Genomic DNA, 45,534 nt, shown 5'->3' on the forward strand with positions numbered 1-45,534 from the left:
TAGGCCGCTCAGCCCCACACCCCAACCCCCGAAGCAGGACCCCCTGCCCCCGGCCCCCCCCTCCTCGGTTTCCCCGTAGAAGCAAAAAAAGATCCCGCCGGATCGGATTCGATCCGGCGGGATCTGCTGTGGAGCTAAGGAGAATTGAACTCCTGACCTCCTGCATGCCATGCAGGCGCTCTACCAACTGAGCTATAGCCCCGTGTCTTGGTCCGCCCGGTTTCCCCGGCGGCGACGCCAACATTACCGGCCGATCGGTGGCATCACCAAATCGATTTCATTCTGTCCGGATTGTCCGCGAATGTCGCGGCTAGGCCGTGACGAACGAGTAGAACCGCTTGAGCGTGCAGTGCTCTTCGAGGAGACGGCCGTAGATCGGCTCGCCCTCCAGCTCGCGGTACGTCTCGATCGGGTCGCCCTTTATGATCAGCGCCCGCGCGCATTCCTCGCACCAGTACTGGTAGTCGGGGTTGACCGGCTCCATGTCACGGACGATCGGCGTACCGCTGCCGCACCAATCGCACTTCCGCCTGTGTGCACCCATCGCTCAGCTCCAGCTGTGGCCGCAGGCCGTGCACACGTAGGAGATTCCGCCGTTGTCCCCGAGGACCTGGGCCACATGCGCGGAACCACAGGAAGGGCAGCCGAGGCGGGTCGTCCTGCTCCGTGTCATCGCCGCGTCGAAGAGGTGGTCGACCTCTCCGAGGATGCTCGCAGGCATCGCTACTCCCTCCCGTCGGGCCGCGCCCCCTTCCGGCCGTTTGATTCTGCCACGGCCGGACCAATACGGTCAGCGACGCCTCAGTACCAGTCCGGACACGGCCGCCGAGGTGACCGTGGCATACCCGCACGCCAAGAGCGCTTGCGCAGAGGTATACGCCTCCGGGCCCCCGCCGACTCAAGTCCCCGGTGACGTTCTTCAGAGCTTCTCCACTCCAGCGCTATTCGGCACCGTGACTCTCCTTCCCACTACGGGCCGCATCTCACCCGCGGCCGCGAACCGACGTGGGAGGAACCCGTGACCGCCGTAGCGACCGCATCCGGTGTCACCACGCACCCGCCCGTCGTGGTGCTGCTGCCGGGGCAGGGCTCCCAGTACCCGGGCATGCTGCGCGGGTTGTACGGGCACGAGCCGGTGTTCACGCGGGTGCTGGACGAGGTGTTCGACGGGCTCGGCGCGGAGGGGGCGCGGGTCAGGGACGACTGGCTGTCCGACGCGCCCGTGGTGCCCCTGGACGACGTGCGCCGGGCGCAGCCGCTGGTCTTCGGGCTCGATGTGGCGCTCGGCACGCTGCTCACCTCGTGGGGCGTGCGGCCCGTCGCGTACCTCGGGCACAGCGCCGGGGAGTACGCGGCCGCCGTGCTCGCCGGGATCATGAGCCTGGGCGACGCGGTGGACGTCCTGGGCGAGCGGGTGCGTTCCCTGGCCACGGCCCCGCGCGGAGGCATGGTCGCGGTGGCCGCGAGCGCGGCACAGCTGGCCCGCTGGCTCACCCCGCAGGTCGTCGTGGGCGCCGTCAACGCGCCCGACCAGATCATGCTGGCGGGGCCCGAGCCCGAGCTCGGCGAGGTCACCGGCCGGCTCACCGGGGCAGGGATCACCTGGATGCCCGCCCGGGCGACCGCCGGCTTCCACAGCCCGTCCGTGGCGGCCGCGTGCGCGGCGACCGTGCCCGCGTACCAGCGGATCTCCTACCGCGCGCCGGAGGTCCCGGTGGTGTCCGGGTACACCGGACGGGCGCTGCGCGAGCCGCTGCTGAGCGATCCCCGGTTCTGGGCGATGCAGCCGTCCCGGCCCGTCCACTTCGGCGCCGCCCTGAGTCATCTCCTCGGCCCCCAGGGCCCGTCGGGCCAGGGCCCCTTCCTGCTGGTGGAGGCCGGGCCGGGGCAGGGGCTGTCCGCCGTCGCCCGCCGGCACCCGGCCGTCACCCGGGGCGGCAGCACGGTCGTACCGCTCTCCTCGGTACGGGCGGGCGCCGAGCACGACCGCGCGCAACTGGCCGAGGCGGCACGGCACCTCCGTCGCACCGCCGACACCCTCGCCGACACAGACACACCCACCACCTCCCCTGGAGAGGAACCGTCATGGACACCAGCCGGCGCCGCGCGGCCCTGATCACCGGAAGCACCAGCGGAATCGGTCTGGCCTGCGCCGAACTGCTGGCCGAGCAGGGGCACGCGGTCTTCCTGTGCGCCCGCACCTGGGACGACGTGGACACGGTGGTGGAGAAGCTGCGCGCCGCCGGTCACGAGGCGGCCGGGGTGCGGGCCGACGTGACGTCCAAGCAGGACGTGAAGGACCTGGTGCGGGCCGCCGTCGACGCGTTCGGGCCGCTGCACGTACTGGTGAACAACGCGGGCCGCGTCGGGGGCGGGGTCACCGCCGAACTGCCCGACGTGATCTGGGAGGACGTCGTCGAGACCAACCTCAACGCCGTCTTCCGCGTCACCCGTGAGGTGCTGACCACCGGGGGCATGCTGGAGCGCGGCGCCGGGCGCGTCATCAGCATCGCGTCGACCGGCGGGCGGCAGGGCGTGGCCCTGGCCGCGCCGTACGCGGCGTCGAAGCACGGTGTCGTCGGCTTCACCCGCGCCCTCGGCCTCGAACTGGCCCAGGCCCGCTCCGGGGTCACCGTGAACGCGGTCTGCCCGGGGTACGTCGAGACTCCCATGGCGGGCCGGGTGCGGCGCAGTCACGCCGAGCACTGGGGCATCACCGAGGAGGAGGTGCTCCAGCGGTTCGAGGCGCGGATCCCGCTCGGCCGCTACGCCACGGCGGAGGAGGTCGCGGGCATGGTCGGGTACCTGGCTTCCGACACCGCCGCGTCCGTCACGGCACAGGCGATCAACGTCTGCGGTGGGCTGAGCACGACCTGACATCCGTACCCCCTGCCGTCCCTCTCCCGGAAGGAGCCACCGCGTGCCAACGGTCCGTCACACGCGTCACGAAGTCCTCACCAGCGCCCCGCCGGAGCGCGTCTTCTCCCTCGTGGCCGATGTCACCGGCTGGCCGCAGGTGTTCGGCTCGATCGTGCACGCCGAGGTCACCGAGGAGGGGGACGGCGAGCAGCTGCTGCGGGTGTGGGCGTACGTCAACGGTGAGGCCCGCTCCTGGTCATCGCGGCGGGTCCTGGACCGGGCAGCCGGCGCGATCCGCTTCCGTCTGGCCGGCTCCTCGCCCCCGCTGGCGAGCCTGGGCGGCCAGTGGAGCGTGGAGCCCGACGACGGCGGGGCCCACGTGGTGCTGCTGCACCACTACAGCGTGACCGACGACGAACCGGGGACGGCCGAGCGGGCGGCCCGGGTCGTGGACCACGACAGCGAGGCCGAGCTGGCCGCGTTACGGGGCTCGGCCGAGATCGCCGAGCAGTGGCCGGGGCTGACGTTCTCCTTCGGCGACAGCGAGGAGATCAGCGGCTCCGCCGGGGACGTGTACGGGTTCCTCGACCGCGCCGACGCCTGGCCCGAGCGGCTGCCGCACGTCGTCGCGGCCCGCTGCACCGGGGAACGCGGCGGTGTCCAGGTGCTCGACCTGGACACCAGGAGCCCCGACGGCTCGGTGCAGCACAGCCGCTCGGCGCGGGTGAGCTTCCCCGACCGCGGTCTGCTGGTGTACAAGCGGCTCACGATGCCCCCGCTCATGGCGGGCCACACCGGCCGGTGGCGGGTGGAGCAGCGGGGCGACACGGTCACCGCGACCTCCTGGCACACCGTGACCCTGGACCCGGTCGGCGTACGGCAGGTGCTCGGCGAGGGGGCGAGCCCGGCCGAGGCGCGCACGCTGGTGCGGCACGCGCTCGGGACGAACAGCACGACGACCCTGCGGTACGCGAAGGAGTACGCCGAGGCCCGCCGCGCGTGACGACGGCGGGCCTCTCGGCCGTTGTCTCGATCGTTGCCTCGGCCGCTTTCTCGATCGTTGCCTCGGCCGCTCGCCTCAGCTCGCCCGCTGCCAGGACCCCGCGGGCGGGTCCACGGGTGTCCAGCGGGCCCTGCGGGCGCGCTGCCGCGCGAGCGTGGTCGGGGACGGGGGCGGCGGGGTGCGGCGGGGCAGCACCGCCAGGATGGCCGCGGTGACCGCAGCGATCTCGTCCGGGGTCGGGTCGCCGCTGAAGACCAGCAGCGGCTTCGGCGGCTGCTCTGCGGCGGAGGCGTCGGTGTCGGCGACGGCCGGGGGGACGGGGAAGGGAGAGACAGTGGGGGGAGAGACGGGGGCGGCGGTGGCCGGGGCCTTCTTCGGTGAGGTCATCGGTGCTCTCCTTCGTGGATACCCCGGCCTTCAGGCCGGGAGGAAACGAAGCTCCTGCGGAGCAGGGCAGGAAAAGCCGGTTCGCCGCCAGGGCGGACCTGCGGGTGCCGTCCACTGGCCGACCCCCGCCGCTCACACGGGAGCTGATAGATGAATGTCCGTGAATGGACGTGCGGCTGCGGCGCCGTGCATGACCGCGACGTGAACGCGGCACGCAACACCCTGGCCGCCGGGCTGGCGGCGTCTGCCTGTGGAGACGGTGTAAGACCTCAACGGGAGTCCTCCCGGACGGGGCGGTCGTCGGTGAAGCAGGAAACCCAGCGGGCGACCGCTGGAATCCCCCGCCTTCAGGCGGGGGAGGAAGTCAATGTGGCTGGTTCCCATGCTTTCGGGCCGGGCCCCCTCGGTGCTTGGCGCGCAGCATGGCCAGCGCGTCGATGAGCACCTTGCGGGTGTCGGCGGGGTCGATGACGTCGTCCACGAGGCCGCGTTCGGCGGCGTAGTAGGGGTGCATGAGTTCGGCGCGGTACTCCTCGATGAGCCGCGCCCGGGTCGCCTCGGGGTCGTCGGAGGCGGCGATCTGCTTGCGGAACACCACGTTGGCGGCGCCCTCGGCGCCCATGACGGCGATCTCGTTGCTCGGCCAGGCGAAGGACAGGTCGCAGCCGATGGAGCGGGAGTCCATCACGATGTACGCGCCGCCGTACGCCTTGCGCAGGATCACCTGGATCCGGGGCACGGTCGCGTCGCAGTACGCGTACAGCAGCTTGGCGCCGTGCCGGATGATGCCGCCGTGCTCCTGGTCGACGCCCGGCAGGAACCCGGGCACGTCGACGAGGGTGACCAGCGGGATGTTGAAGGCGTCGCAGAACTGTACGAACCGGGCCGCCTTCTGGGAGGCCTCGATGTCGAGGACCCCGGCGTACACGGACGGCTGGTTGGCGATGATGCCGACGCTGTGGCCGCCGAGGCGGGCCAGGGCGCACACCACGTTCGGCGCCCACAGCTCGTGCACCTCGGTGAAGTCGCCGTCGTCGACGATCTCGGCGACGACCGGCCGGACGTCGTAGCTGCGCCGGGCCTCGGCGGGCACCAGGTCGAGCAAGGCCTCGCAGCGCCGGTCGACGGGGTCCTCGGGCTCCAGCTCGGGCGCCATCTCGCGGTTGTTGGCGGGCAGCAGCGACAGCAGGTAGCGCACCTCGGCCAGGCAGGTCTCCTCGTCGTCGTGGACGAACGCGGCGACCCCGGTACGGGCCGCGTGCACCTCGGCGCCGCCCAGTTCCTCGTGGGTGACCTGCTCCCCGGTGACCGCGCGCACCACGTCCGGGCCGGTCACGAACATCTGGGAGGTGGAGCGCACCATGAACACGAAGTCGGTGAGCGAGGGCGAGTAGGCGGCGCCGCCGGCGCACGGGCCGAGCATGACGCTGATCTGCGGGATCACGCCGGAGGAGCGCACGTTGCGCTGGAAGATGCCGCCGTATCCGGCGAGCGCGGAGATGCCCTCCTGGATGCGGGCGCCGGCGCCGTCGTTGAGCGACACCAGGGGTGCGCCGGCCGCCTCCGCCAGATCCATCAGCTTGTGGATCTTCTGGGCGTGGGCCTCGCCGAGCGCGCCGCCGAAGATGCGGAAGTCATGGGCGTACGCGAAGACCCGCCGGCCGTCGACCAGGCCCCAGCCGGTCACCACGCCGTCGGTGTACGGGCGTCGGTCCTCGAGGCCGAAGCCGGTCGCCCGGTGTCTGCGCAGGGGCTCGATCTCGGTGAAGGTGCCCTCGTCGAAGAGGAGATGGAGGCGTTCGCGCACGGTGAGTTTGCCGCGCCGGTGCTGGGCGTCGGTGGCCGCGTCGCCGGGGCCGGCGGTGGCGAGATCCCGCCGGGCGGCGAGCTGCGTGGTCAACGCCCGTAGATGGGCCGCGGGTTCACCGGGTGGCGCCTCGGTCGTCGGTCTGTCCACCTCGTACACGCTCATACGCCCCGCTCGCTTTCCTGTTCCTGTGGGTGGTGTGCCGTGGCGAACTCCTCCAGTGCCTGGACGAGTTGGTGCGGTGGTGGCTGGGCGGCCAGGTGGGTCCGGAGTCGTTCGGCTGCGGCGAGGGCCCGGCCGCCGTAGAGCAGTTCGGCCAGGCGTCTGCGCAGCCGGAGGGTGTCGGCGAGGTCCCGGGCGTCGTGGGTGTCCGCCGCGACGAGGCGGCGGCCCGCGCCGATACGGCCCAGGCGGTCGCCGGCCGGGCGGGTGTCGGCGATCACCAGTTGCGGGACGCCGTGGGCGGCGGCCGTCAGGGTGACGTCCGGGCCGCCGTCGTGGACGACGCCCGCGCAGGTGGCGAGGACCGGTCCGAGCAGCTGCGGTCCCGCGAACCGTACGCTGCGGTCGAAGGCCTCCTGGTAGGCGTGGCGCATGGCCGGGGCGACCACGGCGACCAGCTCGGCGTCGAGGCCGAGCACCGCCCGGGCGACCCGGCGGATGCGGTCCACGGGCCAGGGGCCGGTGCCGCTCTCGGGGCCGGGCCGCAGGCAGACCCGCAGCCGGCCGGGCGGCCGCTCCAGCCAGCGGGGCATCCGGACGGCGGGTACGTCTTCGTGACGTACCGTCAGCGCGCCGGTCTCCGCGGCGGTGCGCAGATCAGGTGGGCAGGGGTCGACGCACACTGACCCGGAGTCGGGCGCCCGGTGCCCCAGGGGCGTCCAGCGCACGACCGGTCCGCCGGTCCAGGGGCCGGGCTCGTCACCGTGCTCGGCACGCACCACCAGGTGCGGGTGCCAGCCCGGTTCCGGCGGCAGGACGGGCAGTCCCCCGTACAGGGGTGGACCGCCCGCCCGCACCGGAGCCGCGATCCGCACCTCGTGACCGGCGGCCGCACACGCCAGAGCGGTCGGCACCATCGTGAACAGGTGCGGCAGGGAGCGCCGCGCGGCGAACAACACCCGCATCTTTCCCCCTCGCAGCCCGGGGCCGCGCACTCCCACCGCGCACGACCTCCGCACTCAGCAGACCGCCGCGTGGTGGAGGCGCATTAGGGGGACGCTGGAGAGGGCCGCGGGCCCCGGGTGCCGAGCCCGCGCCACCGCGCTGTTCGAGGGACCCAGGAGAGGAGCCACCACCCCGGAGGATCGGACGTGGCCCGTCACCGCCGCCCAAGGGCAGAGTGCCCCAGGCGGCCTGGGGAGCCGCCGGCCCGGGCAGGCCCGAGTCCTGCCGACCGGGGGCCTCGCGCTGGGCGGGCCACAGGTACCTCGACGCGGGACGCCGAATCCAGCCAGGCCGCACGGCCGCCCTGGCACGGTCCTCGCGCCCCGAGCGGGCTCGGAAAACCGCCGACCGGGGAGCAGGCGGAGCCCTTGCCCGTCACGGGGGGCGGGCCCGCCCCCGCAGGGGTCGCGGGCCGCCGGGTACGGACGCCTGGTCCAGGGGCAGGCGGGGGCCGTCGCCGCCGGCCGGGCACAGACCTCGTGCCACAGGCGAGCTGGGCCCCGCCTGGCACGGGGGCGGGCCACAGGCCGCTCGAACGCCCGCCACCGGCGCGCGGTCAGGCCGGGGCCGTTGTCGCCGTGCGGGCGCGGAGTTCGCGTTCCAGGCGGCGGAGGTCCGGGGAGGGGAGGAGGCCGAAGTGTTCGTCGAGGCGGGTGCGGACGGATTCGTAGACGGCGAGGGCGCCCTGGGGGTGGCCGGAGCGGTCCAGGGCTGTCATGAAGAGGGCGTGGAGGGCCTCGTCGTGGGGGTGGTGGGTGGTGAGGTCGGCGAGTTCGGGCAGCAGGCGCTCGTGGGCGCCCAGGCGCAGTTCCGTGGCCAGGCAGCGTTCCAGGATTCCCGCGCGGCTCTGCTCCAGGCGCATCGCCTCGAGGCCGAGTACGGCGCCTCGGCGCAGCCCGTCGAAGGCCGGGCCGTTCCACAGGGCGAGCGCGGTGCGGAAGAGGCGGGCCGCGCCGGGGTCGTCGCCCTGCTCCAGCGCGGTCTGCGCGTCGGCGCACAGGCGGTCGTAGACGTGGAGGTCGACGTCGTCGGGGCCGGTGAGGAGGGCGTAGCCGCCGGGGCGGGTGACAAGGACCTCGCGGGCCTTGGCGGGGTCGCCGAGCGCGCGGCCGAGGGCGGTGCGCAGTTGCAGGACGTACGTCTGCACCGTGATGTGCGCCTTCGGGGAGGCGGCGGCGCCCCAGACCTCCTCGATGACGGTGGCGACGGGGACGACCTGCCCGGTGTGGACGGCGAGCAGGGCGAGGATCTGGCGGGGCTTGGCGGCCGTCGGTGCGATCGGGGCACCGTCGGTCGTGGCGGAGAACGGTCCCAGCGCGGTGATCTTCATGGGTGTCCCTCCCTGGACGGTCGCTGCCGGCGGCTCCCGACGGACCGACCGTCGCACGCGCCGCGCCCCGGGCGACAGTGAGGGGGAAACGGATCGCGGATGAATCCGTCACGGGCGGACCGTGAGGGATTCACGTACCCGGTTCACGTGCGGGTTCCGTGCCCGCCGCGGTCACAACCAGCCGGACGAGCGGGCGATGCGGATCGCGTCGACCCGGTTGCGGGCGCCCAGTTTGTAGACGACGGTCGTGAGGTAGTTGCGCACGGTGCCCGTGGACAGGTGCAGGGTCCCGGCGATCTCGTCGACGTCGTCGCCGGACGCGGCCAGCCGCAGCACATCGGCCTCGCGGGGCGTCAGCGGGCACTCGACGTGGTCCAGGGCCGCGAGCGTGAGCTGCGGGTCGAAGACCCGCTCGCCCGCGGCGACCGCGCGGATGGCCTCGGCCAGCCGGTCGGGTCCGGCGTCCTTCAGCATGAATCCGCGCACGTTGGCGTTGAGCGCCCGGCGCAGATGGTTCGGCCGACCCAGGCTCGTGAGGATCAGCACACGCGTGTCGAGGCCCCGGGTGTGCATCTCCTGGGCCGCCGAGAGGCCGTCCAGGACGGGGAGCTCGATGTCCAGGACGGCCACGTCGGGCCGCACGCTCTCGGTGCGTTGCACGATGTCCCCGCCGGACTCGAGTTCGGCGACGACCTCGATGTCGGGCTGCATGGAGATCAGCTCGACGAGCGCACGTCTCAGCATGCGCATGTCCTCCGCAATCAGGATCCTGATCACGCCCCGTCCACCCCCTCCGGCCACCCGCGCCCCCGCACGGAGTTGGCCGGAATCCACACTACGTGCCGAATTTCGCCGCAGGAGGTGTTCGCGACAGGCCTGGCCCTGTGAATTTCCCGGGATTTGAACAACCCCCGTACGTCAGAGGAACATCGGCACCGGATTGAGGCTTTCGTACGGTGTCGGCGCGGGCGTCCGGCCGAGCGCCACCGGTACGTCGTAGAGGCGGCCGGGGGCGAAGCGGGCCCAGAAGTGGCGCATGCCCGGGACGATCGTCTTGACCACCGGCAGGCCGATGTCGGGCCGGGTCTGGTCGAGGACGAGGAGCTCCATGCCGCGTTCCTCGACGACCGTACGGACAGCGGTCACGTCGTCGAGGAGGTCGGCGCGGGGCGTGTAGGGGAAGTCGGCGCGGGTGCGCGGAGGTGTGGCCGGGTCCGGCAGCAGGTAGGGGTGGCCGGCCACGGTGGCGGTGCGCCACCAGTCGGTGAGCCGCTCGTCGGGGCAGCCGTAGCCGGTGCCGTCGGGGCCCGCCTCGACGACGGCCGGCATCATCTGGTTCATCTCGGCCAGCGCGCGGCACAGCGCCACGGACGGGTCGAAGTGGGCGCCGAAGCCGAACAGGACGTCCTCGGTGGGTCCCTGGGTGCGGCGGGTGAGCGCGGCGAAGGCGGGGATGCCGAAGTCGGAGGTGACGTCGAGCGCCCACACCTCGCGGCCCAGCCCCGCGTGCACGGCGCGGATCCGGCCGATCCACGGCTCGTCGAAGGAGTCGAGGTCGACGCCGGGCTGGCGGGTGCGGTTGTACCACCACAGGGCGACCGCGTCCCGTTCGACCAGCTCCAGGAAACCCTGCACGACGGCGTCCTCGACGCTGCTGCCGCCCGCGTTGCCGTTGGAGTCGGCCCGTACGCAGCCCAGGCCGGGGGTGCGCGGGGCGTCGTAGTAGAGCAGGGCGGTGGGCAGCAGCCGGTGTTCGCCCCGGGTGAGGGACCACACGGGCGTCCAGTCGACGGGGGCGGTCTCGTCGAAGGGCGTGACGTTCTGGCGCGGGTCGTAGAGCTGGCAGTCGGCCGGGTGCACGGCGACGTCGGCGACCTCGCGCCAACTCGCCCGTACGGTGGGCTCGTCGCCCTGGTAGGTGCCGGAGTGGCGTTCGAGGGACTCGCACAACGCGCTGACGCGGGCGTCGAGTTCGGTCATGCCCTTGCCGCCGCTCTCGCTGCGCAGCCGGGAGGCCGGTCCGGTCAGGCCGCGTGCGCCTCGGGCGTGGTTGTGGCCGGCGCGGAAGGAGTTGAACTCCGCGGGGCCGCGGGTGTCCCGTTCGACCGCCTTGACCACGCCGGTGATGGGGCTGATCAGGTGCTCGTAGGCACGCAGGGTCCGCTCGGCGGTGACGGCGCGGTGGCCGTTGCCGGTGCGTTCGGCCTTCAGCCGCGAGCGCAGCGGCAGCGGGCGGGTGACCTGGCGGGCGACCAGCATGGGGTCGCCGCACGCCGGGCACTGGGGGCGGGGCCGCAGTGCGTGCAGTCGGCTGGTGAAGCCGATGGTGTCGAAGGTCTGGACGCCGTCCTGGCCCGGGTAGCGGTGTCCGGCCAGCCACTTCATGCCCTCGGCGACGGCGAGTTGGTGGCCGAGCATCAGGCTGGCCGGGGTTTCGGCGGGCGGCAGCGGCACCGGGCGGCCGAGGCGGGCGCGCAGGTGGGCCTCGGTGGAGCGGTGGCCGGCCATCCGGTGGGCCAGGCACTCCCAGCACGCCGACTCGCCGGGCCGGAAGACGGGACCGACCCAGGGGGTGGTGCCGTGCGGCTTGGCCAGCAGCCAGGGGCGGCCGGTGGCACGACCGTGGTCGTCGAGTTCCCGCAGGGCGGGGTCGAGGTAGTCGTCGCACACGACCAGGGTCAGCGCGGCGGCGGTGTCGTCGTCGGTCACCGTCAGTCCCGAGGCCGCGCAGGCCTGGGCGGCGGCCCGCGCGTCGGCACCGCCGACGGCGCGCACCCGCACCACGAGCGAGGTCAGGGGGCCGGGGGCGCCCGCCAGTTCCCAGTAGGCGGCCGCCGCGCGGGCGACCGGGGCCGGAGCGCGGCCTCCTCGCGGCTGCTCTCCTGCGGTGTCCTGTGGTTCGGGGCGGCTGCTGAGCAGGTCCGCCTCGCTGAGCCGGCCGATCGCCAGTGCCACGTCCAGTGCGGAGCACCGGGGTGCCGCCTCGGCGACCAGGGTCCTGAAATCCCTGGTGCCGTCCAGCAGCGGCGCGATCACCGCGACCGGGTTGTCCTCGAAGGCCACGATGCCCCGCTCGGACACGACGTACGTGCCCTCTCCCGGGACGACCTCGGCGCGCACATGTCTTCTGAACCCCACTCGCATCGCTTCTCCCCCTGTCGTCGTGTGGTCGTGTGGTTCAGCACGATCAGCGGGCCGCGGCGACCAGTTCGACGGCCGGGCCGGCCTCGGCGTCGGCGATGCACAGCGTCAGCAGGCAGACGCCGGCGGCGCCGAGACCGGTGAAGTCCTCACGTACGACGCCGTGTTCGGCGAGCCGGGGCAGGGCCGGGGCGCGGTCGTCGCCGAGCGCGAGACCGAACTCGTCGAGGACGGCCGCGGGAGCGGTGGCGTAGCGCTCGGCGGTCGTCGGGTCGAGGAAGGCGTGGGCGATCAGCTCGGCGAACTTGAGCTCGTCCTCGGGGGTGTTGAGCACCGCGGCGGTCCGACGGCCGGTGAAAGCGGACTGGTTCATGGTCACTCCCTGGGTGTCGTCCGGCGCGGGGCGGGGCGCCGGATGTCGTCAGTGGTGCGAACAGAGTGGTGCGAACAGCGAGCAGGTGGTTCGGGAATGCGCGACGTCGGGCACTCCGTGAACCTGGCGAACCTGGTTGACCTGGTGAACTGCGCGAAACAGCGTGCTCGGCCGTGGGCCGTGGACCGTGCGGGATGCCGTTGACCGCGGGGCGGACTGTCCTTGCGATCGGTGGTGCCGTGGTGTGCCGCTGTGCTGTCGCAGAGTTAACGCAATCCGGCCAGATCCAGGCCAGTTATCGGTTCATGTCTGCCGATGTGAAATTTTCACTGCTCGGCATATACGCGATCCAACCGGACTCTTAACAAGGACCTTTGGCGTCAAAGCGGGCATGTGCCACGTGCATCGCCCATGCACCCTCCACAGGATGGTCACCTCCGTTATGATTCGGACGCCGGTTCGGGGGAATCCAGGAGACCTGGGGGTCTGGTGACGCGTAAGGCTGAAACCGAACGCAAATTTCCGCCCAAGCGAACAAATCCGGTCGAGTCCGATCTGGCCGCCGTCAGCTCCGCAGCCCCCAGTCCGAGGATCGCTTCCGTCCTGGTCGTCGTGGTCTTCTCCGGCTATCTGCTCATGCAGCTGGTGAACGTCCTCGACTCCGCCCCCGGGGGCGTCGAGTTGCTGACGTGCGCGGCTGTCCCTCCTGTCCTCGCGGCGCTCCAGTACGTCCACTCAGCACCCCACCGGGCCGTCCTGCGCAGCCGGGTGCTGCCGTGGAGCCTGGTGCTGCAGGCGGTGCTGACGTTCACTCCGCTCGTGGCCTTCGGGTGGCACTGGGGCGGTATGGCGGGGTTCCTCGCCGGGTCGTTGCTGCTGCTGTTGCCGTCGGTCGCGGGCTGGACGACGTTCGGTCTGACCGTGGCCGCGGTGGTGATGGTCTCGGCGATCCAGTCGCTGGGCTTCGTGAACATCGCCTACATGGGCGTCTCGACGGCGCTGACCGGGCTCATCATCTTCGCGGTGGTCCGCCTCGCGGGGCTGGCCACGGCGATCCACGAGTCCCGCGACGAGCTGGCGCGGATGGCGGTGGCCAGGGAGCGGCTGCGGTTCGCGCGCGATCTGCACGACCTGCTCGGATACAGCCTCTCCTCCATCACCCTCAAGAACGAGCTGATCTCGCGGCTGATCGACAACAATCCGCAGCGGGCGCGGGAGGAGGTCGCCGAGGTGCTGACCATCTCGCGGCAGGCTCTCGCCGACGTACGGGAAGTGGCGCGCGGCTACCGGGACATGTCGCTGCTGGTGGAGGCGGAGTCGGCGCGGTCCGTGCTCAAGGCGGCCGGCATCGACGCCCGTATCGATGTCTCCGTCACCGGGCTGTCGTCCACGGCCAACACGATCCTGGCGACGGTGCTTCGAGAGGGCGTGACCAACGTGCTGCGCCACAGTCAGCCCAGCAGCTGTTCCATCACCACCGCCCTCGACGTCGAGGAGTCCTGCGTCGAGCTGGAGATCGTCAACGACGGGGTGGGGGCGGGCAGCGCGGTCCCCACCAGCACGGTGTCCAGCGGCACGGGCCTCGGCAACCTCGCGGCCCGGGTGGCGACGGTGGGGGGCGGCCTGCGGGTCGGGGCCGAGGAGACCGACCCACCCGGCGTGTTCCGCCTGGTCGTCCGGGTGCCGGTGCACGCGACGCCGGGCGCGGAGGCGACGTCGGGTGTGCGGACGGTGTCGCGGTTGACGGTGTGAGGAGGCTTGCGCGTCAGCGCAGGTTCAGCTCCCGGCGCAGGCGTAGTTCCAGTGGCGTGAGGGGAATGTCGTCGCGCAGCCGCTCGGGGTGACCGGGCGGGGGCCCGGCCATCCGACACGGACGCCGGCCTCCGTCGCCCCGGTCCCCGAGGCCACCGTGCTCACTGCTGAGGATCAGCTTCATCTGATCGTCGGGCAACGCCACCCAGCACGCCCCGTAGGCGACCAACGCCCGGTACACCCCCAACACCCCACGCACCAACGGCCCCCGTCTCCGGCCCATCCCTCCACCCCTCCGTCCCTGTACGCGCGGCGGCACCGCCCGGCACGGCCCGTCCGCACAAGCTCCGCCGCCCCGCTCACGTACCGCTCGAACCGGACTCGACCGAGCCCCTGAGCGCGCCCGACGGCGATGGCTCGGCGCACGGGCCCGCAGTCCCCCCAGGGGCGCGGGGAACTGCGCGAACAACCACAGCGAGCCCGCAGCCGCCACGCCAGCCCCAACCCCAAGCCCGCACACGAGCACGCACCGCTCGAAAACTCCAGCACTCCTCAAGCCCCGCCGCGCAGACTCGTGCCGTTTCCCCCTGAGTCGGTGTGGGCCCTCGTGGCGTGGTGGGAGGAGTGAGGGATGACCAGCTCGGCTTCCGGCGTCGTGGCGTGGGCGCCATGACCAGGGGGGAGCCGGTGTGGTGGAGCGGGGGGCTGGACGGGCGGCGGCGGGTGCGGCCGTTGGTCGTGGTCGTCGCGGGGGCGCTCGGTGAGGCGCGGGAGCAGGTGCCGTTGTTGAGCCGACTCGTGCGGCGGGGGTACGCCGTCGTCGCCGTACGGGCGCCCGGGGAGCTGAACCGGGCCGAGCCTGACGACCTGTTCGTCTCCCGGATCGTCGATCGGTACGCGCACCGTGCCCTGACCGAGCGCACCTGCCTCATCGGCTTCGACTTCGGCGGGCGGCTCGCGCTCGGCGCCGCCCTGCGCGACGAGCGGATCAGCGTCGTGCAGCTCGTCGGCGCACCCGTGGCCCGTCTCTTCGACGAACCGGAGCTGCTGCTGTCGCTGCCCGGCGGCGACCTCGACGCGCTCGTAGAAATCACCGGAGCCGCCCACCGCGAACTGCTGCCCGAGGCGCTCAGCGGGCTGGCGCTGCGCCCGGAGGAGTTGTACGCGCTGAGCGGGCTGGTCCGCGTCGCCTACGCCGCCGACGACCCGCTCACCCCGCCGCAGGACCTGGCTCTGCTGAAACTCACGCTGGAGCGCAGCGAGTTCCGCGCCTTCGCGGGCGGAGCCGGGACCACCCCGTCGGGGCGGGCGCTGCGCCGCTGGCTGGCGGACGGGGTGGCGCAGCGGCCGCCCTCCCCGTTCCGCGCGTTCCTCACGACCCCGTGAATCTCTGAAGCCCCGCAAAAACCTGCCAAAAAAACGCTCCCTCGACTACCGGTCGAGGCCCTCTCCAGCCCGGAGGGGGACCGTGCCGGGGACTGTCCTTAGCGACCCCTCTTCACGCCCTGGGGTGACCATGTACGAACACGACGACATCATCGCCGCCGTCACCGGCCGCGACACACAATGGCAGCCCGACCGGCTGACCCGGGTGCGCTCACGGATCGCCGAGATCGAGGACGGCCTGGGCGACCCGTGGAACCCCGACAACCCGATGGGGTTCGACGCGGTCCTCGACTCGGACCGGACGGGACAGACCTCCGCGGTCGGCATCCGCCGCTTCCAGAGCCTCGGCATGCCCGCCGAACTGGTGCCCGAGTCGCTCGGCGGCCGTATGGCCGGCGCCGACCTGCTCGGCCTGGTGATGCGGCCCTTCTTCCGGCGCGACCCGGCGCTGGCCTTCAGCCACGGCTTCACCCCGTTCCTGGGGGCCCAGATGGTCTGGCTCAACGGCGACACCCGCCAGGCCGGCCGGATGGCCGGGGTGATCCTGCGCGGCGGCACGGTGGGGGTGGCCTGCCAACGCTTCGAGCACGAGAGCGAGTTCCACGCCCAGGAGTACACCGCCGCCTGGAGCGACGACGGCATGCTGCGGCTCAACGGCCGCAAGAACGCCATCAACAACGCGCACACCGCGGAACTCATCATCGGCTTCGTCAAGACCGGCGACGGCGAGACCGACTATTCGATCCTGATGTTCGACCCGGCGACGGTGCCGCCCGCGAGCGTGCGCGCGCTCGGCCGGCACCGTACGACCGGGGTGCGCGGGGTGCAGGCGGCGGGCCTGGAGTTCGTCAACTGCCCGCTGCCCGGCGAGTCCCTCGTCGGCACGTGGGGCGACGGTGTCGCGCTGAGCCTGCGCGCCTACCCCGCCGTACACGCCGTGTTCCCCTCGATGACGGTCGGCCTCGCCGACACCGCGCTGCGGGCCGCCGTACGGGCCGCGCAGGAGCGGGAGTTCGGAGGTCCCGCCGGGGACGCCTCCGCGCGTTCGGCGATCGCGGGCACCTTCGCCGACCTGCTGATCGCGGACTGCCTGTCGCTGACGGCGAGCCGGTCCGTGCACCTGCTGCCGGACCAGTGCGATGTGCTGACGGCCGTCACGAAGTACATCGTGCCGAAGATCGTCGGCGAGGCGCTGTACGACCTGTCGGCGGTGATGGGGGACGCGTTCCACGCGGAGAAGGGCCACAACGCCGTCTTCCGCAAGCACATGCGGGACCTGTCCACGATCACCTTCGGGCACGTCAGCAGCGCCATCTGCCAGTCGGTGATCGCCCCGTACCTCCCGGCGCTGGCACCCGGCATGCCCGCGGCGGCTCCGACGCCCGCCGACCTGTTCCGCCTGGAGGTGCCGCTGCCCGCGATGGACGGCGAGCGGCTCGCCCGGTTCGGCGGCGGCGACGGTCTGCTCGACTACCTCGACCAGGCCGCCGAGCGGCTGCCGGACGCGCTCACCGGGCAGGACCACGCCGGTCTCGTACGTGAGCTGGTCGCGGGGCTGTGCGCCGAGGCCGCCGAGATCCGCCGGGAGGCGGGGCGGCTCAGCGGCTCGGACAGCGGGTTCCTGCTGGACACGCACAGCTTCCCGCTGAGCGAGCGGTACGCGCTGGTGCTGGCCGCGTCGGCCTGCGTCGGTGTGTGGCTGAACGCGGGCGCGGGCCCCGACGCCTTCCTCACCGACCCGGCGTGGCTGGCGCTCGCCCTGCACCGGCTGCTGCGCCGGGTGGGCCGTTCCGTGCCGGCGCTGCCCCGTGCGGTGGAGGGGCAGCTGTGCGACGAGGTGCTGGAGCGGGTGCGGGAGCCGCGCAGCCTGGACCTGATGGGCACCGGGTGCGCGGGATGAGCACATCGACGCACGGCGGCCCCCGGCCGCCCCTGCCCCCGCCGAGCCGGGTCGACGGGCCCACCGGGCCGTGGGCCCGGCTCCTGCACGACCTGGACACCGTGGGCGTCGGCCTGGTGCACGCCTCGTTCGCCGCCTGGCGCCCACTCCTGCCACCGGAGGAGGAACGCCGCTTCCTCCTCGGCCGGGACTGGGCCCGCTACAGCAAGCTCACCGGCGAGCAGATGCGCGACCGGTTCCTGGCCACCCGGCTGCTGATCCGGCACACGGCGGCGGTGGCCCTCGGCACGGAACCGAACTCGCTGGAGCTGAGCTACGGCCTCAACGGCCGCGTGCACCTGCGCGGTTACGACCAGATCGACGTGAGCCTCAGCCACACCGGCGACCTGCTGCTGTGCGGGATCACCTCGCTCGGCGTCATCGGCGTCGACACCGAGCCGCTGACCCGGCGGCTGAGCGGGCGGGACGTGGAGACCCTGATGTGCACGGGCCCGGAGCGGCTGCGGCTCACGGCGACGCCGGACGAGGAGCGCAACGGGCAGCTGCTGACGCTGTGGACGCTGAAGGAGGCGTACAGCAAGGCGCTGGGGCAGGGGCTGCGGTTCCCGTTCACGGAGTTCGGGTTCCGCAGGGAGGCGGGGCCCGGGCCGGCGGGCGACGCCGAAACGATCCTCCTGGAGCGTTCCGACGGCACGCCCGTCGCCGACGACACCTGGCGCTTCGCCACGTTCCCGCTGCCCACGGGGCACCTCGTCGCGCTGGCGCTCCAGGACATCCGGCGCTCGGGACAGCCCGACACCCGGGCCGGGACGGCTCTGAACCGGCAGATCCTCGCCGCCATCGGCTCGCTGGGCAGCTGACCTCGGCCCCTTCCACCCCGGCTCGAGGTCATGTCGAGCCCGCCCCGCCACTCTGAAGGTGCCGGCGAGACCGCTTCGGGACCTGGGGCGGGGCTCGTCGGAGGCGCCCGGGCCGGGACAGAGGGCCACAAGCCGGCTGTCCCGGCCCCAAGGGGGCCTGTCTCCGCTTCTCTTCCGAACCGCCCAGGGCCGCAGGCCCTGTCGTCTCCATCCCGCCGTCCGCCGCGAGGGCGTCCCGGCACCGCGATCGAAGTCCCCCGGATCGCGTATCCCCGACACCCCGCCGGGCCCCGCCCCGAGGCGGACGGCGGGGCGGTGACGACACGACCTGACCGCGCCGATACGGACGCACCGCCGTTGGTGAAGGGGTAACTGACGATGGCACAACTCACCCTCCGGGATCTCGGCGAGATCATGCTCGAGTTCCACGACTCCGAGTACCCGAGCCTCCTCGACACGCGCAACCTCGACGTCGTCTTCGAGGACCTGGACTGCGACTCGCTGATGCTGCTCCAGACCACCGGCCGGATCCAGCGGGAGTACGGCGTGGAGCTGGACCGCGAGCGCATCGCCGCCGCGGACACCCCGCGCGCCCTGCTCGACCTGGTCAACAGCGCCCTCGCGGAGGTGGCAGCATGAGGCTCAGCGGATTCAGCGAGGTGCTCCCGGGCGAGCCGGTCACCAACCGCGACATGGCCGAGCGCTTCGGACTGCACGAGAAGTGGCTCGACATGATGACGGGGAACCGCACCCGGTACTTCTGCCGGACGGACTCCCCGCCCTCGGTGCCGAAGAGCACCTCCGACCTCGCCGTCGCCGCGGCCACCGCCGCGCTCGCGGACGCCGGGGCCGACGTGGCCTCCCTGGACTTCCTGGTCCTGACCACCGCCTCCCCCGACCACCTGATGCCGGCCACGGTCAACTTGGTCGCCGACCGCATCGGCCTCAACGACGTGCCCACCTTCCAGCTGATGTCGGGCTGCGCGGGCGCGCTGACCGGCCTGTACACGGCCCGCGCGCTGCTGGCGTCCGGGCTGCGCCGGGGTCTGGTCATCGGGGCCGACACCTGCCTGAAGCTGTTCCCGTCCAGCGGCGAGATCGCGAACATGTCGCCGGCCGAGCTGATCAACTTCGCCCTGTTCGGGGACGGCGCCGGCGCCACCGTCGTGGAGGCCGACCCGGACGGCCCCGGGCTGCTGGTCGAGCACCTCTTCCTGCGCACCACGGGCATGGGCCGCAAGCCCGCGCAGATCGCCCGCTGGTTCGGCACGGAGGGCTCCACGGTGACCGAGGGTCCCGACGGGCCGGTACGCGAGCCGTGGGGCGAGGAGGACTACAAGGCCATCGAGCACCATGTGCCCGAGCACGCCGAGACCATCTTCAAGGAGCTGTCGGCTGAGACCGGCTGGCGTCTGGACGAGGTCGAGCACGTGCTGCTGCCGCAGCTCAACGGCGTGATGACCGACGGCATCCGCAAGCGTCTCGGGGTGCGCCCCGAGCAGGCCGTCAACTGTGTCGCGGACACCGGCAACAACGGCAACGCGGTGCCCTTCGTCCAGCTCAACCGGGCCATGAAGCGCATCCGTTCGGGCCTGGGCGTCGGCGGCCGGATGCTGGTGGCCAACGTCGAGTCGTCCAAGTGGATCCTGTCCGGCCTGGCGCTGCGCCACCAGGGCGGAGCGAGTCGATGACCACCGCGCCTCCCCGCCCCACCGCCGGGGACCTGGCGGAGCTGCGGGCCCTGAAGCGCTCCGGGGAGCTCGGCGAGTCAGCCGACCGGGTGCGTACGGTGCTCGGCGCGCTCGGCGATCCCGTCGACCGCGAGGCGGCCGGCGCGCTGCTCGGCGCCCGTGCCGCCCGGGCCGCGCTCGCCGCGTCCGGCGCCTTCACCCCCGTACCCCTGGCGCTGCTCGCGTCCGCGACCGCCGATCCCGTACCGCCCCTGCTGACCACGGCGCTGCTGGCCGAGGGCGTGCAGCCCGACACGGCGACCGCCGGGTTCAACCAGTGGCGGTTCGAGATCCTCACCGGTGCGCCCACGCTGCGGGAGCACGGGCCGGCCGTCACGGCCTGTCTGCTCGACGACAGCGCGGTCTTCGAGAAGGTCACCGACCCGCTGGACGCCGACGAGGTCGTGGCGCGCTGCGCCGCGTTCCCGGCCGAACTCGCCGCCTGGCTCGACGCGTACGACCGCCATGTGGGCACCCTCGCGGTCCTCAACACGGTGCCGTTGGGCGCCGCACGGCGCGACCGGTGGGTCGACTACGCCACGAGGGCGCGGGTGGAGGCGGCCTGGCAGCGGATGAACGCGGCCGTGCTGGACCTCGCCGGGCGGCCGAACACCGTGGTGCTGTCGGCGGACGCCGTGGCCGAGCGGGTCGGCGCGCGGTGGGCGGCCACCGACCGGATGCGGCACATCGCCGCGCACGCGTACGGCCAGGAGTTCCTGGACGCCTACGCCCGCGAGGTCGCCCGGGTGGTCGTCGCCCGGCTGGGGCGCGCGAAGAAATGCCTGGTCCTGGACCTGGACCACACCCTGTGGGGCGGGGTCGTCGGCGACGACGGCGTGGGCGCCCTGAAGATCGGCGGCGCGTACCCCGGCTCGGCCCACCGCGAGCTGCAGAGCCTGGCCAAGGACCTGTCCCGGCAGGGCGTGCTGCTCACCGTCTGCTCCAAGAACGACGACGCGGTGGCCCGCGAGGCGGTCGACACGCACCCCGAGATGCTGCTGCGCACCGGGGACTTCGCCGCGTTCCGCGCCAACTGGGACCCCAAGCCGGGCAACGCGGCGAGCCTCGCGGCCGAGCTGAACATCGGCACCGACGCGATGGTGTTCGTCGACGACAACCCGGCCGAGCGGGGCCTGATGGCCCGGCAGCGGCCCGAGGTGACCGTCGTCGACCTGCCGGCCGACCCGGCCGGATACGCCGCCGCGGTTGCCTCGGCGGGCTTCTTCAACCAGCTGCGGCTGACGGACGAGGACCGGACGCGCGGGGAGATGTACCGGGCGCGCGCCGAGCGCGAGCGGCTGCGGGAGACCGTGACCGACGTCGAGGACTATCTGCGCGAGCTCGGCACCGAGATCACGGTCGAGGAGTACGGGCCGCTCAACGGCGCGCGGATCGCCCAGCTCTTCGGCAAGACCAACCAGTTCAACCTCACCGGCGTCCGCTACGGCGCGGACGAGCTGGCCCGGCGCGTCGACGAGGGCACGGCCGCCTTCTTCGGGGTCCGTGTCACCGACGCGTTCGGCGACAACGGGCTGGCCGGTGCGCTGGCGCTGGTCCGGGAGCCGGACGGGGCCTGGCTGATCGAGAACTTCGTGCTGTCGTGCCGGGTGTTCTCGCGCTCCGTGGAGGACGCGATCGTCGGGCTCGTCCTGCGTACCGCGCGGGACGCGGGCGCCCCCGCCGTGTGCGGCCGCCATGTGCCGACGGCCAAGAACGGCCGTTTCGCGGACTTCTACCCCTCCCTCGGCTTCGCATCGTGGCGGGGCCAGGACGGCGACTTCCGGCACGACCTCACTCAACTCGCCGAGCTGCCCGGATGGGTGCGCATCGGCACCGGCGAAGGGACCTTCCATGCCCCCTGAGGGAACAGCATCCGCCCTGGACGCGGCCGAGCAGACCGTCGTCGAGGCCTTGGCCCAGCTGTTGGACGCCGACGAGGACGCCCTCGGCGCGGACACGCCGCTGTCCGCGATCGAGGGCTGGGACTCGGTCAACGCACTGCGGGTCCTGGTCTTCCTGGAGCGCGAGTTGGGCTCCCCCGTCGACTACGAGCGGTTCGCCGCCGCCGAGTCGGTGGGCGACCTCGGCGCCCTCGTCGCCGACACCGCGGGCGGGGGGCCGTCATGAGCGCACCGGTAACCACCCCGCTGCCGGCGGCGCGGCGGGGGACGTACGTCTTCCTGGAGGAGGCCCGGCGCACCGCGCACGTCTACCTGCTGGCCGAGGTCGACGCGAGCGCGCTGCGCGCCACGCGCGCCGCCGCCGAGCGGCCCGCCTCCTACGTGAGTTACGTGGTGAAGGCGGCCGCCGACGTCCTCGAGAAGTACCCGGAGGCCCGCGCGGTGTTCCGGGGCGGCCGCGCGCCGCGGCTGAGTGTCCAGCCGTCCGTGCACGCGAAGGTGCTGTTCGACAAGACCGCCGACGGGCAGCGCTGCGTGGCCTCCGGCACCGTGCCGGACGTCCAGGACAAGGACGTGGACGGCGTGCAGAGCGTCATCGACGTCTACAAGAAGGCCCGGATGGAGGACCCGGACGGGCCGTTCGCCAAGGTGCGGGGGCTGCAGCGGCTGCCGCTGCCGGTGTTCCGGCTGCTGTACCGCGTGATGACGCGTGATCCGGCACGGCGGGCGCTGCTCCAGGGCACCTTCGCGGTCACGTCGATCGGCCACGAACCGGTCGGCGCGATCCTGCCGTTGATCTCCGGAACGCTCGGTTTCGGCGTCGGTAACATCGCCGACGCCCCCCGGGCGCGGGCGGGCGAAGTCGTCGTCGCGCCCGTCTTCACCCTCTCGCTCGTCTTCGACCACCGCGTCATCGACGGCGCGATGGCCGCCGAAATCCTCGCCGGCGTCAAGAACCGGCTGGAGAACTGGGAGCCGGCATGACCGACCACACCAACCCCACCCCGGCCGACAGCGCGCCGGCCGAGACCGAGGTCCTGATCATCGGGGGCGGCCCGGCCGGCTCCCTGCTGGCCACACTGCTGGCCCGGCGCGGCATCCGCAGCGTGCTGGTGGAGAAGCAGACCAACCTGGAGCGCAGCTTCCGCGGTGAGACGATCGCCGCGCCCTCCGTGACGTCGCTGAACCGCCTCGGCTTCGGCCCGGCGCTGCGCGCGCACGGCTTCCTGGAGACCACGTCGGTCACCACGATCGCCGAGCAGCGCGAGGTCCTGCACGTCGACTACCGCAAGTTCGCGGGCCAGCCGCTGCCCATCGACATCCCGCAGCCGTCCCTGATCCGCATCTTCAACCGCGCCGCCGAGGAACTCCAGGGCTACGTCTATCTCTCCGGCTGGGCCTTCTCCTCGCTCATCGAGGAGGACGGTGTCGTCCGGGGTGCCGTGCTGAGCCGCGGTCGCGGGGAGCGCGTCTCCGTGCGGGCGCGGATCGTCATCGGGGCCGACGGACGTTTCTCCAAGGTGCGCAAGGCCTCCGGTCTGGCCGCCGACATCCAGCCGATGTCCCGGGACTTCCTGTCGTTCAAGCTGCCGCGGCCGCCGGAGTGGGGCAGCGCGGCGCAGCTCGTCATCGAGCGGGACAAGCACCTGGTGATCCTGCCGACGTTCCCGGACACGCTGCGGGTCGGGCACAACCTGCCCAAGCGGGGTCTGGGCGAGCTGCGCGCGGCCGGGTTCGAGTCGTTCAAGCGGGGCATCATGGCGATCTCCCCGCAGCTCGCGCCGCTCGTCGACGAGCATCTGCGCTCCTGGGACGACACCGGCTTCCTGGAGATCTTCACCGCGGAGATGGAGCAGTGGGCGCGTGACGGCCTGCTGCTCATCGGGGACGCCTCGCACACCGCGACTCCGATCCTCGGGCAGGGCGTCAACCTCGCCATGCAGGACTCGATCACGCTGGTGCCCGTGCTCGCGGCGGCGCTCGGCCGGGGCGGCCCCGAACGGGCCCTCACCAAGGCGGAGTTCGACGACTTCGTGGCCACCCGGCGTGCGCACAAGCTGCACGTCACCGGCTTCCAGCGGATGCAGGAGGCCAACCTCGCGGTCGGTGACCCGCGCGGGGTGAAGCTGCGCCGGCTGAAGTTCCGGCTGCTCAACGCCTTCCCCGGCAAGTACCGGGTGTTCAACAAGGTCATCAACGCCCAGCACGCCATCGACGACGTCGACCTCGCCCTCGCCCGCACCGGCGGGCCGCGCGCCGTGGACGCCGCCGACCCGAGCCCGTACGAGGTGAGCGCGCATGAGTGAGCAGCACATGACCGCCGAGGAGGGGCGTCCGGCGATCGCCGTGGTCGGTATGGCTGGCCGCTTCCCGGGCGCGCCGAGCGTCGACGCGTACTGGCGGCTGCTGACCGCGGGCGAGGAGGCCGTACGGCCCGTGCCGCCGGAGCGCTGGGACACCTCCGCGCAGCTCGACCCGGTCAAGAAGATCCCCGGTGTGGCGGCGCTCCTGGACGACGTCGACCAGTTCGACCCGGGCTTCTTCGGCATCTCGCCCCGCGAGGCCGAGGACCTCGACCCGCAGCAGCGGCTGATGCTGGAGATCGGCTGGCTCACCCTGGAGCACGCCGGCATCCAGTCGGCTTCCGTGCGCGGCAGCCGCACCGGCGTGTACGTCGGCGCGCTGTGGCACGACTACCAGTCCACCCGCAAGGAGCGCGGGGTCCCGACCACCCAGCACACGGCGGTCGGCAACGCGCTGGACATCATCGCGGCCCGCATCTCCTACTTCCTCGGGCTGCGCGGCCCCAGCCTGGTCGTCGAGACCGGCTGCTCCTCCGGTCTGGTCGCCCTCGACCTGGCGGCGGGCGCGCTGCGCTCCGGAGACATCGAGGGCGCGTTCGTCGGCGGGGTGAACCTGATCCTCGCCCCGGACAACTCCATCGGGCTGACCCACTTCGGCGGTCTGTCTCCGGACGGGCACTGCCGGGCGTTCTCCGCGCAGGCCAACGGGTTCGTGCGCGGCGAGGGCGCGGTCGGCGTCTGGCTCAAGCGCCTCGACAAGGCGATCGCCGACGGCGACCGCATCCACGGCGTGATCGTCGACAGCGCCGTCAACAACGACGGCGGCGGGCACAGCCTGGTCTCCCCCAACATCGACGCGCAGTCCGAACTCCTGCGCCAGGTCTACGACCGGGCCGGCGTCCCCCTCGACAAGCTCGCCTACGTCGAGGCGCACGGCACCGGCACCCTGCGCGGCGACCCCATCGAGACCGAGGCCCTGGGCAGCGCCCTGGGCCGGACCCGCCCCGCCGGGTCGGGGCCGCTGCTGATCGGCTCCGCGAAGACCAACATCGGTCACCTGGAGGCGGCGGCCGGGCTCGCCGGTCTTGTCAAGACCGTGCTGGCGCTGCGTGAGCGGCACATCCCGCGCAGCCTGCACGCCGAGGAGCTCAACCCGAGGATCCCGTTCGGCGAGCACAACCTGAAGGTCGCGACGGAGCCGGTCGACCTGCCCGCCGACGGCACCGTGTACGCGGGCGTCAACTCCTTCGGCTGGGGCGGCACCAACGCCCACGTCGTGCTGCGCACCCCGCCGCCGCACGAGCCGCCCGCGGTCACCCCGCCCGGCGCCCTGCTGCTGCCGCTGACCGCGCACAACGACGTCGCGCTGCGCCGCCGCGCCGAGGACGTGCTCGCCGGCCTGCCCGAGGACGCCGACGGCGTCGTACGCCTGGCCGGAACCCTCGGCAACGAGCGCGACCACTTCCCGGCGCGAGCCGCCGTCACCGCCGGTGACGTGGCCGAACTGCGGGAACGGCTGGAGCAGTTCACCCAGGACCCCGCCGCCGAGATCCCCGGCGTGGTCACCGGCCGGGCCAAGGACCGCGGCCGGATCGCGTTCGTACTGCCCGGGCAGGGCTCGCAGTGGGCCGGCATGGGACGCCGGCTGTACGCCGAGTCGCCGCTGTTCGCCCAGGTCATCAAGCGCTGCGCGCGGGCCCTGCGGCCCCACTTCCCGTGGGACCTGGAGGGCATCCTCTCCGGCACGTCGGGCGACGAGTGGCTGGAGCACGTCGAGATCATCCAGCCCACCCTGTGGGCGATGTCCATCGGCATCGCCGAGCTGTGGCGGGCCGCGGGCGTCGAACCGGACGTGGTGGTCGGGCACAGCCAGGGCGAGGTGACCGCGGCGACCATCGCCGGGCACCTGTCGTACGAGGACGGGGCACGGATCATCGCCCTGCGCAGCGCGCTCGCCAAGCGCACCGCCGGACGCGGCCGGATGCTCGCCGTGGACCTGGGCATCGAGGAGGCGCGCAAGGCGCTGGACGGCTTCGAGGACAGCGTCTGCCTGGCCGTCAACAACGGCCCGTCCTCCTGCGTGCTGTCCGGCGACACCGACGCGGTGCTGATGCTGCGTGAACTGCTGGAGGCGGACGGCACGTTCTGCCGTCTGGTCAACGTCGACTACGCCTCCCACTGCCACCACATGGACGAGCTGACGGACGAGCTCGTCGAGGTGCTGGCGCCGATCACGCCCCGTCGCGGCACGGTCCCGCTGATGTCCACGGTCGTCGGCCGGGAGGTCGGCGGCGAGGAGCTCGACCCCGCCTACTGGGCCGCCAACCTGCGCCGCCCCGTGATGTTCGCCGACGCCATGACCAAGCTCCTGGACGCCGGTGTCACCCACGTCGTCGAGATCAGCCCCCACCCGGTGCTGAGCCCGGCCGTGGAGCAGCTGGCCGCGACCCGGGAGACCCCCGTGGCCGTGCTGACCAGCCTGCGCCGTGAGGAGGGCGCCCTCACCGACTTCACGCGCGCCCTGGCCCGCGCCTACACCGAGGGCCTGGCCCCGTTCGCCGCGCTGCCCGCCCGGGCGGGCGCGCGTGTGCCGTCGTACCCCTGGCAGCGCTCGCGCTTCTGGCTGCCGGAGGGCGGGCGGCGCGGCGGCGGGCCGAGCGGGCTCGGCTTCGCGTTCACGCCCGCCGCGACCGAGCAGGACGTCCACGAGGGCCGCACCGAGCTGTCCCTGGCCGACCTGCCGTGGCTGCGTGACCACCAGGTGTACGACGCCGTCGTGCTGCCCGGTGCCGCGATGCTCGCGCTGGCGGTCGCCGCCGCCCGCGCCCGCACCGGCGAGAACCCGGCCGCGCTGCACGCCGTACGGTTCCGCAGCGACCTCACCCTCACCGACGAGCCGGCCCGGCTGGGCGCGGTGTGGCGCGAGGACGGCACCGACTCGGCGGGCTTCACGCTGTCGTCGCTGCCGACGGGCGCGGACGGCTGGACGCGGCACGCGAGCGCGCGAGTGGGCTCGGGTGCCGTGGAGATACCGGGGGTGTCCGGTCTGCCGGAGGGTGCGCGGGAGGTCGCCCCCGAGTCGTTCTACGCCGACTGTGCCGCCCGCGGCCTCAACTACGGGCCGGCCTTCCGGGGCGTGACCGCCCTGCACGTCGGCGCGGACCAGGCGGTCGGCACCGTACGGCTGCCCGACTCCTGCCTGGCCGGGGTGCGCCCCGGTGAGCTGCACCCCGCGCTGTGGGACGCGGCGCTCCAGGTCACCCTCGCCCTGGTGCCGGGCGGCACCACGGTCGTGCCGACCGCCGTGGCCCGGGTCGACTACGCCGTCGGCCGGGACGCGTCCGTGACGGCCGTGACCGCGCACGCCCACCGCACCGGCGACGGCACCTTCGACCTGGTCTGCCACGACGACGAGGGCCGCGCCGTGCTGCGCATGGCGGGCCTCGCCTTCCAGGCCATCGACACCGCCGACGAGCGCACGGTGGACCCGGCGCGCCTGCACCGCTTCGAGTTCAGGGCCGCCGAGGAGGTCACCGCGGCCTCGGGTGCCACGGGGCACTGGGTGGTGTACGACGGCGCCGGCACCGGCGGTGCCCTGGCCGCCGCGCTCACCGCCGAGGGCGCCTCGGTCACGCTGCTGACCGCCGCCGACCGGCTGCGCGAGGTGGAGGACCCGGACGCGCTGGTGTTCCTCGCGCCGGGCGCCGAGCGCGGGCTCGACGCCCAGCGGGCCGGGCTGCTCACGCTCGCCGAGGCGGTCCGGGCGGCCACCGCGCTGCCGGTGCCGCCGCGCACGGTGGTCGTCACCGACGGCGCCCAGAGCGTGGCCGCCGACGAGACCCCCGACCCGGGGGCCGCGCTGTACTGGGGCTTCGGCCGCGTGCTGCGCCGCGAGCACCCGGAACTCGCCGCGTCCCTCGTCGACGTGCGCACCGCGGGCGACGACTGGGCCGGTCCGCTGGCCCGGTTGCTGCTGTCCGCCGACCCCGAGGACCAGACCGTGCTGCGCGGCGCCGAGCGCCATGTGGGCCGGGTGGTGCGGGGCGAGGAGGAGGAAGCCGTCACCGCGTCGGTGCCCTGGGCCGGTCCCGCGCAGCCGTTCCGGTTGCGGCCCGACGGGTCGGGACTGTGGGAGGGGCTGGCGTTCCGTCCGCTGGGACGCCGGGCGCCGGCCGCCGGAGAGGTCGAGGTGGCGGTCGAAGCCGCCGCGATCAACTTCATCGACGTCATGAAGGCCATGGGCACCTACCCCGACCAGTCGGCCGGTGCCGGGCTGCTCGGCGGCGAGTGCGCGGGCACCGTGACCGCCGTCGGCCCCGGGGTGACCGGGATCGCGGTCGGCGACCGGGTCGTGGCCTGCGGGTTCGGGGCGCTCGCCTCACACCTGACGGCACGCGCCGAACACGTCAAGCCGCTCCCGGAGGGCCTGACGGCCGCGCAGGCCGCCGCCCTGCCCCTGGTCACCGCGACCGCCTGGTACGCCCTGGCGGACACGGCGCGCGTGGAGGCGGGCGAGACGGTGCTGATCCACTCCGCCGCCGGTGGGCTGGGCCTGGCGGCGATCGGTGTGGCCCGCGCCCTGGGCGCCCACGTCATCGCCACCGCGGGCACCGAGGAGAAGCGGGCCCGGCTGCGGGAGATGGGCATCGAGCACGTCCTGAACTCCCGTGCCCTGTCCTGGGCCGACGAGGTCGAGCGCATCACCGGCGGTCGGGGCGTGGACGTCGTCCTCAACTCGCTGGCCGGCGCGGCGATCGAGCGGGGCCTGGCGGTGCTGGCCGAGGACGGCCGGTTCGTCGAGGTCGGCAAGCGGGACATCTACGCCTCCCGCACGGTGAGCCTGCGCACCTTCGCCAAGGGCACCAGCTTCGCCGCCGTCGACGTGGCAGGGCTCATCACCCGGCGCCCGGCCCGCTTCGCGCGGATCCTGGACGCGGTGTGGCAGCGGGTCGCCGACGGCACCCTGCCGCCGCTGCCGGTGACCGAGCACCCCTTCGCCGAGGCGCCCGAGGTGCTGCGCTCCATGGCGCGCGGTGAGCACACCGGCAAGCTGGTGCTCACCGGGCCCGCCGAGGTCACCTCCGTCACCCCGGAACCGCTGCCCGAGGGCCGCCTGCGTCCCGACGCGAGCTACCTCCTCACCGGCGGCCTGGGCGCCCTGGGCCTGTCCCTCGCGGAGTTCCTCGCCGACCGCGGCGCCCGCAGCCTGGTCCTGCTGGGCCGCTCGGCGCCGAGCACCGAGGCCGAGCGCCGCATCGAGGAACTACGGCACCGGGGAACCGAGGTCACCACGCTCTCCGTCGACGTCGCCGACCGTACGGCGCTGGCGGCGGCCCTGGACACCGTGCGGGCCGAACTGCCGCCCTTGCGGGGTGTGTTCCACGCGGCCGGTGTGCTGGACGACGCCACCGTGGGCAACCTGACGGAGGCTCAGCTGGCGAAGGTGCTGGCGCCGAAGGTGGACGGGGCGCGCAACCTGGACGCGTTGACGGCTGAGGACCCGCTCGACGTGTTCGTGCTGTTCTCCTCCGTCGCCGGGCTCGTCGGCAACCCCGGGCAGGCCGGGTACGCGGCGGGCAACGTGTTCATGGACGCGCTGGCCGAGGCCCGGCGCAGGCGCGGGCGGCCCGGACTGGCCGTCCAGTGGGGTCCGTTCGCCGACATCGGCCTCGCCGCCGACGAGGCGATCCGCGGTGAGCGCCTCGCCGACCACGGCATGTCCGGGTTCACCGCGGCGGAGGCCTGGGAGGCCCTCGCCCATCTGCTGGACGGCCCCGGGCGTGTGGTGTCGTACGTCCCGCTGGACGCCCGGCACTGGTTCGACGCCTACCCCGAGACGGCGGCCCAGCCCAGCTGGGGTGTCGTCGCCGAGCTCGCCAAGGACGGCGGGAGCGGCTCGGGCGGTGGCGAGGAGTTCCTGGGCCGGCTGCGGGAGGCGGGCGACACCGAGCGTCCCGAGCTGGTCGAGGGCAAGATCCGGGAGCTGGCCGGGCGGGTGCTGCGGCTCGAGGCCGATTCGATCGACCGTGAAGCCCCCTTCAAGTCCCTTGGGCTTGACTCGTTGATGAGCCTGGAGCTGCGCAACCGGCTGGAGGCGGCGTTCGGAATGAAGCTGTCGCCCACGCTCCTGTGGACGTACGGCAGTACCGCGGCCCTCGCCGGAATGCTCACCGGGCGCCTCACCGGCCCCGACGATCCCGTACGGAACTGATCCCGTGGGGATCTGACACACCGGGCCGGGCGTCGCCGAAACAGGGCGGCGCCCGGTTCCGCTCCCGGCCCAGACGAAGCAACCACTGCCGATCGCGAGGGACTTCTTGTGACCAGCACACCGACCCATGAGACTCCGGCCGGCCGGCAGTCCGGCGCCGGGCGCAGCACCGCCACCCCGCTCAGCCGGGCGATGGACACGATCAAGAAGCTGCGCGCAGAGCTGGAGGAGGCGAAGGCCGGCTCGGCGGGCGGCCACGGCGGCCCGCTGGCCGTCGTCGGCGTCGGCCTGCGGCTGCCGGGCGGGATCGCCGACCTGGACGGCTACTGGACCGCCCTGTCCGAGGGTCGCGACCTGGTCCGCCCGATGCCCGCGCACCGCAAGGAACCCTTCGCTGCCGACTGGGAGTCGCTCCCGCACCGCGGCGGCCACCTCGACGACGTTCTCGGCTTCGACGCCGCCTTCTTCGGCATCAGCCCCCGCGAGGCCCGCAGCCTCGACCCACAGCACCGGCTGCTCCTCGAGGTCGCCTGGGAGGCGCTGGAGGACGCAGCCCTGCCGCCCCGCGCGCTCGCCGAGGCCGGGCGGCGCACCGGGCTCTACGTGGGCGTCACCGGCCAGGACTACCGCGACTGGCAGCCCGCCGGCCAGGAGGACGCCTACTGGCTCACCGGCAACGGCCACTGCTTCGCCGCCGGCCGGCTCGCCTACACCATGGGCCTGATGGGCCCCGCGGTCGCCGTCGACACCGCCTGCTCCTCCTCCCTCACCGCCGTCCACCTCGCCGGGCAGGCACTGCGCCGCGACGAGTGCGACGTGGCCCTCGCGGGCGGCGTCAACCTGATCCTGTCGCCGCGCTCCACCCGGCTGATCCAGCAGACCAACTCCCTCGCCCCTGACGGTCTCTGCAAGACCTTCGACGCCCGCGCCAACGGCTTCACCCGCGGCGAGGGCTGCGGTGTCGTCGTCCTCAAGCGGCTCGCCGACGCCCGGCGCGACGGCGACCGGATCCACGCCGTCATCCGGGGCAGCGCCGTCAACCAGGACGGCCGTTCCTCCGGCTTCACCGCGCCCAACGTCCGCGCCCAGATCTCCCTCATCCGCGCCGCCCTCGACGACGCCGGCCTCACCCCCGACGCCATCGGCGCCATCGAGGCCCATGGCACCGGCACCGCCCTCGGCGACCCCATCGAGGTCGAGGCCATCGTCACCGCCCTCGACCGCTCGACCGGCGGCGCCCCTCTGCGCATCGGCTCCGTGAAGACCAGCCTGGGCCACCTGGAGGCCGCCTCCGGCATCGCGGGTCTCATCCGCGGTGTCCTGTCGGTGAAACGGCGCGCGATTCCGCCGGTCGTACACCTGCGCACCCTCAACCCGCGCATCGACCTCGACGGTACGGGCATCGAGATCCCCCGCGAGACGGTCGCCTGGGACGCCGACGACACCGGCCCGGGCAGCTGCCTGGGCGTCAGCTCCTTCGGCATGAGCGGCACGAACGCCCACGTGGTCCTGGGCCCACCGACGGCGGCGGAGCTCGCCGCTTCACCGGGCTCGCCCGCCGTCGCCGGCTTCGAGCTGTCCGCCCGAAGTGAGGACGCGCTGCGCGGCTGGGCGGGCCGCCTGGCCGACGGCCTGGAGGGGTTGCCGGGCGAGGAGTACGCCGCCTTCGCGTACACGGTGACCCACGGTCGCGCCCGCCATGACGTACGGGCCGTGGTCGACGCCGGAAACCCGGAGAGCGCGGTGCGTGCGCTTCGGGAGCTGGCCGAGGGCGGCACGCCGGAAGGGGTACGGCTCTCGCAGGGCGCCCCGGACGCTCCGGCCGACCCGACGACGGCGGAACTGCCGCGCGCGGTGGCCGACTTGCCGGCGTATCCGTGGGAGCGGGTGCGGTATGCGCCGGCCCACGTCGGAGAGGGGGCGGGCGCAGGCCTCACGGCTCAGCGGCACGGGGCCACTGCGGACTCCGCGGCCTCCGCCTCCGCGCGGGGGGCCGCCGCGGACGCCGCCGCGGCACAGGGGGCCACCACCGACACCGCCTCGTCCACCTCCGCGCAGGGCGCCGCCACCGACACGGCCTCCCCCATCCACGCGGACGCAGCCGGTGTGACCGGCGACGCCTCCTCCGCCTCGGCCCGGGCCGCCACCGCCGAAGCCCCCTTGCCCACCCTTCACCTCACCTGGACCCCGCGCACCCCGGCCCTCTCCCCCGAGGCCGACCCGGCACGCCCGCTCCTCATCTCGGGCGACGACCCCACCCTCGTATCACTGCTGGCGGACGCCGCGCGCTCCGCCACCGCCCGCCCCGTAGAAGTGCTGGACACCCTCCCCGCCACCGACGCCGAATGGGCCGCCGCCCGCGCCGCGCACCCCGGCGATGTGGTGCTCGCGCTCGCCACGGCCCCCCTGCCCACCGCCCTGGACGACACCGCGCCCACCGCGCACGCCGCCGCACTCGCCGCCGCCGCGACGCGGGCCGTGCGAGCGCTGCCCGAAGGGCCCGGGCGGGTCCACCTCGTGACGGCCGGCGTCCGGCAGGTCACCGGTGGAGACACGATCGTCGCGGGTGACCACGGCGTGCTGCACGGGCTCGCGCCGGTGCTGGCGCTGGAGTTCCCGCGCGTGTGGGGCGGGGTCGTGGACCTCCCGGCCGAGCCGGGCCCCGAGGACGCGGCGGCCGCGCTGGCCGCGGTCGCGGCCGGGGACACCGAGGACCTGCTCGCCGTACGGGACGGACAGACGTACGCGGCACGGCTCACGGCCACCGAGGAGCGGTCGCACCCGCTGCCGGTGCGCTCCGACGGAACGTATCTGCTGACCGGTGGCCTGGGTGCCATCGGCCGGGTCCTGGCCCGCGACCTGACCGCCCGGGGCGCCGGGCACCTGGTCCTCCTCGGCCGCCGCCCCCAGGACGAACTCCCCGCCGAGGCAGCCGAGTTGCTCGACAGCGCCCAGGTGACGTACGTCAGCGCCGACATCGGTGACGGGCCCGCGCTGGCCGCCGCGCTCCGCGTACTCGACGGGCTGCCCCCGGTGCGCGGCATCGTGCACACCGCCGGCGCCATCGAGCGGCTGCCGCTCGCCGAGGCCGGCGCCGACGCCTTCGCGACCGCGCTGCACGGCAAGTTCACCGGCGCCCGCTGGCTCCAACTGCTCACCGCCGACTGGCCGCTGGACTTCTGCGTCCACCTCTCCTCCGTCTCCGCCGTCTGGGGCACCAGCGGCTACGGCGCCTACGCGGCCGCCAACGGCGCGCTGGACGCCGTGGCGGAGCTGGCCGCGGCGGCCGGGCGGCCCGCGAGCAGCGTCGCCTTCGGCCCGTGGGACCTGGACGGCATGGCCGACACCGAGGCCCGCGCCCAGCTCGCCCGCATGGGCGTACACCCGGTCGACGCGACCCGAGGCAGCGCGGCCCTCACGGCCGCGGGCCCGCGGGGCGCCCACGTGGTCGCCTGCGAACTGGACGCCGAGCGGTTCACGACGGTCATGAACGCGGTACGCCCGCGCCCGCTGTTCGACCTGCTGACCGCATCACCTGAGGCGGATGAGGACACGGATGTCACCCCCGGCGACGAGCTCCTCGCCGCCCCCGAACACCGCCGCCCCGCCCTGGTCGCCGCCCACGTCCGAGGCGTCCTCGCCGAGATCCTCGGCCACGACGACCCCGCCGCACTGCCCGAGCGCACCGGCTTCCTGGACCTGGGCCTCGACTCGATCATGGCGGTCGACGCGGCCGCCCGGCTGTCGGAGGTACTGGGCCTCGACATCGGCATCGGCGACATCTTCGGCCACCCCTCCCTGGAGCGGCTGACCACCGAACTCACCGGCCGCCTGTCGGGTCGTACGGCACCCAAGCCGAAGCGGACTCCTGCCCGCCGCCCGGCCGCGCGCCCCGAGCCCACCGCCACCGAGCAGCCCGCCTCCCCCGGGAACACCCCGGAAGCCGAGGCCGACCCCATCGCCATCGTCGGCATGGCCGGCCGCTTCCCCGGTGCCGACTCCGTCGAGGAGTTCTGGTCGCTGCTGGAGGAGGGCCGCGACGGAGTGGGCCCGGTGCCCGCCGACCGGTGGGACGCGGAGGCGCTGAACTCCCCCGCGCAGGGCGGTTTCCTGAGTGACATCCGCCGTTTCGACGCCGGGTTCTTCGACATCCCGGCCCGTGAGGCGGAGAGCCTCGACCCGCAGCAGCGGCTGCTGCTGGAGGCCGCCTGGCACGCCCTGGAGGACGCGTCCTGCGCGCCCTCGGCGCTGTCGGGCAGCCGTACCGGGGTCTTCGTCGGCATCTCCAACTCGGACTACGCCCGGGTCATGGAGGGCGGCGGCCTGGACTCCCTGGACGCCTACTTCCCGACCGGTACCGCCCTGAACGCGGCCGCCGGACGCATCGCCTACTACCTGGGCCTGCACGGTCCCGCCCTCGCGGTGGACACCGCCTGCTCGTCCTCGCTGGTCGCCCTGCACCTGGCCGTGCGCTCGCTGCGCTCGGGCGAGAGCGACCGCGCGCTGGTCGGCGGCGTCAACGTGATCACCGCGCCGTCCTGCTCGGTCGCCGTCTCCCGCGCCCACATGCTGTCGCCGGACGGGCGCTGCAAGACCTTCGACGCCTCCGCCAACGGGTTCGTACGCGCCGAGGGCTGCGGGGTGCTGGTGCTGCGCCGACTGAGCGACGCCCTGCGCGACGGGGACCGGGTCCTCGCGGTCGTGCACGGCAGCGCGGTCAACCAGGACGGCGCCTCCTCCGGCTTCACCGCCCCGAACGGCACCGCCCAGCGCCGGGTGATCGGCGACGCGCTCGCCGACGCCGGGGTCACGGGCGCGGACATCGACTACCTGGAGGCGCACGGCACCGGCACCTCGCTGGGCGACCCGATCGAGCTGGAGGCCGCCTGGGACGTGTTCGGTCCCGGCCGGCGTCCCGGTGAGCCGCTGCTGGTCGGCTCGGTCAAGAGCAACATCGGGCACTGCGAGTCGGCGTCCGGCATGGCCTCCGTGTTCAAGACGGTGCTCGCCCTGCGCCACGGCCGTATCCCGGCCGGGCTGCACTTCGAGACGCCCAACCCGCACGTGCCGTGGCGGGACATGAACCTCCGGGTCGTCGACGGCCGTGTCCCCTGGGCGCCCGGCGACCGGCCGCGCCTGGCCGGGGTCTCCGGCTTCGGGTTCTCCGGCACCAACGCGCACATCGTGCTCGGCGAGGCCCCGGCGACCGAGGCCGCACCCGCGACGGACGGCCAGGGACCGCTGCTGCTGCCGCTGTCCGCGTCCGACCCGGCGGGCCTGGAGCGGCTGACCGCCGTGTGGGAGCAGGCTCTGGAGGGCGCCGACGAGGAGCTGCTGCCCGACCTCGCCGCGACCGCCGCCACCGGCCGCGCCCATCTGCCCGTACGCCGGGCCGTGCTGGGCCGCGACCGCGAGCAGCTCCTCGCGGCCCTGCGCTCCGCGGGCGCCCCGGCCGACGCGGCCACGCGCACGCCCCGGGTGGCGTTCCTGTTCTCCGGGCAGGGCGCCCAGTACTTCGGGATGGGGCGCGAACTGTACGAGACGGAGCCGGTGTTCGGCGCGGTCATCGACGACTGCGACCGCATCCTCGCCCCCTACCTCGGCGACTCGCTGCTGAACCTCGTCTTCTACGGCGAGGACCCCGACGCCGTGAACCAGACCCGCATCACCCAGCCCGCGCTGGTGGCGCTGGAGCTGGCCCTGGCCGCGCTGTGGGAGTCCTGGGGCGTACGCGCCACCGCCGTGATGGGGCACAGCGTCGGCGAGGTCGCCGCCGCGGTCCACGCCGGTGTGCTCAGCCGCGAGGACGGTCTCGCGCTGATCGCCCACCGGGCCCGCCTGATGCAGTCCACCGAGCCCGGCGGCATGCTGTCGATCCCGGGCGACCCGGACACCGTGGCCGCCTGGGCCGAGGAGGCCGGCGTCGACGTGGCCGCGGTCAACGGGCCGCAGTCGGTGGTCGTCGCCGGGACGAAGGACCGCCTCGACGCCCTCGCCGAGCGACTGACGGAACAGGGTGTGCGCACCCGGGCGCTGACCGTCTCGCACGCCTTCCACTCCCGGCTGATGGACCCGGTCCTCGACGAGTTCGAGACCGCCATCGCCCCGCTCGCCTTCCAGCCGCCGCGCATCCCGGTGATCGCCAACGTCACCGGCGCCGAGGCCGACGAGGACACCTACGACGCCGGCTACTTCGTCCGGCACATCCGCCAGGCCGTGCGCTTCCACCAGGGCGCCCAGGCACTTTCCGGCCTCGGCGTCGACGTCCTGCTGGAGGTCGGCCCCGACCGGACCCTGGTCAACCTCGTACGGGCCGCCGGACTCACCCCGGCCGGCGGGGGCGTGCCCTCGCTGCGCCGCGGCGGCGCCGACCGCGCCCAGCTGCTCGGTGCCGCCAAGCACCTCTACGAGCAGGGCCAGGACCTGGACTTCACCCCGATCACCGGCCGTCCCACGAAGAACGCGGCCGCCCCCCGCTACCCCTTCGCGGACACCGCGTACTGGACGCGGGCGACCGGCACCCCGACGGCTGTCACCGCACCGCGCGGCCGCCACTGGGGCGCCGAGCTGAGGTCCCCGGCCCTGACCGGACGCGCCTTCGCCTTCCCGCGCACCGCCGACTTCCCGGCGTACCTCACCGACCACCGCCTCTACGGCACGGTCGTCACCCCGGCCGCCTCGCACCTGGCCACCGTCCTGTCGGCCCTCGGCGGCGACGGCTCGCCCGTCCTCATCCGCGACCTGATCTGCCCGCGCGCCCTCGTCATCAAGGACGGCGAGGAGTACGAGGTCCAGATCACCGTCGACCGGCCGGGCACCGACGGCGACGCCGAACTGTCCGTGCAGAGCCTCCTCGACGCCGAACGCGGCGTCTGGCAGAAGCACATCGGCGGCCGCTGCTCCGCCCCGGCCGTCGAGGACACGCACCGCCCGCGCCCCGCCGACCGCGCCGCCTTCATGGCCGCCGCCGACCGGCACCTGACCCGCGCCGAGTTCTACGACTACTTCCGCGCCCTCGGCTACACCCTCGGCCCGTCCTTCCAGTGGATCGACGAGGTGTGGATCCGCGGCGAGGAGGCCCTGGTCCGCTACCGGATGCCCGAACTGCCCGACGACCCGGCCGACTACGAGCTGTACCCCGGCCTGATCGACTCCTGCTTCCAGTCCATCGCCGTGTTCCTCGTCGACGACGGCGCGATCGAGGCACCGTCCTTGGCGATCCCGTTCGCAGCACACGAACTGTCCTTCCACGGACGGCCGTTGGCCGAGGGCGAGCTGTGGGGCCAGGTGCGAGTGCTGCGCGCCGAGCCGCTGGCCAACGAGCGGCTGCGGGTGGAGACCGCCGACCTGCACCTGTACGCGGTCGACCCGGCCACCGGCGCCGAGCACAGCGTGTTCCGCGCCGACGAGTTCCGCATCCGGCACGCCTCGCGCGCCGTCCTGGAGGCCAGCCTGCGCGGCGACGGCCTGGTCCGCACCGTGGACTGGGCCCCGCTGCCCGACGACGCGGCCGCCCCGCTGTCCGCCCCGCTGTCCATCGCGCTGCTGGGCGAGGCGAACAGCCTCGCGGAGGCACTGACGGCGGCGGGCCACACGGTGGACGTGCACACCGACGCGGTGCCGGACGGCACCGGCGCCGAACTGGTCGTGGACGCACGGTGGTTGGCGCAGGAGGCGGCGGACGCCCGTACCGTGCTGGACGCGGCCCGTGCCCTCGCCGCCACCCTCCGCGCCCTCCCGCAGGACCTGCCCTACGTCCTCCTCGCCGACGGCGGCGCCGCCCAAGCACCCCTGCGTGAGGCCCTGTTCGGGCTGCTGACCTCCCTGGAGGCCGAGCAGGCCGAGCGGCGGCTGACCCGGCTGCGGCTGGACGCCGGCTGGGTGGCCGAAGGGGTCGCCGCGCTGCTGGGCGCCCTGCCGACGGAGACCCGGCTGGCGTACACCGACACCGGAGTCCGCGTCGCCCGGCTGGTCGACGTGCCGGCACAGGCCGCCTCCCGCCGGAGTGCCGGGGGCGCGCTGATCACCGGCGGACTCGGCGCGCTCGGCCTGGCCGTGGCCACGGCGCACGCCGCCCGGGGCGGTGACCGCGTGACCCTGATGGCGCGGTCCGCGCCCGGCACCGTGGAGCAGCAGGTCATCGACAGTCTCGCCGCGTCCGGGGTGCGCGTGTCGCTGGTGCGCGGTGACGTCACCGACCCGGCCGACGTCGCCCGGGCCGTGGCCGCCGCGACCGCCGACGGGCCGCTGGGCACCGTCTACCACCTGGCCGGCGTCAACGCCGACGGCGCCTTCCCGTCGCTCACCGACGAGTCGTACGAGAAGGTCTTCCACGCCAAGGCGCTCGGCGCCGACGTCCTCGCCGACGCGATCGCGGAGCACGACCCGACGGGCGTGGTGCTGTTCTCGTCGGTCTCGGCGGTGCTCGGCTCCGCCGGACAGGCCAACTACGCGGCCGCCAACGGCTACCTGGACGGTCTGGCCGAGGCGCTGCGCGCCCGGGGCCTGACCGCGACCAGCGTCAACTGGGGCCCGTGGGTGCCGGAGGCCAAGGGCGGCATGGCCGCCGCCGCGGCCGTCGAACGGGCCGCGCAGCGGCTCGGCATCCGCTCCCTCACCGACGCGGACGCGGCGATGCCGCTGGCGGTCGCCGCAGACGGCGAGCGGGAGCGGCTGGTCGTGGTCGCCCTGGACCCGGCACGCTACGCCGAGCAGACCGCGGGGCACCCGCGGGCCGCACTGGTCGCCGCCCTGGCGGAGCCGGTGCGCGAGGCGGGCGGACCGCGCAGCGAGGGCGAGCCGGCGGGCTGGCTGCGCGACCGGTTGCGGACGGCCGACGCGGGCGACACCGAGCACGTGCTGCGGGACGCCGTACGGGGCCTCGTCGCCAGGATGCTCGGCTCCGACGACGGGCTGCCCGAGGACGGCTCCGGTGACGCGGAGGGCTTCTCGCAGCTCGGCCTCGACTCGATCATGGCGATCGACCTGCGGGCCGCCCTCGCCCACGCGATGGGCCGGGACCTGCCCGCCACGGTCGCCATCGACCACCCGAGCGTCCTCGCGATGAGTGGCTTCCTGGCCGCCACCGCGGCCCAGGCGCCCGATCCCGCCCCGGCCCTCGCGCCCGTGGCGGTGGCCGCGGCCGCCGAACCGTCCCTCGACTCCCCCCACACCCCCCACTCCCTCGACTCCCTCGAAGACCTCTCCCTCGACGAACTGCTCCGGGCCGTCGACGACGACCTCGCCCAGGACCAGTGAGCAGGCGATGACCACCGAGCGCAGGAGCAGTGAGATGCCCGAAAAAGTGAACCCAGAAGATCTGCGGCGGGTGATCGAGGACCAGCTCAAGCTGTCCCGCCGGCTCAAGGAGCGCCTCGCCGCGGCCGAGGCCCGCGCGCACGCCCCCGTCGCCGTGGTCGGCATGGCGATGCGGCTGCCCGGCGGGGTCGACAGCCCGCGCGCCTACCGCGACTTCCTCTACGCCGACGACCCCGACTTCCGAGCCCTGTCCCCCCTCCCCGAGGACCGTCCGTCGCTGCGGGCCGTCTACCACCCCGAGCGCGGCACCGCCGGTCACTCCTACGTCGACCGGGCCGGGTTCCTGGACGACATCGCCTCCTTCGACGCCTCCTTCTTCGGCATCTCGCAGCGCGAGGCCGAGATCATGGACCCCCAGCAGCGGCTGCTGCTCGAGGTGTCCTGGGAGGCGCTGGAGCGGGCCGGTATCGCGGCGCGCCGCCAGGACCGGCTGCCGGTGGGTGTGTTCATCGGCGTGATGGCGTCCGAGTACGGGCAGCGGTTCGTCAGCGACGGCGACTACAGCCGTATCGACCCGTACCACAGCACCGGCAGCGGCCACTGCTTCCTGGCGGGCCGGGTGTCGTACGCGCTGGGCCTGTCGGGTCCGGCACTGGGCGTCGACACCGCCTGCTCGTCCTCCCTGGTGGCGATCCACCAGGCGGTGCGGGCGCTGCGCGGCGGCGAGTGCCGGTACGCGCTGGCCGGTGGCGCCAACCTGATCCTCGGCTCGGACCTGATGGTGGCCCTGTGCCAGGGCGAGGCCCTCTCGCCCGGCGGCCGTTCGCGCACCTTCCTGGCGGACGCCGACGGGTACGGGCGCGGCGAGGGTGTCGGTGTGGTCGCGCTGATGCGGCTGGACGAGGCGGTCGCCCAGGGGCACCCGGTGCACGCCGTGATCCGCGGCACCGCCGTCAACCACGACGGCGCGTCGTCCGGCTTCACCGTGCCCAGCGGGCCCGCGCAGCAGGAGGTCATACGGGCCGCCCTCGCCGACGCCTGCACCGAGCCGTCCGCCGTCGGCTACGTCGAGGCGCACGGCACCGGCACCGCCCTCGGCGACCCCATCGAGGTGGGCGCGCTGGACGCGGTGATCGGCACCGGGGCGGGGCAGCAGCGGGCCGAGCCGGTCGCGCTCGGCAGTGTGAAGGCCCGTATCGGGCACCTGGAGGCGGCGGCCGGTATCGCCGGGCTGATGAAGCTGGTCGTCGTCCTGGGCGAGGAGTCCGTGCCGGCGGCGGTGCAGCGGGGCGACGGGCGGCTCAACTCCCTCATCCCGTGGGACCAGATCGCCATCGACGTACCGCGCAGAGCGACCCCGTGGCCCGCGCCGGCAAAGGCGCGGGTGGCCGGGATCAGCGCCTTCGGCCTGTCCGGCACCAACGCGCATGTCGTCCTCGCGGGTCCGGCCGGGGAGACCGGGGAGCGGGCGGCGCCCGAGGCGGGCCACCCGGAGCTGCTGACGCTGTCCGCGAAGGACCCGCAGGCGCTCGTCGAGCTGACCGAGCGGGTGCGCACCGCGCTGGCCGGTCTGGACACGGCCGGGGTCGCCGCACTCGCGCACACCCTGCGGGCCGGGCGGGTCCACTTCGGGCACCGGCTCGCCGTGGTCGGCACCGACGCCCGGGAACTGGCGGCGGCCCTCGGCACCCAGCGGCGCGGCACCGGCGCCCCGGCCGTCGACCGCGTCACGCTGAGCGCGTCCGGCTCCGACGCGGTACTGGAACGCGCCCTCGCCGTCCTCGCCCGCCGCTTCCCGCGGCTGGCCGCCGCCGCGCAGGGCTCGGCCGCTCCGGCGGGCCGCCTCGGCGGGGTGCTGGCCGCGCTGGGTGTACGGATCTCGGCGGCCCCGGCCGGGGAGACGGGCACCGGCCCGGCGGCGTACCTGAAGGCCGCCGGTGAGACCCTGCCGCTGGTCACCGACGACCCGGAAGCCACCCCCAGGTTGCTGGCCGCGGCGCTCGCCGCGCTCTACCACGGCGGCGCCGACCTGCGCCTGGCCCAACTGGCCGCACCCGGCGCCCGGTTCACGGAAGCCCCGACCTACCCCTTCCAGCGCAAGCGGTTCTGGGCCGACGAGCCCGAGCCGGGCAGCCGGGCCGCCGCCGAGATCCCGCTCCCGGCCGTTCAGGCGCAGCAGGCGCCCCGCGACCCGGCGGAGATCAGCTCCTACCTCGCCACCGAACTCGCCGCCGTCCTCAAGGCCGACGGTCTGCTGCCGCCCACGACCCCGTTCTGCGAGGTCGGCGGCGACTCCTTCACCGCGATGCTGCTCACCAAGAGCGTCGAGCAGCGCTACGGGGTGGAACTGCCCACGCTCGACTGCCCGGTGGAGATGCCGGTCGGTGACCTCCTCGCGTACCTGGGCGACCAGGTGTCCGCCGCCATGGGATGGGAGAAATGAACAGCCACACCCGGACCTTCCACCGTCCGCGCCCCGTCGACTCGCCCGCGCTGCGCCTGATCGGCTTCCACCACGCGGGCGGCTCGGCGGCGGTGTACCACCCGTTCGCCCGGCACCTGCCCCACGACTGGGACCTGCTGCTGCTCGACCTGCCCGGACGCGGCCGCCGCGCCGGGCAGGCGCCCCTCGACGACATGACCGAGGTCGTCGCCACCGCCGTCGCCGACGTCCTGCCCTGGGCCGGCGACACCCCGCTGGCCCTGTTCGGGCACAGCATGGGCGCGATCGTGGCGCTGGAGACGGCCCGCTCCCTGGAGGGCCTGGGCTGTGCCCCGCTGTGGACGGGAGTGTCGGGGCGCGTCGCCCCGCACTTCCGGCGTCCCGACGTCACCCCGCTCAGCGAACGCGACGACTGCGCGCTGCTGAAGGTCCTCTTCGAGCTGGGCGGGATGCCGGAACGGGCCGCGGAGGCCCCCGACTTCCTGGACCGGTTCCTGCGCACCGTGCGCGCCGACCTGACCGCCGTCGACAACTACCGCCCGGACCCGGGCCGTTCCCCGCTGACCTCGCCGCTGACCGTGTTCGGCGGCACCCAGGACCCCTGGGCGCCGCCGTCGGCGATGCACCTGTGGCGGCGCGAGACCACCGCCCGCTTCGCCCAGAAGTTCTTCCCCGGCGGCCACTTCTACTTCCTGAACGACCTCTTCCCGGCCCTCACCCACCAGCTGGTCCGGCAGATCGACAGCTGCCGCCACGACACCGCGCCCCAGGTGGCGTAGAAACAGGAGCACACCATGCGTTGGGACAACGTCTACGTCGCCGGTCTCGGGGCCTACCTGCCCGAGACGGTGGAGACGGCCGACCAGGCCGTGGCAGCCGGCCGCTACGACGCCGAGGAGGCCAAGGCCAACGGCATCCGCGCGGTGCGGGTGGCGAGCGCCGACGAGCCGGGCCCGGTGATGGCCGCGGCCGCCGGCAAGCAGGCCGTCGAACGGGCCGGACTGCCCGCCGACCGCTACGGCATGGTGCTGCACGCCTGCGTCGGCCACCAGGGACAGGACTTCTGGACGCCCGTCAACTACGTGCAGAACGAGGCGGTCGGCGGCAGCGGACTGACCATCGAGGTCCGCCAGGGCTCCAACGGCGGCCTCGCCGGCGTCGAACTCGCCGCCTCCCACCTCGCCGCCCGCCAGGACCCGCAGGCCGCCCTGGTCACCACCGGCGACGCCTTCCGGCTGCCGTACTTCGACCGCTGGGGCACCGACAGCCAGCAGGTCTACGGCGACGGCGCGGGCGCGATCGTCCTGTCCAACCGGGGCGGCTTCGCCCGGCTGCGCTCCACCGCGAGCTACTCCGACTCCTCCCTGGAGCCCATCTACCGCGGCACGGAGGGCTGGACCGACGGCCCGTTCCTCGACGGCAAGCCGGTCGACCTGCGCACCCGCAAGACGGACTACCTCCTGAAGGAGGAGGGCGCCTACGACCGGGTCATCCAGCAGATGACGAAGCACGCCTCCGGAGTGCTCCAGGAGGCGCTCGACGACGCCGACGCGAAGCTGTCGGACGCCCGGTTCTTCGTCCACGCGAACATCGCCGAGACGATCGCGGAGTTCTCCTTCTACTCCCTGCTCGGCGTCGACCGCGCCACCACCGTCTACGACTGGGGCCAGGACCTCGGCCACATGGGCGCCGGCGACCAGCTCATCGGCATCAACCACGTCGTCGAAGCCCGCGAGCCCAGGCCCGGCGACCTGCTGGTCACCATGGGCGTGGGCGTGGGCTTCATGTGGACGGTGGCGGTCCTGGAGTTCCTCGACACACCGAAGTGGTGAGTCCCGCGCATCGGCGTCACTGGTTCCACAGGAACCGCAGCGCCGCGTTGACCAGGTAGACGCCGACGAACGTCGCCGCCCAGCCCTGCCTCCCAGAGGCGGCCAGGGCGGCGGCGCCGGCGCCGAACCACAGCGCCTCCAGGACGACCCGGCCGCCCCCGTGCACCGCGTAGGGCGCACGGGGCGCGCCGAACATCGCCCACACCGCGATCATCGCCACCGGCGCGCCGACGCCGAGGAGCACCTTCACCGGCCACTTGTCACTGGCGGTGAACCCCCACAGGGCGACCGCCGCGTACACGGCGAGTTCCAGCAGGAACATCACCAGCAGGTTGAGGGCCTTGAGGGACGAGAGCATGACGGACTCCTTGCGCGTCGGCATGGGGGGTGTGCGTGGGGGAGGTCGAGCTGAGGGCGTTTCAGACGGTGAGGTCGCTGCGGGCCGTGAACCGGTCCAGTTGCGGGTCGGAGACGAGGATCGCCCGCTGGAGCTCCTGCAGTCGCGGTGACGGCGTCACCCCGAGCTCCTCGACGAGGCACTCGCGCAGCGCGGTGAAGGCCTCCAGGGCCCGCCACTGCTGTCCGGAGCGGTAGAGCGCGACCATGTACTGGGCGCACAGGCTCTCGTGCATCGGGTGCCGGGCGGTCAGCACCGCCAGCTCACTGAGCAGCGCGTGGTGCCGGCCCAGCGCCAGATCGGCGTCGACCCGGGACTCCACGGCCATCAGCCGGCTCTCCTCCAGCCGGGTGACCTCCACGCTCAGCCTCATGCCGGTGTACACGTCGACCAGGGCCCGGCCGCGCCACACCGCCAGCGCCGACCTCAGCAGCCGTGACGCGGTCTCCCGGTCCCCGAGGTCCAGCGCGCGCCGGCCGGCCGCCGTCATCCGCTCGAAGGCGTGGACGTCGACCTCCTCGGGCGTGATGTCCAGCAGATAGCCGCCGTACCGCGTGGTGAGCACGTCCTTCGCGGTGCGCGGCCCGTCCTCCGGCAGCGCGGCGGCCAGTCTCTTGCGCAGCTGCAGGATGTACGTCTGCAGCGTCGTCTGTGCGCTGCGGGGCGGTTCCGTGCCCCACAACTCCTCCATCAGCGTGGAGACGGGAACCACCTGACCGGCCTGAAGGGCCAGCAGTGCCAGGACCTGACGCGGCTTTCCCGCGGTCGGCAGCAGCGCCACCCCGTTCTCCGTCGCCTCGAAGGACCCCAGGATCTTGACGTCCATGTCGGACTCCTCCCCCATTCGTCACTGGGTCGCTTGATGTCCTCCATGGTTCGCCCCAGCGGGGCTCCGGCGGCAGTGCACCGATCATCAACCGCCCATGAATTGCCACCGCCCCGAAGCATGAAAAACGCATGCGCCCCGGGGACGCCCCGACGTGCGCGTCCGGTGCGCGCCCGCGCACGGCACGCCGGGCGCCCGGCGTGCCCCCGGCACGGCACGACAGGGCGGCGCCCGACCGGTGACGGCCGTCCGGCCACGGCCGTCACATCGGCGCGCCCGGGCCCGGCAGCCACAGGGGCGGCTTCGGCATGACCGCCGCTTCGGAGTGGCCGCCGCAGCCGTACGCCACCTCCCGCCCGCGGCGCCCACCGGCGGGCTCGCCGGGCGCCGGGCGAGCAGTCCCGAGCCCCGCCAGCACCCGACCGCCACCACCCGCCACCACCCGGCAGCACCACCCGCCACCACCCGGCAGCACCATCCGCCGACACTCGGCCGGCACCCGACCGGCACGACCCCCAGCACCCGACCGGCACCACCCGCCAGCACCCGACCGGCACGACCCCCAGCACCTGACCGCCACCACCCGCCACCACCCGGCAGCACCACCCGCCACCACCCGGCAGCACCATCCGCCGACACTCGGCCGGCACCCGACCGGCACGACCCCC

The 45,534-nt window shown here is 73.8% G+C and carries 30 protein-coding genes, 1 tRNA gene and 2 pseudogenes; 19 read left to right on the plus strand and 14 right to left on the minus strand.

Features of this window, described 5'->3' with window-relative positions; genetic code table 11:
* Positions 1 to 129: 129 nt before the first annotated feature.
* From AC067M_RS40620 to AC067M_RS40630, 3 genes are all read right to left on the minus strand, one after another.
* Positions 130 to 202, minus strand: a tRNA-Ala gene (locus tag AC067M_RS40620).
* 108 nt (positions 203 to 310) lie between these two features.
* Complete coding sequence (locus AC067M_RS40625; RefSeq protein ID WP_003976229.1) at positions 311 to 544, minus strand: hypothetical protein; 234 nt, start codon at positions 542 to 544, stop codon at positions 311 to 313.
* Positions 545 to 547: 3 nt separating this feature from the next.
* Positions 548 to 721, minus strand: coding sequence for a hypothetical protein (locus tag AC067M_RS40630; protein ID WP_133926340.1), 174 nt, complete (start codon positions 719 to 721; stop codon positions 548 to 550).
* Positions 722 to 1,018: 297 nt separating this feature from the next.
* Between AC067M_RS40630 and AC067M_RS40635 the strand changes: the two genes are divergently transcribed.
* Genes AC067M_RS40635 through AC067M_RS40645 form a run of 3 tightly spaced genes read left to right on the plus strand, consistent with a single transcriptional unit; the run spans position 1,019 to position 3,862 of the window.
* Positions 1,019 to 2,116, plus strand: coding sequence for an acyltransferase domain-containing protein (locus AC067M_RS40635; protein WP_478702033.1), 1,098 nt, complete (start codon positions 1,019 to 1,021; stop codon positions 2,114 to 2,116).
* Complete coding sequence (locus AC067M_RS40640) at positions 2,086 to 2,877, plus strand: SDR family NAD(P)-dependent oxidoreductase (RefSeq protein WP_478702034.1); 792 nt, start codon at positions 2,086 to 2,088, stop codon at positions 2,875 to 2,877. The genes AC067M_RS40635 and AC067M_RS40640 overlap by 31 nt, the downstream gene beginning before the upstream one ends.
* Before the next feature lie 43 nt (positions 2,878 to 2,920).
* Positions 2,921 to 3,862, plus strand: a complete 942-nt coding sequence (locus AC067M_RS40645) for an aromatase/cyclase (protein ID WP_478702035.1) — start codon at positions 2,921 to 2,923, stop codon at positions 3,860 to 3,862.
* A gap of 75 nt (positions 3,863 to 3,937) precedes the next feature.
* On the opposite strand, the gene AC067M_RS40650 is transcribed toward AC067M_RS40645, so the two are convergent.
* A complete protein-coding gene (locus AC067M_RS40650) occupies positions 3,938 to 4,249 on the minus strand; it encodes an acyl-CoA carboxylase epsilon subunit (RefSeq protein WP_478702036.1) in 312 nt (103 codons plus the stop codon).
* 150 nt (positions 4,250 to 4,399) lie between these two features.
* Between AC067M_RS40650 and AC067M_RS40655 the strand changes: the two are divergent.
* Positions 4,400 to 4,690 (plus strand): annotated as a pseudogene (locus AC067M_RS40655) (zinc ribbon domain-containing protein); the annotation flags it as partial.
* On the opposite strand, the gene AC067M_RS40660 reads toward AC067M_RS40655, so the two are convergent.
* The 6 genes from AC067M_RS40660 to AC067M_RS40685 form a co-directional block, all read right to left on the minus strand.
* The gene (locus AC067M_RS40660; protein WP_478702037.1) at positions 4,614 to 6,221 is read right to left on the minus strand and encodes an acyl-CoA carboxylase subunit beta; all 1,608 of its coding nucleotides are present in this window, start codon (positions 6,219 to 6,221) and stop codon (positions 4,614 to 4,616) included. The pseudogene AC067M_RS40655 and the gene AC067M_RS40660 overlap by 77 nt on opposite strands.
* Positions 6,218 to 7,183, minus strand: coding sequence for a nucleotide disphospho-sugar-binding domain-containing protein (locus tag AC067M_RS40665; protein ID WP_478702038.1), 966 nt, complete (start codon positions 7,181 to 7,183; stop codon positions 6,218 to 6,220). Before AC067M_RS40665 ends, AC067M_RS40660 begins: the two co-directional genes overlap by 4 nt.
* Before the next feature lie 596 nt (positions 7,184 to 7,779).
* On the minus strand, positions 7,780 to 8,553 hold the full coding sequence (locus tag AC067M_RS40670; protein WP_478702039.1) for an AfsR/SARP family transcriptional regulator: 774 nt from the start codon (positions 8,551 to 8,553) through the stop codon (positions 7,780 to 7,782).
* Positions 8,554 to 8,724: 171 nt separating this feature from the next.
* Complete coding sequence (locus AC067M_RS40675) at positions 8,725 to 9,330, minus strand: response regulator transcription factor (protein ID WP_478702040.1); 606 nt, start codon at positions 9,328 to 9,330, stop codon at positions 8,725 to 8,727.
* A gap of 141 nt (positions 9,331 to 9,471) precedes the next feature.
* The gene (locus AC067M_RS40680; protein WP_478702041.1) at positions 9,472 to 11,697 is read right to left on the minus strand and encodes a TOMM precursor leader peptide-binding protein; all 2,226 of its coding nucleotides are present in this window, start codon (positions 11,695 to 11,697) and stop codon (positions 9,472 to 9,474) included.
* Between the two features lie 43 nt (positions 11,698 to 11,740).
* A complete protein-coding gene (locus tag AC067M_RS40685) occupies positions 11,741 to 12,067 on the minus strand; it encodes a hypothetical protein (protein ID WP_478702042.1) in 327 nt (108 codons plus the stop codon).
* A 489-nt stretch (positions 12,068 to 12,556) separates the two neighbouring features.
* Here AC067M_RS40685 and AC067M_RS40690 point away from each other — a divergent pair, with 489 nt between their 5' ends.
* Positions 12,557 to 13,819 (plus strand): sensor histidine kinase, encoded by a 1,263-nt coding sequence (locus AC067M_RS40690; RefSeq protein ID WP_478702043.1) that lies wholly within the window; start codon positions 12,557 to 12,559, stop codon positions 13,817 to 13,819.
* A gap of 13 nt (positions 13,820 to 13,832) precedes the next feature.
* Here the strand turns inward: AC067M_RS40690 and AC067M_RS40695 are convergent, their stop codons facing one another.
* Positions 13,833 to 14,102, minus strand: a complete 270-nt coding sequence (locus tag AC067M_RS40695) for a DUF6059 family protein (RefSeq protein WP_478702044.1) — start codon at positions 14,100 to 14,102, stop codon at positions 13,833 to 13,835.
* A gap of 386 nt (positions 14,103 to 14,488) precedes the next feature.
* On the opposite strand from AC067M_RS40695, the gene AC067M_RS40700 reads away from it, so the two are divergent.
* The 14 genes from AC067M_RS40700 (at position 14,489) to AC067M_RS40765 (ending at position 43,643) form a co-directional block, all read left to right on the plus strand.
* A complete protein-coding gene (locus AC067M_RS40700) occupies positions 14,489 to 15,205 on the plus strand; it encodes an alpha/beta fold hydrolase (protein ID WP_478702045.1) in 717 nt (238 codons plus the stop codon).
* A gap of 130 nt (positions 15,206 to 15,335) precedes the next feature.
* Complete coding sequence (locus tag AC067M_RS40705; RefSeq protein WP_478702046.1) at positions 15,336 to 17,105, plus strand: acyl-CoA dehydrogenase family protein; 1,770 nt, start codon at positions 15,336 to 15,338, stop codon at positions 17,103 to 17,105.
* Positions 17,102 to 17,965 carry a 4'-phosphopantetheinyl transferase family protein gene (locus tag AC067M_RS40710; RefSeq protein WP_478702047.1) on the plus strand — a complete coding sequence of 288 codons (864 nt, stop codon included), beginning with the start codon at positions 17,102 to 17,104 and terminating at the stop codon, positions 17,963 to 17,965. The genes AC067M_RS40705 and AC067M_RS40710 overlap by 4 nt, the downstream gene beginning before the upstream one ends.
* A gap of 378 nt (positions 17,966 to 18,343) precedes the next feature.
* Positions 18,344 to 18,604, plus strand: a complete 261-nt coding sequence (locus AC067M_RS40715; protein WP_478702048.1) for an acyl carrier protein — start codon at positions 18,344 to 18,346, stop codon at positions 18,602 to 18,604.
* Positions 18,601 to 19,656, plus strand: coding sequence for a 3-oxoacyl-ACP synthase III family protein (locus AC067M_RS40720; protein WP_478702049.1), 1,056 nt, complete (start codon positions 18,601 to 18,603; stop codon positions 19,654 to 19,656). Before AC067M_RS40715 ends, AC067M_RS40720 begins: the two co-directional genes overlap by 4 nt.
* Positions 19,653 to 21,557: an HAD-IIIC family phosphatase gene (locus tag AC067M_RS40725; RefSeq protein WP_478702050.1), complete on the plus strand. Its 1,905-nt coding sequence runs from the start codon at positions 19,653 to 19,655 to the stop codon at positions 21,555 to 21,557. The genes AC067M_RS40720 and AC067M_RS40725 overlap by 4 nt, the downstream gene beginning before the upstream one ends.
* A complete protein-coding gene (locus tag AC067M_RS40730) occupies positions 21,547 to 21,822 on the plus strand; it encodes an acyl carrier protein (protein WP_478702051.1) in 276 nt (91 codons plus the stop codon). Before AC067M_RS40725 ends, AC067M_RS40730 begins: the two co-directional genes overlap by 11 nt.
* Positions 21,819 to 22,580: a 2-oxo acid dehydrogenase subunit E2 gene (locus AC067M_RS40735; RefSeq protein WP_478702052.1), complete on the plus strand. Its 762-nt coding sequence runs from the start codon at positions 21,819 to 21,821 to the stop codon at positions 22,578 to 22,580. The genes AC067M_RS40730 and AC067M_RS40735 overlap by 4 nt, the downstream gene beginning before the upstream one ends.
* Positions 22,577 to 23,902, plus strand: coding sequence for an FAD-dependent monooxygenase (locus AC067M_RS40740; protein ID WP_478702053.1), 1,326 nt, complete (start codon positions 22,577 to 22,579; stop codon positions 23,900 to 23,902). The genes AC067M_RS40735 and AC067M_RS40740 overlap by 4 nt, the downstream gene beginning before the upstream one ends.
* Positions 23,895 to 30,110, plus strand: coding sequence for an SDR family NAD(P)-dependent oxidoreductase (locus tag AC067M_RS40745; protein WP_478702054.1), 6,216 nt, complete (start codon positions 23,895 to 23,897; stop codon positions 30,108 to 30,110). The genes AC067M_RS40740 and AC067M_RS40745 overlap by 8 nt, the downstream gene beginning before the upstream one ends.
* Before the next feature lie 108 nt (positions 30,111 to 30,218).
* On the plus strand, positions 30,219 to 39,368 hold the full coding sequence (locus AC067M_RS40750; RefSeq protein ID WP_478702055.1) for an SDR family NAD(P)-dependent oxidoreductase: 9,150 nt from the start codon (positions 30,219 to 30,221) through the stop codon (positions 39,366 to 39,368).
* A 34-nt stretch (positions 39,369 to 39,402) separates the two neighbouring features.
* Entirely contained in the window at positions 39,403 to 41,811 is a 2,409-nt protein-coding gene (locus AC067M_RS40755; RefSeq protein WP_478702056.1) for a beta-ketoacyl synthase N-terminal-like domain-containing protein, read from the plus strand.
* Complete coding sequence (locus AC067M_RS40760; protein ID WP_478702057.1) at positions 41,808 to 42,590, plus strand: thioesterase II family protein; 783 nt, start codon at positions 41,808 to 41,810, stop codon at positions 42,588 to 42,590. Before AC067M_RS40755 ends, AC067M_RS40760 begins: the two co-directional genes overlap by 4 nt.
* Positions 42,591 to 42,605: 15 nt before the next feature.
* Complete coding sequence (locus tag AC067M_RS40765) at positions 42,606 to 43,643, plus strand: ketoacyl-ACP synthase III family protein (protein ID WP_478702058.1); 1,038 nt, start codon at positions 42,606 to 42,608, stop codon at positions 43,641 to 43,643.
* 16 nt (positions 43,644 to 43,659) lie between these two features.
* Here AC067M_RS40765 and AC067M_RS40770 read toward each other — a convergent pair whose 3' ends face one another.
* The 3 genes and pseudogenes from AC067M_RS40770 to AC067M_RS40780 all read right to left on the minus strand — a co-directional run.
* The gene (locus tag AC067M_RS40770; RefSeq protein ID WP_478702059.1) at positions 43,660 to 44,001 is read right to left on the minus strand and encodes a YrdB family protein; all 342 of its coding nucleotides are present in this window, start codon (positions 43,999 to 44,001) and stop codon (positions 43,660 to 43,662) included.
* Between the two features lie 61 nt (positions 44,002 to 44,062).
* Entirely contained in the window at positions 44,063 to 44,866 is an 804-nt protein-coding gene (locus AC067M_RS40775; RefSeq protein ID WP_478702060.1) for an AfsR/SARP family transcriptional regulator, read from the minus strand.
* A gap of 283 nt (positions 44,867 to 45,149) precedes the next feature.
* Positions 45,150 to 45,242, minus strand: a pseudogene (locus tag AC067M_RS40780) (DUF3027 domain-containing protein); the annotation flags it as partial.
* Positions 45,243 to 45,534 lie beyond the last annotated feature (292 nt).

This window comes from Streptomyces sp. NPDC043427 (assembly GCF_056436655.1).

Coding starts and splice junctions, on each gene's coding strand:
- AC067M_RS40625 (WP_003976229.1), bottom strand. CDS start 544: ATGGGTGCACACAGGCGGAAGTGCGATTGGTGCGGCAGCGGTACGCCG.
- AC067M_RS40630 (WP_133926340.1), bottom strand. CDS start 721: ATGCCTGCGAGCATCCTCGGAGAGGTCGACCACCTCTTCGACGCGGCG.
- AC067M_RS40640 (WP_478702034.1), top strand. CDS start 2,086: ATGGACACCAGCCGGCGCCGCGCGGCCCTGATCACCGGAAGCACCAGC.
- AC067M_RS40650 (WP_478702036.1), bottom strand. CDS start 4,249: ATGACCTCACCGAAGAAGGCCCCGGCCACCGCCGCCCCCGTCTCTCCC.
- AC067M_RS40660 (WP_478702037.1), bottom strand. CDS start 6,221: ATGAGCGTGTACGAGGTGGACAGACCGACGACCGAGGCGCCACCCGGT.
- AC067M_RS40665 (WP_478702038.1), bottom strand. CDS start 7,183: ATGCGGGTGTTGTTCGCCGCGCGGCGCTCCCTGCCGCACCTGTTCACG.
- AC067M_RS40670 (WP_478702039.1), bottom strand. CDS start 8,553: ATGAAGATCACCGCGCTGGGACCGTTCTCCGCCACGACCGACGGTGCC.
- AC067M_RS40680 (WP_478702041.1), bottom strand. CDS start 11,697: ATGCGAGTGGGGTTCAGAAGACATGTGCGCGCCGAGGTCGTCCCGGGA.
- AC067M_RS40685 (WP_478702042.1), bottom strand. CDS start 12,067: ATGAACCAGTCCGCTTTCACCGGCCGTCGGACCGCCGCGGTGCTCAAC.
- AC067M_RS40695 (WP_478702044.1), bottom strand. CDS start 14,102: ATGGGCCGGAGACGGGGGCCGTTGGTGCGTGGGGTGTTGGGGGTGTAC.
- AC067M_RS40700 (WP_478702045.1), top strand. CDS start 14,489: ATGACCAGGGGGGAGCCGGTGTGGTGGAGCGGGGGGCTGGACGGGCGG.
- AC067M_RS40705 (WP_478702046.1), top strand. CDS start 15,336: ATGTACGAACACGACGACATCATCGCCGCCGTCACCGGCCGCGACACA.
- AC067M_RS40710 (WP_478702047.1), top strand. CDS start 17,102: ATGAGCACATCGACGCACGGCGGCCCCCGGCCGCCCCTGCCCCCGCCG.
- AC067M_RS40715 (WP_478702048.1), top strand. CDS start 18,344: ATGGCACAACTCACCCTCCGGGATCTCGGCGAGATCATGCTCGAGTTC.
- AC067M_RS40720 (WP_478702049.1), top strand. CDS start 18,601: ATGAGGCTCAGCGGATTCAGCGAGGTGCTCCCGGGCGAGCCGGTCACC.
- AC067M_RS40725 (WP_478702050.1), top strand. CDS start 19,653: ATGACCACCGCGCCTCCCCGCCCCACCGCCGGGGACCTGGCGGAGCTG.
- AC067M_RS40730 (WP_478702051.1), top strand. CDS start 21,547: ATGCCCCCTGAGGGAACAGCATCCGCCCTGGACGCGGCCGAGCAGACC.
- AC067M_RS40735 (WP_478702052.1), top strand. CDS start 21,819: ATGAGCGCACCGGTAACCACCCCGCTGCCGGCGGCGCGGCGGGGGACG.
- AC067M_RS40740 (WP_478702053.1), top strand. CDS start 22,577: ATGACCGACCACACCAACCCCACCCCGGCCGACAGCGCGCCGGCCGAG.
- AC067M_RS40745 (WP_478702054.1), top strand. CDS start 23,895: ATGAGTGAGCAGCACATGACCGCCGAGGAGGGGCGTCCGGCGATCGCC.
- AC067M_RS40755 (WP_478702056.1), top strand. CDS start 39,403: ATGCCCGAAAAAGTGAACCCAGAAGATCTGCGGCGGGTGATCGAGGAC.
- AC067M_RS40760 (WP_478702057.1), top strand. CDS start 41,808: ATGAACAGCCACACCCGGACCTTCCACCGTCCGCGCCCCGTCGACTCG.
- AC067M_RS40765 (WP_478702058.1), top strand. CDS start 42,606: ATGCGTTGGGACAACGTCTACGTCGCCGGTCTCGGGGCCTACCTGCCC.
- AC067M_RS40770 (WP_478702059.1), bottom strand. CDS start 44,001: ATGCTCTCGTCCCTCAAGGCCCTCAACCTGCTGGTGATGTTCCTGCTG.
- AC067M_RS40775 (WP_478702060.1), bottom strand. CDS start 44,866: ATGGACGTCAAGATCCTGGGGTCCTTCGAGGCGACGGAGAACGGGGTG.